General features: G+C 24.6%; 58 protein-coding genes, 2 tRNA genes, 2 rRNA genes and 2 pseudogenes (2 of these 64 cut by a window edge). 9 read left to right on the top strand and 55 right to left on the bottom strand.

The annotated features are described in order from the left end of the window. The 3 genes in view from AC5SL4_RS00915 to AC5SL4_RS00905 are tightly spaced (at most 34 nt apart) and all read right to left on the bottom strand, a layout consistent with a single transcriptional unit that may run on beyond the window. A protein-coding gene (locus AC5SL4_RS00915) for a GDP-L-fucose synthase family protein (protein WP_494587418.1) crosses the window boundary here: on the bottom strand, positions 1–75 show its 5' portion. 861 nt of this gene lie to the left of the window's left edge; only the first 75 of its 936 coding nucleotides appear in the window; its start codon is at positions 73–75; its stop codon lies off the left edge, out of view. Continuing rightward, a complete protein-coding gene (gene gmd, locus AC5SL4_RS00910) occupies positions 62–1096 on the bottom strand; it encodes a GDP-mannose 4,6-dehydratase (RefSeq protein WP_494587416.1) in 1035 nt (344 codons plus the stop codon). Before gmd ends, AC5SL4_RS00915 begins: the two co-directional genes overlap by 14 nt. Positions 1097–1130: 34 nt before the next feature. Continuing rightward, positions 1131–1838, bottom strand: a complete 708-nt coding sequence (locus AC5SL4_RS00905) for a glycosyltransferase family 2 protein (protein ID WP_027306736.1) — start codon at positions 1836–1838, stop codon at positions 1131–1133. Between the two features lie 3 nt (positions 1839–1841). Here AC5SL4_RS00905 and AC5SL4_RS00900 point away from each other — a divergent pair, with 3 nt between their 5' ends. Continuing rightward, a complete protein-coding gene (locus AC5SL4_RS00900; RefSeq protein WP_494587415.1) occupies positions 1842–3515 on the top strand; it encodes an LIC_10190 family membrane protein in 1674 nt (557 codons plus the stop codon). Between the two features lie 27 nt (positions 3516–3542). On the opposite strand, the gene AC5SL4_RS00895 is transcribed toward AC5SL4_RS00900, so the two are convergent. The 7 genes from AC5SL4_RS00895 to AC5SL4_RS00865 form a co-directional block, all read right to left on the bottom strand. Next, a complete protein-coding gene (locus AC5SL4_RS00895; protein ID WP_494587414.1) occupies positions 3543–4325 on the bottom strand; it encodes a glycosyltransferase in 783 nt (260 codons plus the stop codon). 62 nt (positions 4326–4387) lie between these two features. Next, on the bottom strand, positions 4388–6121 hold the full coding sequence (locus AC5SL4_RS00890; RefSeq protein ID WP_494587413.1) for a hypothetical protein: 1734 nt from the start codon (positions 6119–6121) through the stop codon (positions 4388–4390). Positions 6122–6154: 33 nt separating this feature from the next. Then, complete coding sequence (locus AC5SL4_RS00885) at positions 6155–7456, bottom strand: O-antigen ligase family protein (protein WP_494587412.1); 1302 nt, start codon at positions 7454–7456, stop codon at positions 6155–6157. A gap of 26 nt (positions 7457–7482) precedes the next feature. Then, positions 7483–8250 (bottom strand): O-antigen ligase family protein, encoded by a 768-nt coding sequence (locus AC5SL4_RS00880; RefSeq protein ID WP_494587411.1) that lies wholly within the window; start codon positions 8248–8250, stop codon positions 7483–7485. Between the two features lie 460 nt (positions 8251–8710). After that, the gene (locus AC5SL4_RS00875) at positions 8711–10132 is read right to left on the bottom strand and encodes a carbamoyltransferase family protein (protein WP_494587410.1); all 1422 of its coding nucleotides are present in this window, start codon (positions 10130–10132) and stop codon (positions 8711–8713) included. Between the two features lie 8 nt (positions 10133–10140). Then, positions 10141–10443 carry a carbamoyltransferase N-terminal domain-containing protein gene (locus AC5SL4_RS00870; protein ID WP_494587409.1) on the bottom strand — a complete coding sequence of 101 codons (303 nt, stop codon included), beginning with the start codon at positions 10441–10443 and terminating at the stop codon, positions 10141–10143. Then, on the bottom strand, positions 10440–11918 hold the full coding sequence (locus tag AC5SL4_RS00865; RefSeq protein ID WP_494587408.1) for a hypothetical protein: 1479 nt from the start codon (positions 11916–11918) through the stop codon (positions 10440–10442). Before AC5SL4_RS00865 ends, AC5SL4_RS00870 begins: the two co-directional genes overlap by 4 nt. Positions 11919–13575: 1657 nt before the next feature. Here AC5SL4_RS00865 and AC5SL4_RS00860 point away from each other — a divergent pair. The 3 genes from AC5SL4_RS00860 to AC5SL4_RS00850 are packed head-to-tail and all read left to right on the top strand — an operon-like array spanning position 13576 to position 15010. Continuing rightward, positions 13576–14025 (top strand): acyltransferase, encoded by a 450-nt coding sequence (locus AC5SL4_RS00860; RefSeq protein ID WP_494587407.1) that lies wholly within the window; start codon positions 13576–13578, stop codon positions 14023–14025. Continuing rightward, a complete protein-coding gene (locus AC5SL4_RS00855) occupies positions 14022–14177 on the top strand; it encodes a hypothetical protein (protein ID WP_494587406.1) in 156 nt (51 codons plus the stop codon). The genes AC5SL4_RS00860 and AC5SL4_RS00855 overlap by 4 nt, the downstream gene beginning before the upstream one ends. Before the next feature lie 53 nt (positions 14178–14230). Beyond that, complete coding sequence (locus AC5SL4_RS00850; RefSeq protein ID WP_494587405.1) at positions 14231–15010, top strand: MraY family glycosyltransferase; 780 nt, start codon at positions 14231–14233, stop codon at positions 15008–15010. On the opposite strand, the gene AC5SL4_RS00845 is transcribed toward AC5SL4_RS00850, so the two are convergent. The 6 genes from AC5SL4_RS00845 to AC5SL4_RS00820 form a co-directional block, all read right to left on the bottom strand. Further along, a complete protein-coding gene (locus tag AC5SL4_RS00845) occupies positions 15000–15851 on the bottom strand; it encodes a glycosyltransferase (protein WP_494587404.1) in 852 nt (283 codons plus the stop codon). The genes AC5SL4_RS00850 and AC5SL4_RS00845 overlap by 11 nt on opposite strands. Positions 15852–16161: 310 nt before the next feature. Continuing rightward, positions 16162–17115 (bottom strand): GDP-mannose 4,6-dehydratase, encoded by a 954-nt coding sequence (locus tag AC5SL4_RS00840; RefSeq protein WP_494587403.1) that lies wholly within the window; start codon positions 17113–17115, stop codon positions 16162–16164. Positions 17116–17300: 185 nt separating this feature from the next. Then, the gene (locus AC5SL4_RS00835) at positions 17301–17903 is read right to left on the bottom strand and encodes a sugar nucleotide-binding protein (protein WP_494587402.1); all 603 of its coding nucleotides are present in this window, start codon (positions 17901–17903) and stop codon (positions 17301–17303) included. 8 nt (positions 17904–17911) lie between these two features. After that, a complete protein-coding gene (locus AC5SL4_RS00830; RefSeq protein ID WP_494587401.1) occupies positions 17912–18499 on the bottom strand; it encodes an SIS domain-containing protein in 588 nt (195 codons plus the stop codon). A 52-nt stretch (positions 18500–18551) separates the two neighbouring features. Then, complete coding sequence (locus AC5SL4_RS00825; protein WP_494587400.1) at positions 18552–19508, bottom strand: glycosyltransferase family 2 protein; 957 nt, start codon at positions 19506–19508, stop codon at positions 18552–18554. Beyond that, positions 19505–21205, bottom strand: a complete 1701-nt coding sequence (locus tag AC5SL4_RS00820) for an ATP-binding cassette domain-containing protein (protein ID WP_494587399.1) — start codon at positions 21203–21205, stop codon at positions 19505–19507. The genes AC5SL4_RS00825 and AC5SL4_RS00820 overlap by 4 nt, the downstream gene beginning before the upstream one ends. Before the next feature lie 41 nt (positions 21206–21246). On the opposite strand from AC5SL4_RS00820, the gene AC5SL4_RS00815 reads away from it, so the two are divergent. Beyond that, positions 21247–21597 (top strand): phosphoheptose isomerase, encoded by a 351-nt coding sequence (locus AC5SL4_RS00815; protein WP_494587398.1) that lies wholly within the window; start codon positions 21247–21249, stop codon positions 21595–21597. Here the strand turns inward: AC5SL4_RS00815 and AC5SL4_RS00810 are convergent. Both AC5SL4_RS00810 and AC5SL4_RS00805 read right to left on the bottom strand, forming a co-directional pair. After that, entirely contained in the window at positions 21592–22893 is a 1302-nt protein-coding gene (locus tag AC5SL4_RS00810; RefSeq protein WP_494587397.1) for a hypothetical protein, read from the bottom strand. The genes AC5SL4_RS00815 and AC5SL4_RS00810 overlap by 6 nt on opposite strands. Beyond that, entirely contained in the window at positions 22881–23108 is a 228-nt protein-coding gene (locus AC5SL4_RS00805; protein ID WP_494587396.1) for a hypothetical protein, read from the bottom strand. Before AC5SL4_RS00805 ends, AC5SL4_RS00810 begins: the two co-directional genes overlap by 13 nt. Positions 23109–23158: 50 nt before the next feature. Between AC5SL4_RS00805 and AC5SL4_RS00800 the strand changes: the two genes are divergently transcribed. Continuing rightward, positions 23159–23776: a hypothetical protein gene (locus AC5SL4_RS00800; RefSeq protein ID WP_494587395.1), complete on the top strand. Its 618-nt coding sequence runs from the start codon at positions 23159–23161 to the stop codon at positions 23774–23776. Continuing rightward, entirely contained in the window at positions 23752–24141 is a 390-nt protein-coding gene (locus AC5SL4_RS00795; RefSeq protein WP_494587394.1) for a hypothetical protein, read from the top strand. Before AC5SL4_RS00800 ends, AC5SL4_RS00795 begins: the two co-directional genes overlap by 25 nt. Before the next feature lie 3 nt (positions 24142–24144). Here AC5SL4_RS00795 and AC5SL4_RS00790 read toward each other — a convergent pair whose 3' ends face one another. The 19 genes and pseudogenes from AC5SL4_RS00790 to AC5SL4_RS00700 all read right to left on the bottom strand — a co-directional run bounded on the left by AC5SL4_RS00790 (position 24145) and on the right by AC5SL4_RS00700 (position 41904). Continuing rightward, complete coding sequence (locus tag AC5SL4_RS00790; protein WP_494587393.1) at positions 24145–25257, bottom strand: hypothetical protein; 1113 nt, start codon at positions 25255–25257, stop codon at positions 24145–24147. After that, the gene (locus tag AC5SL4_RS00785) at positions 25257–25784 is read right to left on the bottom strand and encodes a hypothetical protein (RefSeq protein ID WP_494587392.1); all 528 of its coding nucleotides are present in this window, start codon (positions 25782–25784) and stop codon (positions 25257–25259) included. The genes AC5SL4_RS00790 and AC5SL4_RS00785 overlap by 1 nt, the downstream gene beginning before the upstream one ends. 8 nt (positions 25785–25792) lie before the next feature. Beyond that, the gene (locus AC5SL4_RS00780) at positions 25793–27295 is read right to left on the bottom strand and encodes a PfkB family carbohydrate kinase (protein ID WP_494587391.1); all 1503 of its coding nucleotides are present in this window, start codon (positions 27293–27295) and stop codon (positions 25793–25795) included. Next, a complete protein-coding gene (locus AC5SL4_RS00775) occupies positions 27295–29022 on the bottom strand; it encodes a thiamine pyrophosphate-binding protein (protein WP_494587390.1) in 1728 nt (575 codons plus the stop codon). The genes AC5SL4_RS00780 and AC5SL4_RS00775 overlap by 1 nt, the downstream gene beginning before the upstream one ends. Then, on the bottom strand, positions 29022–29819 hold the full coding sequence (locus AC5SL4_RS00770) for an SDR family oxidoreductase (RefSeq protein WP_494587389.1): 798 nt from the start codon (positions 29817–29819) through the stop codon (positions 29022–29024). Before AC5SL4_RS00770 ends, AC5SL4_RS00775 begins: the two co-directional genes overlap by 1 nt. Positions 29820–29830: 11 nt before the next feature. Beyond that, complete coding sequence (locus tag AC5SL4_RS00765) at positions 29831–30724, bottom strand: hypothetical protein (protein WP_494587388.1); 894 nt, start codon at positions 30722–30724, stop codon at positions 29831–29833. 3 nt (positions 30725–30727) lie between these two features. Further along, the gene (locus AC5SL4_RS00760; RefSeq protein WP_494587387.1) at positions 30728–31837 is read right to left on the bottom strand and encodes an MBOAT family O-acyltransferase; all 1110 of its coding nucleotides are present in this window, start codon (positions 31835–31837) and stop codon (positions 30728–30730) included. Between the two features lie 521 nt (positions 31838–32358). Next, positions 32359–32775: a methyltransferase domain-containing protein gene (locus AC5SL4_RS00755; protein ID WP_494587609.1), complete on the bottom strand. Its 417-nt coding sequence runs from the start codon at positions 32773–32775 to the stop codon at positions 32359–32361. A 26-nt stretch (positions 32776–32801) separates the two neighbouring features. Beyond that, complete coding sequence (locus AC5SL4_RS00750; protein WP_494587386.1) at positions 32802–33251, bottom strand: hypothetical protein; 450 nt, start codon at positions 33249–33251, stop codon at positions 32802–32804. Between the two features lie 26 nt (positions 33252–33277). Further along, positions 33278–33511: a hypothetical protein gene (locus AC5SL4_RS00745; protein ID WP_494587385.1), complete on the bottom strand. Its 234-nt coding sequence runs from the start codon at positions 33509–33511 to the stop codon at positions 33278–33280. After that, the gene (locus tag AC5SL4_RS00740) at positions 33495–35252 is read right to left on the bottom strand and encodes an AMP-binding protein (protein ID WP_494587384.1); all 1758 of its coding nucleotides are present in this window, start codon (positions 35250–35252) and stop codon (positions 33495–33497) included. The genes AC5SL4_RS00745 and AC5SL4_RS00740 overlap by 17 nt, the downstream gene beginning before the upstream one ends. Next, complete coding sequence (locus AC5SL4_RS00735) at positions 35245–36288, bottom strand: MDR/zinc-dependent alcohol dehydrogenase-like family protein (protein ID WP_494587383.1); 1044 nt, start codon at positions 36286–36288, stop codon at positions 35245–35247. Before AC5SL4_RS00735 ends, AC5SL4_RS00740 begins: the two co-directional genes overlap by 8 nt. Then, entirely contained in the window at positions 36288–36728 is a 441-nt protein-coding gene (locus AC5SL4_RS00730; protein ID WP_494587382.1) for a transketolase C-terminal domain-containing protein, read from the bottom strand. The genes AC5SL4_RS00735 and AC5SL4_RS00730 overlap by 1 nt, the downstream gene beginning before the upstream one ends. Positions 36729–36778: 50 nt before the next feature. Then, positions 36779–37360, bottom strand: coding sequence for an alpha-ketoacid dehydrogenase subunit beta (locus tag AC5SL4_RS00725; RefSeq protein WP_494587381.1), 582 nt, complete (start codon positions 37358–37360; stop codon positions 36779–36781). Next, a complete protein-coding gene (locus tag AC5SL4_RS00720) occupies positions 37350–38294 on the bottom strand; it encodes a thiamine pyrophosphate-dependent dehydrogenase E1 component subunit alpha (protein WP_494587380.1) in 945 nt (314 codons plus the stop codon). The genes AC5SL4_RS00725 and AC5SL4_RS00720 overlap by 11 nt, the downstream gene beginning before the upstream one ends. A gap of 14 nt (positions 38295–38308) precedes the next feature. Continuing rightward, positions 38309–38968 (bottom strand): class I SAM-dependent methyltransferase, encoded by a 660-nt coding sequence (locus tag AC5SL4_RS00715; protein ID WP_494587379.1) that lies wholly within the window; start codon positions 38966–38968, stop codon positions 38309–38311. After that, a complete protein-coding gene (locus AC5SL4_RS00710) occupies positions 38961–39905 on the bottom strand; it encodes an SDR family oxidoreductase (RefSeq protein WP_494587378.1) in 945 nt (314 codons plus the stop codon). The genes AC5SL4_RS00715 and AC5SL4_RS00710 overlap by 8 nt, the downstream gene beginning before the upstream one ends. Continuing rightward, positions 39902–40891 (bottom strand): GDP-mannose 4,6-dehydratase, encoded by a 990-nt coding sequence (locus AC5SL4_RS00705; protein WP_494587377.1) that lies wholly within the window; start codon positions 40889–40891, stop codon positions 39902–39904. The genes AC5SL4_RS00710 and AC5SL4_RS00705 overlap by 4 nt, the downstream gene beginning before the upstream one ends. After that, positions 40888–41904, bottom strand: a pseudogene (locus AC5SL4_RS00700) (NAD-dependent epimerase/dehydratase family protein). The gene AC5SL4_RS00705 and the pseudogene AC5SL4_RS00700 overlap by 4 nt, the downstream one beginning before the upstream one ends. 85 nt (positions 41905–41989) lie before the next feature. On the opposite strand from AC5SL4_RS00700, the gene AC5SL4_RS00695 reads away from it, so the two are divergent. Continuing rightward, positions 41990–42871: a hypothetical protein gene (locus AC5SL4_RS00695; RefSeq protein ID WP_494587376.1), complete on the top strand. Its 882-nt coding sequence runs from the start codon at positions 41990–41992 to the stop codon at positions 42869–42871. 59 nt (positions 42872–42930) lie between these two features. Next, complete coding sequence (locus tag AC5SL4_RS00690; RefSeq protein ID WP_494587375.1) at positions 42931–43446, top strand: hypothetical protein; 516 nt, start codon at positions 42931–42933, stop codon at positions 43444–43446. Positions 43447–43457: 11 nt separating this feature from the next. Here AC5SL4_RS00690 and AC5SL4_RS00685 read toward each other — a convergent pair whose 3' ends face one another. The 18 genes and pseudogenes from AC5SL4_RS00685 to AC5SL4_RS00600 all read right to left on the bottom strand — a co-directional run. Further along, a complete protein-coding gene (locus tag AC5SL4_RS00685; RefSeq protein WP_494587374.1) occupies positions 43458–44699 on the bottom strand; it encodes a class I SAM-dependent methyltransferase in 1242 nt (413 codons plus the stop codon). A gap of 6 nt (positions 44700–44705) precedes the next feature. Beyond that, the gene (locus AC5SL4_RS00680) at positions 44706–45605 is read right to left on the bottom strand and encodes an NAD-dependent epimerase/dehydratase family protein (RefSeq protein ID WP_494587373.1); all 900 of its coding nucleotides are present in this window, start codon (positions 45603–45605) and stop codon (positions 44706–44708) included. Then, positions 45602–47125, bottom strand: a complete 1524-nt coding sequence (locus tag AC5SL4_RS00675; protein WP_494587372.1) for an asparagine synthetase B family protein — start codon at positions 47123–47125, stop codon at positions 45602–45604. The genes AC5SL4_RS00680 and AC5SL4_RS00675 overlap by 4 nt, the downstream gene beginning before the upstream one ends. Positions 47126–47152: 27 nt before the next feature. After that, positions 47153–47908 (bottom strand): glycosyltransferase family 2 protein, encoded by a 756-nt coding sequence (locus tag AC5SL4_RS00670; RefSeq protein ID WP_494587371.1) that lies wholly within the window; start codon positions 47906–47908, stop codon positions 47153–47155. Further along, positions 47886–48410 carry an SDR family oxidoreductase gene (locus AC5SL4_RS00665; RefSeq protein WP_494587370.1) on the bottom strand — a complete coding sequence of 175 codons (525 nt, stop codon included), beginning with the start codon at positions 48408–48410 and terminating at the stop codon, positions 47886–47888. The genes AC5SL4_RS00670 and AC5SL4_RS00665 overlap by 23 nt, the downstream gene beginning before the upstream one ends. Continuing rightward, positions 48407–48715, bottom strand: a complete 309-nt coding sequence (locus AC5SL4_RS00660) for an SDR family NAD(P)-dependent oxidoreductase (RefSeq protein ID WP_494587369.1) — start codon at positions 48713–48715, stop codon at positions 48407–48409. Before AC5SL4_RS00660 ends, AC5SL4_RS00665 begins: the two co-directional genes overlap by 4 nt. Position 48716: 1 nt before the next feature. Beyond that, positions 48717–49472, bottom strand: coding sequence for an SDR family NAD(P)-dependent oxidoreductase (locus AC5SL4_RS00655; RefSeq protein ID WP_494587368.1), 756 nt, complete (start codon positions 49470–49472; stop codon positions 48717–48719). Between the two features lie 108 nt (positions 49473–49580). Continuing rightward, positions 49581–50039: a sugar phosphate isomerase/epimerase family protein gene (locus tag AC5SL4_RS00650; RefSeq protein WP_494587367.1), complete on the bottom strand. Its 459-nt coding sequence runs from the start codon at positions 50037–50039 to the stop codon at positions 49581–49583. Positions 50040–50062: 23 nt separating this feature from the next. Then, positions 50063–50287 (bottom strand): hypothetical protein, encoded by a 225-nt coding sequence (locus AC5SL4_RS00645; RefSeq protein ID WP_494587366.1) that lies wholly within the window; start codon positions 50285–50287, stop codon positions 50063–50065. Positions 50288–50289: 2 nt separating this feature from the next. Continuing rightward, positions 50290–50973: a class I SAM-dependent methyltransferase gene (locus AC5SL4_RS00640; protein WP_494587365.1), complete on the bottom strand. Its 684-nt coding sequence runs from the start codon at positions 50971–50973 to the stop codon at positions 50290–50292. Between the two features lie 4 nt (positions 50974–50977). Continuing rightward, positions 50978–51403, bottom strand: coding sequence for a VOC family protein (locus tag AC5SL4_RS00635; protein ID WP_494587364.1), 426 nt, complete (start codon positions 51401–51403; stop codon positions 50978–50980). After that, positions 51393–52630: pseudogene (locus AC5SL4_RS00630) on the bottom strand (aminotransferase class III-fold pyridoxal phosphate-dependent enzyme). Before AC5SL4_RS00630 ends, AC5SL4_RS00635 begins: the two are co-directional and overlap by 11 nt. 76 nt (positions 52631–52706) lie before the next feature. Next, entirely contained in the window at positions 52707–53444 is a 738-nt protein-coding gene (locus AC5SL4_RS00625; protein ID WP_494587363.1) for an acylneuraminate cytidylyltransferase family protein, read from the bottom strand. Then, positions 53437–54273: an N-acetylneuraminate synthase family protein gene (locus AC5SL4_RS00620; protein WP_494587362.1), complete on the bottom strand. Its 837-nt coding sequence runs from the start codon at positions 54271–54273 to the stop codon at positions 53437–53439. Before AC5SL4_RS00620 ends, AC5SL4_RS00625 begins: the two co-directional genes overlap by 8 nt. 66 nt (positions 54274–54339) lie before the next feature. Next, positions 54340–57093 (bottom strand): 23S ribosomal RNA (locus AC5SL4_RS00615). A 149-nt stretch (positions 57094–57242) separates the two neighbouring features. Next, a tRNA-Ala gene (locus AC5SL4_RS00610) sits at positions 57243–57318 on the bottom strand. An 11-nt stretch (positions 57319–57329) separates the two neighbouring features. Further along, a tRNA-Ile gene (locus AC5SL4_RS00605) sits at positions 57330–57406 on the bottom strand. 98 nt (positions 57407–57504) lie between these two features. Beyond that, positions 57505–57671, bottom strand: a 16S ribosomal RNA gene (locus AC5SL4_RS00600); it runs 1308 nt beyond the window's last position. The 16S and 23S rRNA genes sit together here with 2 tRNA genes alongside, the layout of an rRNA operon.

The following is a 57671-nucleotide window of genomic DNA, read 5'->3' as shown; positions in this document are numbered from 1 at the left end:
TAGTTTTCTGACTACAGCTGATCCCACTAAACCTTTATGTCCAGTTACGAATACTCTACTTTTATTTTTTACCATTAATGTTTTTAATCTCTTGAGTAACCATGTCTTTTGCTAACGATTGAATATTATAATCTGGTTTCCATTTCAGTTCTTTTCTCGCTTTTCTTGAATCTCCAAGTAAGGAATCTACTTCAGTTGGCCTAAAATATTTTTTATCTATAGATATAATAACTTTACCATTTAAATAGGCCTTTTCATTAATTCCTTTACCTTTCCAATTAATTTTAATTTTTAAAATATGACATATTAAATTTACAAAATATTTGACACTATATTGTTTTCCAGATGCAATAACATAATCCTTTGGTTTTTTTTGTTGAAGCATTTTCCACATGGCTACTACATAGTCTTGAGCATGCCCCCAATCTCTCTTTGAATATAAATTTCCAAGGTAAAGTTTTCCCTTTCCTAATAGAGAGATTTTACAAAGTGAAGATACAATTTTTTTTGTTACAAAAGTTTCACCTCTCAAAGGACTCTCGTGATTAAATAAAATTCCATTACAGGCAAAAATATTATACCCTTCTCTATAATTTACTGTTATCCAGTGTGCATACAATTTTGCAGCAGCATAGGGGCTTCTTGGGTAAAAATTTGTTTTTTCATTTTGAGGCGGCTTTGAAGCACCAAACAATTCTGAAGTTCCAGCTTGATAAAATTTTACTCTATCTTTCATTCCAAGAGTTAATATAGAATCCAGAATTCTTAATGTTCCTAATGCATCAACATTTGCAGTATACTCAGGCACTTCAAATGAAACACCTACGTGAGATTGTGCACCCAGATTATAAATTTCATTAGGATTAATTTTTTTTATTATCTTTAGAACAGATAAAGAATCTGTAAGGTCACCATAATGCAAATAAAAATTTGTTTTGTTGTGTAAATCGTTATAAATATCATCAATTCTTTCAGTATTAAAAGATGAGCTTCTTCTTTTTACACCATGAACAATATAATTTTTTTTTAATAATAATTTTGAAAGATAGGCACCATCTTGTCCTGTAACTCCAAAAATTAAAGCAATTTTTTTCATATATTAAATTTTTAATATTATAATAATCTTATGTTTAAACAAAAAACCTGTATTTGAATAGAGTCAATAGTGCTTTTATTCCATCCATAAAATTAATTTTTTTACCCTCTTCATAACTTCTTCCATAGTACTTAATTGGTATCTCTTTAATTTTAATATTTTTTAGTCCAATTTTTGTTGTAATTTCAGGGCAAAAACTAAAATCTTTTTCCTTAAGTTTAATTTTCAAAAAAATACTACTTTGAAACATCTTGTAACATGTATGAGCATCTGTCAGGTCCTGATTGTTCAAAGTATTGGAGATTATTGTAAGTACATGGTTGTAAAATACTCTCAATATAGATGAAAAATTATGTGTTAAATATCTTTTTTTACCTAGGACTCTTGATCCATAAACGACTTTATTTCCATTATAAATTTCTTTCAAAAGTTTATGATAATCACTTGGTTCATACTCTAAATCACCATCTTGTATTAATACTATATCACCTTGCACTAATTTTTGTGCTGTTTGAATTGCAGCACCTTTTCCTTGATTTTTTTTATGATTTACAAGATGTTTAATTCTTTTTTTATTTTTTTCTAAGATTTCTTTTGTTCCATCGGTAGAAGCATCATTGATCACAATAATTTCTTTTTTCAAATTTCTTAATTTGTAAATCTTATTTAAAAGTTTTTGAATAGTATATTTTTCATTGTATACTGGAATAATAATTGATAATTTTTTATTCAATTTGATCATCCTATGGATATACTTATTTTTTCAATATTAACAAACTTTGTATACTATTGCTCTGGTTATCTTGTGTTATCACGTAGTAAATTTGGTGATAATTCAAATTTTTTCACTTTTTTTATTGGTGCTATAGCTATTTCTTCTGTTGGTTTGTTATTAAATTTCTTTGTACCACTGAGTCAATTAACAAACACTTTAGTTTATATTCTAATAATAATTATATTTTTATTTAAAACTAAATATAATTTTGATAAAAAAATTTTCCTGTTTTTAATTATCTCATCTCTTTTAACATTTTTACTAATAATTAAAAGTAATGTTAATAGACCAGATGCAGGTCTGTACCACTTACCGTATATATCTATACTGAATGAAAATAAAATTTTTTTTGGTTTAAGCAATATTCATTCTAGATTTGCACATGTTTCAATAATACAATATTTGTCAGCTATAAATAATAATTACCTGTTTTTAAACAATGGTATAAGCATTCCGTTAGCGAGCATTGTTTCTTTTTTTTATCTTTACTTTTTTTTTGATGTGTGGACAATTATAAAAAATAAAGAACATATCAATATTAGTAAAATTTTTTCATTATTTATTTTAATTTATATTTCATTTAAAATTACAAGGTATAGCAGCTTTGGAAATGATGCCGTAGCACATTTATCTTATTTTTATTTAATATCTTGTATTTTAAAAAATACTTTAAAAGAAGTAAATTTTAGTAAGATATTATTAATATCAGTTTTTATATTTATAAATAAACCAATGCTAGGATTGGTTTTTTTAATACCTTCAACAATTTTTTTAATAAAAAACAATTTTAAATTCATTAAAATATTCAATTCAATCTTTTCTTTACCAATTTTATTACTAAGTATCTGGTTAATTAAAAATATCATCATAAGTGGATGTACTATTTATCCAATTAAACAGTCATGTATAGAAAAACTACCATGGACAAATATTCAACAAATTAAAGCTTCACAAATAGAAGGACAAGCTTGGTCTAAAGCCTGGCCTGACAGAGACAATAAAAAAATATCAATGCAAGAATTTAGTAATGATTTTAATTGGGTAAATGCATGGGGAAAAAAACATATGAAATATATATTAAATATAATTACTCCATACATTGTAGTTTTATTATTAATTATAATATTTATAAAAAATCAAACCAAAGATCGCAGAGCATCTAAAAATAAAGATGTAGACTTTCTAATAAGACTTTGGTTATCAATACTCACTAGTCTAATTGGAACTTTTTCTTTTTTTCTTATATTTCCTATTTATAGATACGGGTATTCTTATTTAATTACATTAATTGCACTATTATTTATAATGATAATTAAAAATAATACCAAGAATATAAAAAATGTATTTATTTTTAAGTTTTTTTTAATTTTATCAGTTATTGCTTTCACAGCCAAACAATCACAAAAATTATCTATTAATAATGAAAATGATAAATGGCCTAATATCTATACACTTGATCCAAGTAAAATAAAAAAAATAAACACAAAACAAAAAATTAAAATAAAAGATAACTTTTTTTATTATTATGCAGAAGATGGTGATGGATTATGTATGTACAGTAGTTCCCTTTGCACATCATACGTAATAAATAAAAATATTAAACATATTAAGAAGTTTACGTATTCAATTTTTGTAATTAATTAGTTTTTTAAAAAAAAATAATTGAAAGATTTATATTAATTTGTTTCTCTCATTAAAATATTTTTTATTAAGTATTTTTTTTTTGGCAAAAAAACCTGGAATTTTAATAAAAAATTTATATATCAAAATAAGTGGAATAAAAAACTTAAATCTTTTATAAAGAATTTTGATATCTTCTTTTAATTTTATAAAAAAATACTTTTTTGAATTACTCAAACCTTGATCTTCCATATAAATAAAAAAATTATCAAAATATTTTCCTTTAAAATTTTGACAAAGTTTAAAAAGATAATCCATATCAGCTGAAATTTTAAATTTTTCGTCATAAAAAATTTTTTTTGATATATGTTTTGTTACACATAGTGAAGTATGAGCTATTTTTAAAAAATTTAACTTATCATTATTTTTTGAAGGTATCTTCCAGACTCTTGAGATATTTTTATTCTCTTGATTGTAAAATAAAATATTAGAAAAATAAAAATCATAATTCTTATTCTTATCTATAAATTTTGATAATAAATTTAATGAGTGTTTTGAATAGAAAAAATCACCTGAATGCAGGACTATAAGGTATTCACCTTTTGCTTTTTTAAAAGATTTATTAAGAGCATCATAAACACCTTTATCATTTTCTCTAAAATATAGTATTTTTTTATTTGATATTTTTTTTAGGAATTCACTTGTTCCATCTGTTGACTTTCCATCAAAGATAATGTGCTCATAATCTTTAAATGATTGATTTTTTAAACTTTTAATTGTTAATCCTATTTTAGATATTTCATTTTTTACAACTGTAATAATACTAAATTTCATTTAATTATATGTTGTTACAATATATGAAATAATTTAATATTAAATAAATGTTATTGTTTATTTTAATAGGTGTTAATTTTATAAAAATTATTGTTAGTATTAATTTTTGAAATATCTATAGCTGGTAAGTCAAATAATATAATTAATGAATTTGTTTTTTTTAATAAATGAATTTTTTTATACTCAAGGAAAATTGTTTTTTTTGGAAACATTTCATATTCAATAATATTATAATAAAATGTATGAAAGCCTGCTACTGAATTATTAGTATAATCAGAATAATCTTCTTTGTGTATGACAATCACATCATCAAAGTTATTTTTAAAATCACTTAATATGCTTATTTTTTCTCTATTTTTTTTAAAATTGTAATTTGATAAATCACTGTAATATATTTTATCTGTTACAAAAAAACCCAAAGTTTTTTTTGGTGTTACAATAAATAAACTAAATAGCAGAAATATCATAAGATGATTTTTATGAATTAATTTATTATAAAACGTAACTATCGAAATTAAAAAAAGAAACTTAGCTAAGATCATAATTCCAATATACCTAGGAACTGCTAATAGGTGTAAATTCTCTAACTCAATTTTTAAAATCAAAATTATTATCATATAAGTGACAATAATTAGTATAGTACTTATTATTATAAATTTTTTATATTTAAATTTAAAAAACATAAATAATAATAATAAAACAACATAAAAGATTATTGGTATTTGAAATTCAAATAATTTGTATGTTGTTGAAAATATTATTTGAAAAATACCATTTAGTGTTACTCCAAAGTGTGAAAAATAAATTGGGGCAAGAAAAAAATCTATTAATTTTTTTGTCAATACATCTGAATAAAATAAAATTTCAAAATAAAAACTAATAATTAAAGGATAATTATGTTTTAAGTATGGAAGTAAGAATATAAAGATTAATAATCCAGAAATTATGAAAGTTAATATAAATAAGCCTATTCCAGTTCTATTTTTATTATAAAAATTTAAAAAAAATAAACCTAAACATAAATAAAATATAAAAATTGCATATATTGGTGCACTTCTATTTAATAAAAGAATTGTAAAAAAGATAAATAAAAAATTGATTTCTTTTAAAGAATTTCCATCTTTAAACATGTAATAAGTTTTTTTTAACAAACATGCATAAAAAACTGATAATATAGGATCAGAATATATGGATAGAAATCCAAAACTTAAATTATTCAACAATAAATAATAAACCGTAAATAAAAAAAATTTTTCAAAAAAAATTAATTTTCTATCATAAAATAAGTAATAAAATCCTGAAATTAATATTAAATTATTAGAAAAAATAATATTTCCTTCGTTATATTCAAAAAAGATAAATAAATTTCGAAATAAATTTAATCCATCTGGGTGATGTTTAAAATTAAACCCATCTATGTTTTGTGTTAAATTCTTTAAAGCAACACCCCAATATGAGAATTCATCTTGATCCAGGTAGTATCTATCTTTACTTAGAATAAAAATTAATAAAAAAATAAATAGAAATTCTAAATTTAATTTTTTATTAATTTTGGAATTATTCTTTATTATAATTGGTAAAAATAGAAAAGCTGATAATAATATAATTAAGAAGGTATAATTTAAAATTGTTAAGTTAAAATAAATATTTAATTTAAATAGAAAGTAATTAAATATTATTATTGAACAAATTGTAATTAAGAATGTTTCATTCAATCTAGTTCTAAAAATTAAATTTATAAAATTTGAATAACTAAATAAAATAAATGCTATACTTAAAATTAATAAATAATTCATTAGGTAAAGTTAATTATATAAAATTATATCTGACTACTTTTGTTTGATTTGTCGTACACTATAAATAAAAAATCCTAATAAATAAAAAAAAATTGAGGCATTAAAGGTTGTAAAAAATGAACCAGATGGCTTGAATGGAAACAATATTGCCAATAATAAACTGCCCACACCAAACAGTAAAAAATTATTATCTTTGTTTTTCCTTGCTTTTAAAATTTTAAGAAAAATTATTAGTATAAAAATTATATAAAATAGAAAACCTATAATTCCATTTTCACTCAAAAATTCCATCATATAATTATGAGGATGTGATGAACACGCTCTATAGTTTTTATAGTAATGGTTTCTTTTAATCGTATCTTTATCTATTATAGTTTCTCCACATTTAAATCTAAAACTTTTATATCCATGTCCCACTAAAGGTTTTTTTAAAAATAATTCAAATGCTGCTTGATAATGATAACCCCATGGGTTATTTTTAATTTTTTCAACCAAACTTGCTTTTTTTTCTACATTTAAAAAATTTAAGAAATTTACATATCTTGTCTTTATAGAAAAAGAATTAAGTGAAAGAGCAAACAAGATTATAAAAAAAATAAAGTTGGAAATTAAAATACTACGTATTTTTATTTTTTTTTGAAATAAATAATATAAAAATATGCAAATTAGAAATATTAATAGTGCATTTCTTTCCCCCGTTAAAAGAATGATTATAAATAAAAATAAGACAAATGTGTTTTGGATAATCTTATTTAAAGTCTTCTCTTTAAATATATTATTATCTTTAATTAAAAATAGAGTTAACAATCCTATTTGACTGATAAAACCACCTGCTATCAGCTCTGATCCAAATACTCCTGAAAATCTTACACAATTTTTTAGATTCTTGTCACACATCTCTGGCAATAATCCAAAAATATTTTTACCAAAATTGTATTGATAAAAAATATCTAAACCTATTAAGATTATTAGGATAGAATTTAAATAAATAAATAAAGATAAACTTTTTTTTGTGATATTTCTTAAAGTAATAAATACACCAAAAGTTAATAATAAATACCTATAATTTCCTAAAGATTTAATTAAAAGTTCAATACTGTAGAATTGAAACAATGAATTAATAAAAATAAATGCTAAAAAAATTATTATGAATTTAGCAAAATAGTCTTTAAAAAAAAAATAATCTTTTTTTTTAATAATTAATAATATTGAAATTATACCTATAATAACTAACGTTATATTAATCGCAGCACTTTTTAAAACAATTATTAAAGGAAAAATTAAAATAAAAAAATGTAGAATTTTTTGTATATTATTTAAATTTATAAACTTCATTATTTAATTATTTTTAAAAAGATTAATTAATCTATCTCTTTCTCATAAATTAAGTAAGCCATAACTATTATAAAAATTATAAAACCACCATTAAAATAACCAGCTCCCCGAAATAGTAATTGTGTGAAAATATTTGGTAATAAAAAAATTTTATATTTTAGGTCAATTTTTTTTGAAAAAATAAATTTTAATACTAAATAAACTAAAAAAATTGAAAAAATTCCAAACTCCACAATGATTTTCATTAAATTGTTAGATGCATCTTGAATGTTTAATTTCTTGGTGAGTTCGTAACTAGTAGTCACATTATCAATAAATTTGTTATGCGCAATTTCATAATTATTTAAACCGACACCTAGAGGATATTTAAATATAGAAATAAATGTTATTTTTACAGATGTAAGCCAAACATCAGATGATAGATTTTTATGAACAATAATTTTTTTATCATTCTCAACTTTTTTAAGTTCATTAGTATTTATGTTTTTTTTATTATATAACATGTTTTTGATTGGCTCAAGCACAGATTGAATTTTAGCTAAATACAATTTATTATTTAAAGTTATGTTGGAGCAAATAATCAAAGTCAACATCAAGTAAATCAAGTATTTTCTATTAATATACTTCCAGAAAAATACCAATATAAATAAAGAATTAAATATTAGTCCCACAACAAGTGTAAGAGAATAATTAAGAAAACAAATTAATAGAAAAATTAGAAATAATATAAATTTGATTTTTTTATTATTTATTGAGCTCAAATATAGAGTGTATAAAATTACTGAACTAGACATCATTCCTAAATGTGAATTTTCTAAAAAAAAAAATTTAAATAAACTAAAACAGCCTAATAAACAATGAGTATAAAGAATGTTATGCTCATAAAAATAGTAAAGAGAAGTAAGTACAGACGATAAAATAAATAAAATAAAAAATAAATTTATTTGATCTGAAATTGTACTTAAAAAAATTTTATAATATTGTCCCAAGATTTTAATAAGTAAAATTAAGTAAAATAATATAAATAAACTTTCTAAAATTTGATTTTTCTCAATAAATAATAATTTATGTATGAATAAAATTGAACATAGTAAAATTATAATAAAGTCTCCTTTATTAAATTTATTATTATAAATGATCGGTATAATTAATAATGCAATTAAATGTCTGGCTTCAATTAAATTAAATTTTATGGACCATAAATAGATTGAGCAAACAAATAAATATATAAAAAAAAAATTATATAAAAAAAAATTATTTTTTTGTAAAAACATAATTTTGCATGACTAGAATATCAATATTGCTTTTTGTAAATGTTTCGTAAGCAGTTAATGGATCATTATTAATTGGTTCGTTAATATTTAAAGAAGTATTTAAAAGCACAGGTACATTTGTCAATTTTTTAAATTCAATTAATAATTCATATATCTTGGGATTTTGATTATTATTCACAGTTTGTACTCTAGATGTGCCGTCTACATGAACAACTCCTGGAATTTCATTCTTGGCTTTTTCTTTTGCCTTAAATACAAATGCCATATAAGGCGATGGAAATTTTTGATAAAAATAATCTTTGTAACTTTCTTCTAATACAATTGGTGCGAAGGGTCTAAAATTTTCTCTTTTTTTTATTTTTTCATTAATTATTTCTTTTATTTTTTTATTCATAGGATTAGCAAGTAACGATCTATTCCCCAAAGCTCTTGGTCCAAATTCAGATTTGTCTTGAAACCATGCAACTAATTTATTTTCAGATATTTTCTTTGCAATAAAGGATGAAATATCTGAAAAGTTTTTATAATATTTAAAAATTATAGTATTTGAATTTTCAAGATTTTTTTCCTTAATAACCTCCCTCTCAATATACTCATTGCTATAATTATTTCCAAGATATGGAGTTTCTAAAGGAACATTTTTGAAATATTTTCTTTCCTTTATCAAATATAAAGAGGCTCCTAAACCACCACCCATATCACCAACAAATGGTGAGATAAAAATATTTTCAAACAATTCAAGATCATGAATTTTACCATTTAAAATTGAGTTAAAAAAACATCCTCCAGATAAAACCAAATTTTTTTTTTTATATTTTTTATGTAAATATGAAATTTTAAATATAATTATTTCTTCAAGTATTTTTTGAACTGAGGATGCCAAATCTTTGTGATATTTTTCAATTTTAGAGTTTAGAATACGCTGACTTCCAAAAAGTTCTATAAATTTATGATTAAAAAAATTTGAAAAAATTGGTAATCCCTCATCTGAATTAAAATTCAATATATTTTTATGATGATTAAAATATTTTAAATTTAATTTAAAATTACCACAATTATCATAACTTATTACTTTCTTTACTCTATTTATATATTTTGGATCACCATAAGATGATAATCCCATTACCTTATATTCGTCTCCATAATTTTGAAATCCTAAATATTGAGTAAATGTTTGATATAATATTCCAAGAGAATTGGGATAAATTACTTTTTCAATAATATTAACTGAATTATTTTCCAAAAGATAACTCTCAGAAGTTGAAAAATCTCCAGAACCATCAACAGTTAATCCGATTGCGTCATCTAATCCAGATATAAAATAGCTAGACGATATATGTGAAATATGATGAGGTACATACATTATTTTAGCATTAATTTTTTTATTAAGTGCTTCTTCCAAAATATTTTTTATATTATTTTTTTTTTTAAAGAAATTATTTTATTTAAAATTGAAAAATTAAAGTTTTTAAGACTAAAAAGAGCTTTTTGAAAGAAATTATATTTTGAATTATAATTTACAGCTATTATATCTACTTCTGAAATATTTATATCTGATGAGTCTAAACAATGTTGAATTGCGTTTATAGGTAACCCTGAAAAGTGTTTTATTTTTGTAAATCTTTCCTCTTCAATAGCAGAAATTATTTTTTCATTTACAATTAGTACAGCTGATGTATCTGCATGAAATATATTCAAACCTAAAATAATCATGATTTTTTAATTGGATTTATTTTGTCTAAGATAAAGTTGTATATTCTAAATTGTGAGAAAGCAAAAATTATGGATAAAAAATAAATTAAGGTATTAAATGGTAAATATCCAAAATGTATCATTCTAAAAACAAATAAATATGAAATTAAAGCTGAAAGTATAAAATTATTATATGAATATCTATATGAAAATTTTTCAAGATAAGCTCCTATTATACCCAACACAAAACAAGATAAAAATACAAAAAATTTTGATCCTGAAATTGATTGATAAGAAATAAACCCAGGCAAAATGATGTGATTGGTATTTATTGTACGGGTTTTTGATTTATCTTGATTCAAAAAATATTTTTCATAGTAGCTTTTTTCATCTAATACTTTTTTTTCTTTCAAAAAAAAAGTGTAATAATTTAAGTTAAGGTGCTCTTTTTTACTCATAACTGCCATCATTGAATCTATACCAACCCATCTAGCAAATGATAGAGATGAAAATTTACTTAATGTGCCTGAAATTTTATTACTTAAAAGTTTTTTTTGAGAAGCTAGACAATTTCTAGAAAAAAATATTTTTTCGCTTTTGTCAATATTTTGATAATTTACAACACAATTTCTTAATTTAGTCGTAATATTGATATTTAAAAAAATTAATATTATTGCAAAAATTAACAAGCTTAAAACAATTGAAATTTTTATTCTTACATTATTTCTAAATAAATGAAAAAATGATATAAAAAGTATTCCCACATTAAACACAAAAGCTCTACTTAATATTGATATATTTGAAAAGAAACTTTCTAGTAGGAATAAAACAGAAGTAATCTTATAATTTTTTTTTTTTACCAAATCATAATATATAAAACAACATGCAAAAGAAGAAAATCCCATTAATAACAACCATTTAAAAATAACTATTAAAAAATTTGAAGAAAAATTAGATGAAATTCCTTTCTGATAAATTTCAAAATATAAATTAAAAAAATTTATTGAGACAAATGTAATTATATAAATAAATAGAATTTTAAACTTATATTTCTCATAAAAAAACCATATATTATTTTTTAATAAATTTTTTTCAAAAGGGTAAAAAAAAATATATTTCTTTCTCACTATGCTTGCAAAAATAAAACCAAGAATACCACATGTAGAAAAGATAATAGCTTCGTTATAAACATCTTTTGAAAAAATATTATACGAAGAATTTTCTGGAAACAAATTGACCTCGTAACCAAAACTTAAAAGCACATATGGGATTCCTAACTTAAAAGGAAATCCAAGCCACACAAATATTGATAAAAATTTTTCAAAAAATATAGTTTTAAAATAAAAAGAATAAAAGATCAAAAAAAAGGATGATAGATAAAATAATAATGCATAAAACTTATTAATATCTAGGTTTGTGACTACAAAAAAATAGAGACTAATGTTTAAAAATAAATTTAAAAAATTGAGATAAATTTGATCTTTAATTTTAATCATCATACTTTATTTTACTATAATATATATAATAAACTAAAGAAAAGATTGAAGATGTAAAAAATAATATAGAAAAAAAATAACTACCAAATAAAAAATATACAATTATCAAAGATAAAATATTTAGTATGGCATATATTATGTCCAGTTGGAAAAGTATTTTTCTTTTTAATTTTTTTACATTAATAATTTTAATTCTTTTAGTTATAGCAAAGATCATAATTAAACTGCCTATAAGAGAAAATAGTGAAGTCATATAAAAAAAATTCGATAAGATTATATTATTTAATGAGTCAACTCTATTTACAAAAATATAATACAATACGTATAAAATAACAAAATAATATATTATTGATATTCCCTTAAATAAATTTTTTTTTATACTTTGAGTTTCTAATGCCATACCAATTGTATTACTATAGAGTGATGATGGAAAAGACATAATAGCAAACACTGAAAAAAGAATTCCAGAAAATTCTTTTTCGAGTAATAAAAAAAAAGATATTCTCCAAATTAAATTTACTAAATTTATACTGATTGTTGATAAAAGTTTATAATCAATTTTTTTTTGAATCTTAAGATTTTTAAAAATGTATAAAAAATTAATTTTATGTATATAAATAAATTTTAAAGTTAAAAAAACTATTGTGATTATGGCTATATATAATAAATTTTTACTAGGGAAAAATATATAATAAGTAAAAAATATATATAAAATGATCAAAAAAATTAAATTTTCAATTATTTTTTTTGTATTATAATTTATCTCATAAGTAGTAATCCTTAATTCATTAATCCACATAAACTTCGTTAAGATTATTATTAAAGTAAGAAAAAGAATATCTTCACTTTTGGCAAAATAATTTATAAAAAAAAAATATATAATTAAAACCAAAGTTGCATATATAATTCTTTGTTTTAAAAAAACTTTGTAAAAGTTATGTCTTTTATCACTTAACAATAGTGTTCTGTAGTTTGAAGATAATGACTCTTTAAAAAAAATAAGTGGAGCTAATACAAAAGTAATTTCTGAAATTAAAATAAAATCTCCTTTAAGGAGAAATAAAAATATAAAAAATTGATAAAAATAATTATTTAATAAAATATTAATCAACTCTAATAAAAATGTTTTTGATTTCATTTATTTTTTAATTAATTAAATTGTAATCATATATTGCAATTATTAATTTTAATATAAATAATTATTATTCATTTCGTTTTAGTTAAAATAAAATCTTTGGTAATTATTTTTTAGACCTCCAAATGTGATTAGAAAAATTCGTAAAGAACCCACTTATTTAATTGATGGGCATTTCATTTTATTTCATACTCAGTTTTACTATTTTCACTCGATTATGTCTCAAATCACAAATTTTTTTTGTTTAATTTTCATGTCTTTTTTTAATTTGTATTTTAGACAATTTAAAAGATTTATAATCATTTTTAAACTTGATTTTGTTTAAATAATTTATCTTGTATTAATTAATTTTAGCAATAATTATTTATTAGAAAAAATTTACTTTGAAACATTTGATAAAAACTTAATTTTAGGAATTTATAGCACCCCCGTATTAATCCTAAGTGTTTTACTACTTATTAATAATAATTTATATTAACTTTATATTCTAAAATTTATTGTATATTGATAAAATTAAACATGATGAAAATTATAAAATCTAAAATAATAAAAATTACAAAAGGCAAAAATCTTAGAATTATTAGCCCTGTAAATATTTACGAGGCTGAATTTGGAAAAGATTGTTTTGTTGGGCCGTTCACCGAGATTCAAAAAAATGTCAAAATTGGCAGTAACACCAAAATACAGTCACATTCGTTTATATGTGAATTAGTATCAATTGGTGAAAATTGTTTTATTGGACATGGTGTTATATTTATTAACGATAAATTCAAGAATGGTGAGCCAGCTCTTGGGAATAAAACAAAATGGAGAGAAACACAAATAGGTTCAAATGTTTACATAGGTAGCAATTCAACGATACTTCCTGTAAAAATTTGTTCAAATGTTGTTGTAGGTGCTGGTTCTGTTGTTACAAAAAATATAACAAAACCAGGAAAATATGCAGGCAATCCAGCAAGAAAACTTAAATGAATATTTATATATATTTTTTTGCTTCTTCATTAATGTTAATATTATTTTATACAGTCTCCAAAAAAGTATCAAAATTTACATCCTTATATAAAAAAAATAATGATGATACTCCTTTGGTTGGAGGACTTGGCATCTATTTTTTTTTTCTTTAGGACTAATTAATCTTTATAGTTTAAATAATGAATTAATTATTGAAAATTTATATTTGTTGATAACTATTTCTGGAATTTTTCTTATAGGGATAATTGATGATATCTTGGATCTAAATTATATAATTAGGCTTGTATGTATATATTTAATACTAATAATTTTTCTGAAATTTGATAATGAATTTGTGGTTTATCAATTATATTTTGAAACTTTTGAAAAAGACTACATGCTTGGGCAACTTTCACTTTATATAACAGCATTATTTATAATTCTTTTTATAAACAGTATGAATATGGCCGATGGAATTAATGGAAACTCAAGTATAATTTTTTTATCTTATATTTTTATTTTATATGAAGCTGATAATATTTTAAATAATTTTTTATTCCTAATTATAATACCATTAATTATTTTTTTAATTTTTAACATTAAAAATAAAATATACATGGGAGACTCTGGTATATATTTATTATCAACATTTATAGCTCTTTATACTATCCATAAATACAAATATGCTCCAAATTCTCTATCATCTGAAAAAATATTTATGGCATTTATGATTCCTGGAATAGATATGTTAAGATTATTTTGTGTTAGAATTTATAACAAAAAAAATCCTTTCAAAGGTGATCGTAACCACTTACATCATATACTTACAAATAAACTTAGTATTAATAAATCGTTACTAATTTACTTAATATTAATATTATGGCCAAATTTAATATATAGTTTTTTTGAAGTTCAATCTTACTATCTCATTATTATCAACATTTTAGTTTATTCACTTTTAATTATATTGTTTAAGCATAACAAAAAATTATTTATTAAATTTTAAATTTGTGAATTGTATTAAAAATTTTTTGGTATTGTTTTTTTGAATTATGAAATTTAAAATTTTTTAAAGCAAATTTTCGTGATTTATCTGAATATTTTTTTATCTCCAAATCGTTAATATTTTTTATAAAATTAATAATTTTATCAATATCTGATATTTTAAAACTTTGACCTAGATTTTTTAACAATTCAGTTGCACCACCATTTTTAAAACTAATTACTAAATTTCCAGAAGATAAGGCTTCTAAAATTGTTAAAGGAAGGTTGTCAATTATGGATGTACATAAATAAATGTCTGATAGAGAATAAATTTCAGATGTGTCATTATTTGATAAAAATTTAAAGTGTTTATAATTTTCAAAATAATCCAAGTTTTTATTTACATTACCTATCGATAAAAAATAAAAATTATCATTCTTAGATAATTTTGTTAAAATTTTTTTAAAATAATGGTATCCTTTTCTTTTATCATCTACATCCTGAGCTGAAAAAAGAATTATTTTTTTATCTAAAGGTAAATTATATTTTTTTCTTAAATTAAATTTATTTCTAGGTTTAAAAACCTTAGTATCAATCGGGTAATACTTTGAAAGAAATATTTTGTTTTTTAAATGTGGATATAAATCAACAGCTTTATTTAACATCCATTTGTTGTGAGCAATAAAAAAAATATTTTTTTTATTGATTAAATTCTTTTTCTTTTCCCAGCAAACCCTATCTAAAAAACTTAATATATTTCTTTTTTTTTCAAAGTAGTGCTCAGTACTATTTAAGAACCACAAGTCGTGAAGACTAATTACAATTTTTTCATCAAACTTATCTATTTCTGAAAGTGATATCATCGATCTGTTTATCCAATGTAAATTAATTATATCTGGTTTATAAAATTTTATTTTTTTATATATAAAGGTATTAAAAATATTTAGTGATTGATGATATTTTTTTTTATTAAAAAAAAAAATTAAAGATTTTTCAATAAGTCTTAAAATAAAAATTTGAATTTTATTAAAAATATTATAAATAACAATTGATTTTTTATGTTTGCTGTAAGCTGTTAAAAAAAAAATATTTTTTTTTTTAACGATTTAAAAATTGAATAGGCTGCCATAGAGGCACCACCTTTAAAATCACTAAAAGAGACAAAAACTACTTTCACTTTATAAATAAATTAATATTTGACTTATACCAGTCACAAATAATTGAAATATCATTTATTAAATTTCTTTTAACTTTCCAGTTTAATCTTTTTAACTTAGTACAATTAATCTTATAAATCTTATCATTAAACGGACGGTCTTGAACAAACTTTATATTGGATTTAAAATCTTTGTTTAAATTCTTAGCTATAATTTTAACTATATCTTTAACTTTGTAATGCCTATCTGAAGATATATTGTAAATTTCATTTAATTTACCATTTTCAATTATCTTAATCACACCATCACAAAAATCATCTACTGAAAGGTAGTGTCTATAATTATTACCATCTCCATGAATTGGCATTTTTTTTTTAGTTAACAAACAAAAAATTGTTTTTGGAATTAATTTTTCAGGATACTGTCTAATGCCGTAAATATTATTAGCCCTTAAAGTGCTTATATTCATATTATAAGATTTTTTGTATGCATTAACTATCATATCAGCAGCAGCTTTAGATGCAGAATATGGATTTGTAGGATTTAAAAATTGTTTTTCTTTAAAAGGTATGCCAAGATTTTCACCATAAACTTCATCAGTACTTACATGAATAATTCTGTTAACTTTTTGTTTTCTACACGCTTCTAAAAAAATATGTGTACCCAGAGTGTTAGTTTTAGTAAAAATTAAAGAATTCCCAAAAGAATTATCTACATGACTTTCTGCAGCTACATTTATAGCTAAATCTACGTTCTTTAAATTTTTTTGCAATAATTTGAAATCTAATAGATCACCTTTTACAAACTTCACCTTTTTTGTTCTAATTATTTTATTTAGATACTTTTTATTAGCTGCATAAGTTATCTTGTCATAAAGAATAAATTTGGTATTACTGTATATTTCAAAAAGATGCTCAGATAAATGGGAGCCTATAAAACCAGCAGCGCCTGTAATTAATATTTTACGCATATTTTAATTTTTTTCCTAAATTTTGAGAATAGTTAAGTAATTTTTTTTTTTCTCTTTTAATTTTGTCACATTAAATAACTTCTTATTATCTAGCAGATAACTCTTGTCAGCTTTATTTTTGTATTTAAATACAATTTCTCCTTTTCCGTAACCTTTTATTATTTCACTTGCAATGATTTCTGGATTTAATGGTATGCCAGAAGATAAATTAAATATGCCTGTTTTTTTTTTCTTATCAAAAAATCTAAATTTTTAACAAAAAAATCATCAGTAAAAAAATCTTTAAAGATTTTTTTCCTCAAATCAATTACAACAGTCTTTTTCTTTTTTAAATTATTTAGTAAAAAACTTGTGAAAAGATGTTTTTTTGATAAATCAAAATTTAATAATGTGCCAAGTCTAAGTACCAAAAGATTTTTCGTAATTTTTTTCTTTAGTTTTTTTTCAATTTTAAGTTTATTTTTTCCATAAAAGTTCATCGGTTTGCATTTATGCTTCTCACTGAATGGCATTTTCATGTTATGTTGGTATACAAATCTTGTTGAAATCATAACATAATTTGTATTTATATTTATCTTATCAGTTATTTTACTATCAATATCTAATGACGTGTCATATTTTTCAAATTTTAATTTGGGGTTTATAGCAAAATTTATTACACAAGAATAATTTTTGAAATTCACCTTGTTTAATTCTTTATGTGAAATATATTTAGTTTTTTTTATTTTTGTTTTTGTTTTGTAAACTTTAGCTAAGGTACTGTTTTTTCCAATAACTAAAATTTTCACTTTAAGTTTTAATATTTTAATTTTCTATTTGGTGAATATGCTGATTTTCCAATACACAAATCTACTACTAGTAATAAAATATATAAATGAAATACTTCAATTATATTATAAGACTTAGAATTTATCCAAATATTTATTCCCTTATGATTTATTTTTTTTAAAGGATTATTTTTATCTTTTGCAGTCAGAGTTATAAATCTTATTTTTCTTTGCTTTAGATACCTTGCAGCTTTCAAATGATTTTTTGAACTTCCTGAAGAGGAGACAAGCACAACAATATCTTTTTTATCAACATATATTTTTAATGCAGATTCTATCCATTCCTCGTAACTATAATCATTTGATAAACAGGTTATTAAATCTGCATCATTAAAATTTATAGCTCTGATACCTGCATTTTTACTTAAATCAACTGATACATGACTAGCTATGGCTGCGCTTCCTCCATTACCAGCTATAATTACTTTACCTTTCGATTTTGAAGTTTTTTGAAATTCATTTTTAATTTTAATTATTTCATCAGAATTATTTTTAATGTTATTTAAGATAAAGTCTGTTTCTTCAAAATACTTTTGCAAGAATGTGTTATTGTTCATATTATATGATTTATTAAAGTTGAAAATACCATAAACATCTCTATAAACAAGTTTAATAATGATTAAAAGCCTTAATGGCTCTTCTAATAAAGTTAAATGGGTTTGAGATAAGTTTACTGATGATAAAAACTATGCGATGGGGATATAAGTAATTTTTTCCTTTATAATGTCTATCAAAAACAAAATTATCTTTTTTTAAATCAGGTTTTATAAATTTTGGATGTTTAATATTTCTTTCAATTTTTTTTATTTTATAAATATCATTAATATTTCTAAAAATACTATTTGTTGAATTAGATCCATAACCAATGTTTTTTACTAAGTTTTTTTTTGGTATAATAGTCAATCCTTTATTTTTCCAAACAGACAATGTCCAAGGGTATGCCCAACTATTAAATTTTCCTTTATAACATTTATCAAAAATTTTATTCCAATATTTATTTTCAATTATGTTATTATTTATACTTATCCAGTCTAAAGAATTTTTGAATTTTGGCCAAAATTTTATGTTGGGTTCATTTTTTTTCCATGCTCTTCTCCATGTTGCCCATCCCCAACAATGAGGATATTTAGAAAAATAATATGAATTATTTACTTTTTGAAAATTTTGTAAATAATTGCTGCCACTTATACAGAATACCTTCTTATTTTTTTCATATTTTTTTAGTAGAATTTTTGATAACCAAAAAAAATCAGGTGAAGGTATGCAGTCATCTTCTAATATTATTCCATACTTTTCTTTTTTAAAAAACCAGTTTATAGATTGAGTTATAGAATTTTTACATCCATAATTTTTTTGGTTGTATCTTTTATAAATTTTACAATTCCAATCTACTTTTTTAAATATATTTCTAACTTTTTCACAACGCTCTAAATCATTGAGATTATTTTCTTTTGGACCATCAGCAGCTATATAAATAATCTTTGGTTTAATTTTTTTTATTCTATTAAATAAAATTTTGGTTACTTCTGGTCTATTATAAACAAGTATCAACAATGGTGTTTTCATTGAATTTTGACTAAAGATTTATTTTTAACTTCAAATATTTTGTTACAATCATTAAATAATTCTTTTTTATGAGAAATAATAATCATTGTTTTTAGATTTTTAAGTCCTTTAACAATATTCATAAAATCTATCTCGTTCCTTTTGTCTAATGAACTGGTTGCCTCATCGAGTATTAATAACTCTGAATTTTTATATAAAGTTCTTGCAATTGATACTCTTTGCATCTGCCCACCAGAGAGAGAGATTCCTCTATCACCTGCTTTGCTATAAATCCCCTCGCTTAAATTATTAACGAAGTCTAAAGAGGAGATATTAAGTACTTTTTTTAGCTTATCTTCATCAATATCCTCATCGTTTTCACCAAAAGCTATATTATTTTTAATAGTATCATCTAGTAAATAAGTATTTTGAGTAACATAACCAATTAAATCACTAAAATTAAACTCATTATTTTCAATTTTTTTTCCATTTATTAACAATTCTCCACCGTTGATCTTTAATAAGCCAGATATTATATCAACAAGTGTTGATTTTCCCGATCCACTTTCTCCATAGATGCCTATAAAGTCATTTTTTTCTATTTTAAAATTTAAATCTTTAAAAATATACTCATTTAAGTATTTAAAATTTCCATTTTTAATTTCTAGAGATTGGAAATTTTTATTTTTTTGTTTTTTTTGATTCGTATCCGTATCAGATACTTTTATCAAATCGTTATAGATATTATCTATGGTTGGGTAGTAGTATCTTATAGATTGTAAAGAAATATATAATTTGTTTATACTTGGTAGTAATCTAACAAAAATTGCAAATAAAAAAGCTATTGTAATTAGAATTTCTGATACATCATTACTAAAACTTAGTACAAAAACAATAAACGTGAAAAAAACTATGGATAGAAACTCAATAATATTTCTTTGAGACTCAGATATTGTATTAAATATTACAGTGATATCTATAATTTTTTTTAGCCTACTTAAAAAAATATTTAAAAAAAAATCTTGTTTATTAAAGATTTTAACTTCTCTAATTCCATGTAAACTTTGAATTACATCTTTTTGAATTTTATTTTGATAAGATAATCTTTTTTTTCCTAATTGTTTTATTTTTTTTCCAAAAATTAAAACAAATATTCCAATAGTAATGGCTATAAAGCCAAATATAAGAAAAAAAGTACTTCTGTCAAAAAAGAAAATAAAAGTTAGGAATACTAATATCGTAAAAGACTCAAGGGTAAATACTATCAAAGGATTTAAAACTGAGGTTATAAGTAGCTCAACTTCTCTATTAATAGTATTAACCATTCTAGAAGTATTTATCTTTATAAATTTAGAATATGGCATGTTAATATAATTTCGCATAATTTCCTTAGAAGTAGAAAAGTGAAATCTTTTTAAAAGAACATTTTTATAAAAGTTTAAAATAACGACAATTAAAGTTTTAAAACTAAAAATAACAAAAATAATAATTAAACTAAATTTTAATGGGTCATCAAAATTATATATATTTATTTTTTCAATTATAAGATTAAAAAAATAATTATTTGATACTTTAATTTCAGTTGCCACAACTAAAAAGGGCATTAAAGCACCAACACTTAACAATTCGATAATACTTAAACAAAACATTACAAGTGATAAAATTATAAAATCTCCCTTTTGTTTTTCTAATAAATTTCGTATTTTATTTATATTCATATTGATTTGATTATTATGATAAAAAATAACATAATAGATTTATGAAAAAAAAAATTTTTTGCTTTGACCTTGATAATACCATTTGTAACACAATAGATAGCAATTATGACAAATCTACTCCAATAATTCCAGTAATAAAGTTAATAAATCATCTGTATAGAGAAAAACATAAAATTATAATTTTTACAGCAAGATATATGGGCAGAAATAGAGAAAACTCTAAAATAGTTTATAAAAAATATTATGAAAAAACCTACAATCAAATAAAAAAATGGAATTTAAAATTTGATAAATTAATAATGGGGAAACCAACTTACGATATAATTGTTGATGATAAGAGTTTTAATTTTAAAAAAAATTGGGTAAAAAATTTTGAAAAAAAATTTTTATGATAAAACGTTTAATAATTTTATTAATACATCAGATTTTCTAAAGTTCCATGTCTTTAATTTTATTTTATTGTAAAACATTTTGTTTGGGCTTTTATCATATATATATGTCATATAAACCCACTCTAGGATTTGTTTTTTATTAGGTTTATAATTAATTTTTTTTTGTAATGCTCTATTTATTAGTTTGAAATATTCTTTTTTTGTATTGGCTGTTCTGACAAAATTATAATTAATAGTAGAATTTTCGCCAGCAGATATTGGAATTATATCGTGATATGCTAACTCATGTAAAACTGTGCCCATAACAGTTAAACCGAAAAGTGGTCTCTTATTAAAAATAATTTTATTTGAAAAATTTTTATTTAACCAAATAAATTCTGGATAATTTATTTTGAGTTTATTTATTAAAGATAAACTTGCTTCCTTACTATCTGGATGTGGTTTAATTGCTATTTGATGTGAAATGTTTTTTTTTTGAAAAAACTCTAATGTTTTTGTAATCCATTCTTCAAAATCTATAAAAATACATCTACCTCTTGATGTAGGGCTATCAACAAAACAATGTAAAAAAACTGTTCCTAAAATATCTGGTAAATAACCATTTTTATTTTTATATGGACTTAAAGGCATAAAATTTTCTTGTGGTATAATTTTTCCTTTAAATTTATTTTTTAATAGTAATTTTGCTTCATTATATTTTTTAATTTTATTTTTTTCTTTTTTAAATAGTGATTTATATTTCATAAAATTGTAAAGATGAAAATATCTTGAAACAGGAGCAAAATGAGGACCTGCTGTCCACATAAAATTAAATATTTGTGATTTCTGTCTTTTATATTTTCTTACCAAAAGACCATGATAAATGTATGCAAGTTGATTTGTGTAAATTTCATTAAAAATTAACTTTTTTTTATTAATTTTTTCAAGACTATGTAGCGTCTTAGCTAATACCTCTATTAAAAATATATCTTTTAAATTTACAGTTGTTCTGTTGTTGAATCTTAAATAAGTATCATAAACTAAGTCTCCAACTAAAATCCCATTAATTTTTAGATTTTGAAGATCTTTCTTTGTTTTAACTTTTGAAATAAGAATTTTTTCTGCTTTGTTTAAATAGTTTATTTCATTAACAATATTGTAGTTATTTAATGTTATAAAATTTTTACTAAAATTATTGTAAATTTTTTTCCACTTTTTATTCCTTAAAAATAGTATGAAATAATTAAGATAAAATTTAAATATAAAAATAAAAATATTTTTTTTATGGTTAGATCTATGCCAACTTAATAGAGGCAAAAAAAAAAAATATTTTTATTATTGAAATGATTATCTTTAATTAAACTAGCTATAAAACATATTGTTTTATAATCTTCAGTACCGTTAATTAGTATATTTTTTTTATTATTAGGTTTAATATTAATATTTTTAAAGCTATAATTATTTATAAAATTTTTTTCTCTACTATCTAAAAAAAAAGTATTTTTTATTTTTTTATATAATTTATTTATCATTTTAGTATTTTAAGATATTATTAATATGCGTATTTAAATTTACAAAATTAATGTTCAAAATAAAATTTATTATATACCTGATAATCTTTTTTCCAATATTTTTATTAGATATAATTTTTTACAAAATTTACAAAAGAAAAAATTCTGAAATTTCACATCAATACATGATTAGATTATTTTGTATTTTTGGCAGGATATCAAATATTACAATTAAAAAAATTTTGAAAGATAGAGTATTATATAAAATTGAAGAGTCTGACCAGCGTGAATTAAAATTTTTAGATGAGAATGGTTTTGTTTTAAAAGAAAATTATATCTTGAATGATGACATAGATTTAATAAAAAATTTTTTAATACATAAATGTCAAGGAAAATACGAATCAGATAACTTTAGAGATTCTAAGTTGCAACATGTTAATTTAAATAAGCCCATAGCAACAACTTTTAGATATGATACTAATGAAATTTTAAAGTCAGAAAAAATTCAAAATATTATTATTGATCCAAAAATTTTATCACTGTGTCAAAGTTATTTTAAAACAATTCCTATTATAGACGTAGTATCTTCCTGGTGGTCTTTTCCAAGTAACGATCCTGATAATTATTCAGCTCAATATTGGCATTATGATTTAGATAGACCACAATGGCTAAAAGTGTTTTTTTTTTAACAGATTGTACAGAAAAAAATGGTGCTCATAAATTTATTAAAAATTCGCATATAATCTTAAACAAAAATTTTTTTAAAAAAGGTTATACACGAATAAAAGATGAGCTAATTAGAGATAATTTCCAAAAAAATAAAATAATTACGATGAGTGCAAAAAAGGGATCCATTTTAATTGAGGACACATTAGGTCTTCACAAAGGACAAAAACTTGATGAAGGTAATAGACTTGTTTTGCAAATTCAATATTCATCAAATTTATTTGGATCAAAGGAAATAAAAAAAATAAAATTTCCTAAAAATCAATCAGAAAAATTTTTAAATTTTAAAAATAAATATCCAAAGATTTTTTCGAATTTTTATGATTGAGAATTAAATAATATTGATAGGGTATTTGAAATTATTTACTTTTTTAAAAGATCTTTTATTTTTTCCTTTAATTATTTTTAAAAATTTTTCTAAATTATTTATATTTTCTTTATAGGTTGAGTAGCTTAATATATAACCTTTATCTTTCAATATTTGATAATCATGATTTATATATAAATCATTGTTAAAAAAATCTTTTAATTTTAATCTCTTTCTTTTTTTATAAAATGGTCTTGGACAATAAAATGCTTTTGGATTAAAAATAGGTTTTCTATTTAGTGGGTAATCAAGATGCAAGGAGAATTTATTAAATAGAAGATCTTGAACGGTTGATGAGGTTTGTCCAAAATTTATAATAAATTCGCAGTCTTTTAGTAGTAAAATGTCATTAACATCATTTTTATAAGTTGACTGTGGATAATTAGTAATATTAAAGTTGCTCAAATCTTTTTTGATAAACCCATTTAGTAAAATAACTTTTAGTTTTTTATTATTTAAATACTCAATAAATTTTTCAATATATTCAGGTATGACCAGTCTATCAAGATTTGATAAGACTTTTTTGTCATAATGTTTAAAGTACGGATCTCTTATATTTATACAAACATATTTTTCATTTTTAATGATTTTTTTTAATCCTGATTTTTTAAAAAGATTATTTACAATTGTTAAGTCTAGAATGGAGGAAATTTTTTTTTGCAATTTAAATTCATTATAAGATAAATAATAAATAGAATTTTTGTTATTAATTTCTTCGTTATTTAATGAAGTATCAATTAACCTTTTATCTAATTTTTTTAGAAATTCTAAATGACTAATATTAACTTTTTTTGGATATTTTACCTTTAAATATTTTCCTAAAAAAGAATTTGCAATATAATATGGTGAAATTATAATATTATTTTTTATTTTACCCCTATAAATAATTTCTAGCATATTCATTAAATGACCATAGGCATATAAACTAGATCCAAGATAATGGTTTTTATTTAGTTTATAAAAATTTTTAAAAGTTGAACCTCTTTTCTGAATTTTTTTTAGAAGTTGATGGTCAGAAATTGAGTGTTCTACTGCCATTTCTAAGTTTTTGGTAGACAATTCATCATTGTAAGACATTAGATAAGATATAATAATTTTTTTTTTTCTTTCACTGATTTATTTATTATTGTTAAATTCTTAAGCAAAAATGAGTCTTTCAAATATTTTACTAAGTTCTTTTCTTCATAGTTAAAATATTTAGTTTTTTGTGAAAAAAAATTAGATTTGTTTAAAATAATTAAATAAATTAAATAACTTAGATTTTTAAATTTTTTGCTAGTTGCATGAAGTGATGAAAATATTTTAATATATATGCTTAAATATGTATATTTTGATAACTTTAAACCTGTAAAATATACTAAATCGAAAGCCTGAATATTTCTATTAAAATTATCAACATATTTTTCAATTTCTAGGTATGAAAAAATTAAATTAATTCTTTTAGCTTCTGTGTCTTTGTTTACATGTTTTTTATTTTTATCAGATAATCTAAAATTATTTAAATTATTGAGCTTTTTTTTGTATTTTAAAAAATTAAAAATATTTGCTATATGAATTATAAAAAGAAAAAAATAATAATTTTTAATAATATTTTTTATTTTCACTTTTTAAATTAGATATTTAGTAACGTTTTAAGATAGCCTAAAAACTTTTTTTTAGTTACATAAGATCTATGTCCTAAATATTGAATTTTTAACGCTCCAGCTACATTACCAACCAGCCCTAAAATACCATTAGTATTTAAATAGCCTGAAAAAATAGAGCTAATAGCAAAATATGCATCACCTGCGCCTAGAGTATCTATAGGATTTTTTATTAATGCAGGAACTATAGCTGTATTTTTATTTTTATATACTTTTGTTCCATTTTTACCAAAAGTAATTGAACAAACATCAAATTTTATTAGTTTGCTTAGTTTTTTACCAAGCTCATAACTATCACAATATTTATCGCTTACTGCTAGTCTAGCCTCTGGTTCATCTAAAGATATATAAAAAGCTTTTTTATACTTAGTAATAAAATTAAATCCATTATTGTAACTATTTGTTTGAGCGTTTACATGAAGTTTTTTTGAATGTTTTTCTAATATTTTAATAATGTTATTTGTTAAAAGTCCGTGACCAAAATCATTTATAATTATTTTATCAAATTTTCTTAAATTCTTATTCAAATAAATAATAATCTTTTTTTCCAGACTAGAATTTAAATTATACGTTCCAACATTAGTCTTTTGAAAAATTTTTTTATTTTCACTATCCAAGTACCTTGTTTTTATAATTGTATCCTCTTTATCAATATAAAAAATTTTTTTATTTATTTTATCATTAATTCCTTTAAAAAAACTTCTGTTATTATTTTTGCCAACTAATGTCAATAATGTTACATTTGAACAAAAATCACTTATATGATTTGCTGTAGCTATTATTCCTCCATTATAAATTTCAATTTTTTTTTCTAACATAGAAATAATTTGTTCTTTAGGTGATTTTGATAAGGCCTCACAAAAGACATATTTATCGATAATTGTATCTCCTATTACAAGTATTTTTAATTTTTTTATTTTTTCAGATACCCGAAATATTTCATCAAATGTTATTGTCTTATTATTATCTTTTAAAAACTCTTTAACTTCTTCAGTAAGATTAGAAAAAAAATTATTTATTATGAATGAAGAGCTTAGTATTTCTTCATTAGTAAAAAGAGGCTTCCCTCCTATTTTTTTTAAAGTTTTTAATTCTTTTTCAATTTTACCTGTATGATCTTTTGAATAATTAGCATACTCACTACCTTTAAAATAAATATGGGGTTTTAATTTTTTAATTATTTCATTTGAACTTTCAAAATCAGACTCTACAACAAAATCTACAAAAGAAAGATTTGATATAAATTCCATTCTTTTATCTATTTTATAATATGGTCTGTCAGGTGATTTATTGATATATTTATCCGATGTTAGAGATACAACAAGTATATCACATTTCTGTTTTGCTTTTTTTAGATGTAATAAATGACCATAATGAAATAAATCAAATGCGCCATGTGCTAAACCAAGAATACTATTTTTATTTAAATTTTTAATTCTTGATAAATCTTTGAATGAAATTTTCTTTTCCATTAATTATTTGTATTTGTAATTTGTTTTTGTAAAAATGGAAACATTTCAGAAAGAGGCTGTGGTTCAAAAATTCCTTTCGATTTTTGAGAATAACCCTGCTTAAATAATGATTGTTGATTTTCTTCAACGAATAATTCACAAACAATTGGTCTCCTTTTTTTTAACAATTTTGAAATTTTAGAATCCATGTTTTTAGCATCTTTTATTTTTGTGTAATTCAGTTTAAAGGATTTACATACATTTTCAAAATTTGGCATAGTAAGACCCCACTCTGGATGTGTTCCATAATACTTTCTTCTTAAAAATTCTGTTTGAGTGTTTCTTATTGCTAAATAACCATTGTTATTTACGAGGACTATTATTAAATTTATTTTTTTTTGAGCTATAGTCTGTAAATCCTGTATGTTCATAAGGAAACTACCATCGCCAATAATGCAAATATAATTTTTAAATAAACCACTTGATGATGTTCCAATCGACTCTGCCAATCCTGTTCCCATTGAAGAAATTGATGATGAGCAAATTAATCTATCCTCTTTATATAAGTGAGAACTTTGAAAACCTGAATATAAAGCTGTTCCACCTCCATCAACAATAACACACTTATTTTTTATTCTCTTAGTAATTTTATTAATGAAAATATCTGAGTTAGGTTTTTTAGTTAATTTTGGTGTATACCAGTTTTGATTTTTTAAATTCCTAGTTTCCCATTTTTTTGATTTTATTTTTATTTTTTTAAAGAAATCTAAAAAGAAATCTAAATCTGCGTTAATTTTTAAGTCAAATTTTATGTTAAGGTTTTTCATTTGATCTTTATCAATATTTACAATAATTTTTTTTGAGTTAACCGAGTAACTTTTGAATAAAGTAGTAGTATGAGGAATTGATAAATGAGTTCCCAAACAAATAATAAGATCAGCCTCAAAAACTGCTTTATTTGCTCCTCTTTGACCACTCATACCAATTATTCCTAAATTTTTTTTATCATTTGTTCCGTATAAATCTGCAGCATTCCAAGTAGTGACATAATTGAGTCTCTTTTTATTTATTAAGTGAAATAATTTTTTTTCAATTATTTTTGAACTGTGTGCTCCATAGCCTAAAATTAATAAAGGTTTTTGAGAGGCCCTATATAAGTTAATAAATTTTTGAGAAAAAACTTTTTTAGTTTTAAAATTTTTAGAAATTTTTTCCTCATAAAAATTAATTAGTGACCATTGTATTTCTAAAGGTATATCTACCCATACTGGACCTTTTCTACCCGAATTAGCTATCTTGATAGCTTTATTAAATTCTTTAATAAAGTCTTCTTTTTTTTTTATAAAAACCGCATACTTTGTTAATGGTTTTACTATATCGCAAATATTTACTTCCTGAGTCCCCACTTGTCTCACTTTTTTTCCATAACTAGTATGATTAGATCTAGCTTGACCACTTATAAAAATAGTGGGCACTGAATCTTGCCATGCAGCTAATAATCCTGTCATAATATTAGTGCAAGCTGGCCCTGTAGTAACTACAGCACAACCAACATTATTCTCAACTTTTGCATTTGCAACAGCTGCCAAACCAGCGCTTTGTTCATGGTTAGTATAGGTTACTTTAAATTTAGATTTTTCAAGTGAATCAAATATGTGTACTACTGCACCGCCTTGTAAGCCAAAAATATTTTTTATACCATTTTTTTTTAATATTCTCGCAAGACAATCAGTTAATTTTAAATTCATTAATTTCTATACCTTCTAAGTTTATACATATTTTTATCCAATATAAGTCTTTTTTTTAAATTATCATTTTCCCATTTATCATGTACTACAGAAAAATTTCTTCCACTAATTATTTTTTTTCCACTTTTGATTCCCCATTTAATACAGTTATATATTTTTTGAAAAGAAGTTCCAGGATTGCTTGAATTTAAAAAATTTTTTACTTTATTATAATTTTTACCAGCCCTTTTTCCAGCTTGTATAGTTTCAAAATGAGTTTTAGTTTTTGTAAAGCCAGGTCCTAAAATAAAAATATTTAAATTTTTATCCTCATCATCTATTAATTCACACATTTTAATTAGTCCAATTTTTGCAACACAATATGCTGAATAATTTGTAAATGGATTATTTGTACCTCCTCCTGCTAAATAAATCACATTAGATTTAATTTTGTTTCTATAAGGATAAATTTTATGTAAAACTTCTAATTGAGATAAAAAATTTGTATTGATTGACTTTTTCCAATAACTAAAATTTAATTTAAAAAAATTTCCAATTGGAATAGTGGTGCCTATTGAGCTAAACAATGTGTCCCAAATGAGTTTATTTTTTTTTAAATATCTTGCAATTTTATTTATATCTTTTTTTGAATTAACATCACATTTAATTAATTTCAAATTCTTTAAATTAACAAAATCATTCAATATAGGCTTTTTTTTTCTATAAGTTCCAATAACATTAAAATTATCTTTTAGAAAATATTTTGCAATATTTCTTCCAATGTCAGCATTAATACCAAGTATTATTATATTTCTCATAATTAAATTTTTTATTTTGAGGTTATATAAATAAAATACTTGAGTGTATAATGAAACTTATAATTTGGAGAAACATGACCAAAACCATCCCCAATATGACTTTTTTTAATACATATATTTTTTTCAAAAAAGGGAATATCGTGTTTTTTTAGGTGGGCATTTACATTCTTCCTAAATTCAATAACAGTTTCGTTTGAACAAAACTCATCTAAAATTGGTCCATGCAAATAGATACAATTAATACCTAGATTACTACATTCAGAAAAAATTTTCTTTAAATCAATTATCTTACTAAAAATAATTTGATCTTTTGAAAATTTTGTTGTTTTTTTTAAATACTCTTCATTTATTCTTTCACCTTGAGAAATATAATCATACTTTTTTGAGATCTTATATTTATCGCGTTTAAAATTATCAAACACATAAAATCTAAAAATATTTATAAAATTATACAAATTTAAATTTTCATTAATTTTATAAAAATTTTTATAGATTGATCTTTCGCTTTTTAGAGATGAATAATAATTTTCGCTACTTTTTATCCTCCATGAGTCTAGATTTGCAATTATATAAATATTTTTAATTTTTTTTTTTGGAACCATATCAAAAAAAGCTCTCACTCCTGAAAATTGATAATCACCAATTAACGCTAAATTTACTGTTTTTTTTCCAGTAATTTTTTCCCATTCTTCGGAGCTAATAGAATAGCCCATAGAACTATCACCTAAAAATAATACTTCTGTATCATTATCAAAATTTTTTATTTTTGAAATTTGATAATCTATTAAACTTTGGTATTTATATCCAAATCCATCTTTTTCAGAAAGAAAAAATATTCCTATTAAAAAAAATATTCCTAGAGTTAAAATTGAAACAAAGTAGTAAAAAAAAAATTTGTTTTTCATTTTTTAAAATTGAAAATACAAGAAAGGTAAATCTTTTTTAATAGACAAAATGCCAATCATTGCAATTAATAAAATTATTGTTAAATATTTAAAATTATACAAATTTTTAATTTTAATTTCATTTGAATTTTTACAACAAAAAACTAAGTAAGAGCTTGATAGTATTAAGATAATATTAAAAAAATATAAATTCTTGAATATAAATAGATATAAATTTTGGATAGACTCAAGATTTGAACTTAAACTATTAATGATTAATTTAGTTGATTGAAAAATATCTTTGAAATTTAGCATTTTTTTTAATAACATAAATGCTTCATTCATAGAATTGGACCTAAAGAAAATGAAAGAGATATTTATAAAATTGAAAGTAAGAAAAATTGATATGAATTTGCTAACGTTAAAATTAAAATATTTTTTTTTTAAATAATTAAAACAAACTCCAAATCCGTTTATTATCCCAAATACTATAAAAGTATAATTTGGCCCATGCCAAATACCAGAGATAAAAAAAATTATTAAAACTAAAATAAGTGATTTAAAAAAAGTGAGCTGGATAAACAACTTGGATAATGGATAATAAATATAATTAGTTAAAAATTTTGTCAAAGTTATGTGCCATCTTTGCCAGAAATCAATAACATTCGTTGCTTTAAATGGACTATTGAAATTGATTGGCAATTTAATTGAAAGGAGTAATGCTGACCCTAACGCTAAATCTACATACCCACTAAAATCAAAATAAAATTGAAAACTCCAAGAATAACTTGTTATCCAAGCCTCAAATATATTTAAATTTATAATATTATTAAAATTATGATCAACTAAAATTGATAAATTATCAGAAAGGAAAGATTTTTTAAAAATTCCAATTGATATTAATACGAGCCCTAAACAAAATTTATTATAATTTATTTTTAAAAAATTGTATTTTAGTTGTTTGGTAAATTCACTAAACCTTACAATGGGACCTGCTATTAATTGAGGAAAAAATATTATAAACATTGAATAATCAACTATATTTATATTTTTTTTTTTATTAGAATTATATATATCAATTAAATATGCAATCTGTTGAAAAGTTATAAAACTTAAAGCCAAAGGAAATTGCATTTCTATTAGTGGAATATTCAAATCAATAGAGGAGTTTAAAATAATTATTAAAAAATTTGAATATTTGTAATAGCCTAATATGAAAATATTTATAAGTATACCTAGTGATAAATAAAAATTTTTTGACTTTCTTTTTTTGATAAAAATACTTGATAAAAAATAATTAATAAATATTGAAAATATAATAATTGGTAAATGAAAAATATTAAAATATGAATAGAAAATAATAGATGATAAAATTATTACACATTTTGCAACAAAAATTTTTTTTCTTAAATAAAATGATAATAAAATAATAATGGGTAAAAAAATTAATAAATATAATAAACTATTAAACAACATTGATGATATTTATATTTTAATTAACATTATATACATTCTGTTTAATATAATATCATATAAAACTAAAGTAACATTTAGATAAAATTAGAAATAATATAAAAAATCAACTACTAAAATATTTTAAGTTTATTAATGTACTTTCATTATTAAATTATAACTGTATCAAAAAGATTAAGAACTTAAGATGCTATTGCGATTATTGTGTCAGTACTTTTAGTTCTTATTAAAAAATTTCTATATGCATTAATTATTTTTTTATCACCAATACTTTTATTATAATCATGTCCTCCAGGTGTACCATTTATAAACCATCCTAAGTGATTATTAAAATTATATCTTTGAAAATATAAAAATTTTATTTTTTTAAAACCAGCAGCTTTTAAAATTTTTTTTAATGAAAATTCATTGTGTAATATTAAATGTTCACTCCAGAAAGTAAATTTTTTGAAACTTTTTAATTCATCAAATTTTAATAGAAAATCATTTGATGAAGGAACTTCAATTATAATTTTTCCATTTTTTTTTAATTTTTTTTTTAATTTCTTAATAGACTCTATTTGATTAGGGAGATGCTCAAGTACATGGAACATTGTTATAACATCAAATTTAATCTCTATTTTTTCTAATGTTTCAAAAATGTTAATATTTTTAATTTTTTTTTTATAAAATTAATACATTCTTTTCTTAATTCGACAGCGTATTTTTTTTTTGCTTTATTGTTCAATTGTAAAAATCTTCCCCAACCACAACCAAAATCTAAAATATCTTTATTTAAAGTCAGTTTCTTAAATTGGTCAAATCTTCTCTCATCATCATTAATTTCATGAGATCTTATAATACCATTTGATAATTCTACCCTTGAAATTTTTTCTAAATCATTTTTTGTTTTTAGATTTTTATAATATTTATAAGTAGTTATATATTTCTCTAGCAAATAAATTCCACTTTTTAGGTCTTTAAATACTTTTAATTTGTCGATGTCTCTAGTTGAATCTGAAACTTTCATTAATTTTTTTTTGTTAATAACTTTTAATTTTGCTAGTTCAGATATAATGGGATTTTTCTCAGACATTTTTTAAAAATATATACAACAAATATTTAAATCTTTAAGAATTTAAGTATTTTTTTTACTGAATTTAATTCTAATGCTTTTGATGAGCTAATTTTTATTCTTTTTATTTTTTGAAGATCTAAGACAATGTTTATATGATTCATGCTATCCCATTGTGGAAAGTCATCAGCCTTTGAATTTTCATTAATTTTATTAATTTCTATATTTGTATTTTTTGATATGATTTTAAAAATATCTTTATTTTTAAGTTTGTTTATCATTAATTTTTTTTTTAATTTCGCTAATTATTTTTTTATTTTTAATTGTGCTTGTATCACCTATTATTTTTTTTTTCTCATATAAATTTCTTAGAAGTCTTCTCAAAATTTTACCACTTCTGGTTTTTGGCAATTCTGATAGATAATATATTTTTTTTGGGATGGCATAACTGCCAAAATTCGATAAAATTTGTTTATTAATTTTATCATTTAAATTAGGTTTTTTTGTTTGAACAAATAATATAATTGCATTTCCCTCTAATTTGTGAGGCACAACTATAGCTGCAACCTCTATAATATTATGATTTTTTAAAATTATTTTTTCTATTTCTGCACATCCAATTCTATGACCTCTTATATTGATAACATCATCAATTCTTCCATGCACATAAACTCTATTTTTATTTATAGTTGCTAAATCAAACATTCTGAAATTATTTTTTTTATCAAAATATTTTTTATGTTCTTTTTTTGAATTTATTACTTTTTTCATAAGTCCAGGAAACGGGGTTGTTATCAATACTTCCTTTTTTTCTGATTTTTTTAACGAACTAAATTTAATTTTTGGTAAAATTGAGCCTACTGACCCATGAGGTGAAACTTTAATTGTTTCGTTAAATTTTGGAGAAAAAACTATACCACCTGTTTCTGTTTGAAAGTAAGTGTTAATTATTGCCTTTTTTTTTAAATTAAAATAATTTGAAAACCAATTTCCTACCTCTGGTGCCAAATGTTCGCCCATTGATCCAATTGTTTTTAAAGAAGGCTCATTTATATTCTTTTTTCTGAATAGGCTTTTCATTACTCTCACAATAGTTACTGGTAAATATAAAATTGATATTTTTTTTTGTTTTATAACCTTAATTAAAAAATTTTCATCTAGTAGTAAAAAAGGATCTTCTACAAGAATAGTTTCTGCACCAAGTAATAGTGGAGCAAAAAAAGCATAAGTATGACCATTTATCCAACCAGCATCAGAAGCAGTTAAAATAGTAGAGTCTTTATTCGCACCAAATTGATTTTTTGCAGTAAACAGAGAATAGGTTAAGTATCCACCTACATTATGACAAATACCCTTGGGTTGGCCTGTTGATCCAGAGGTGAATAGTGTAAAAAAATTTTTATTAGAGTCTATAACATAATTATATTTTTTTTTATTGGTTATTTTAATTTTTGTTCTTTTGCTTAAATCTTCGAAAAATATTAATTTAGTATTTTCTTTTATTTCTTTAAGGCAATTGATATTTTTATTATTAAAAATAATTTTTTTTGATCTCGTTAAAAATAAATCTGGTTTAAAAATATAAATTCTATTTAATATAGCTTCTGACTCTAGGTTTTCGAATAATACTGAAAACTCAATACCTAATTTTGAACAAACAAGCATGCTTACAAAAGATTCTTCTGAAGCAGAAGCGTGTATCATTAATCTTTTAATTTTTTTTTTAGTAGAAAAATTTAAAATTATATTTTCAAAATTTTTAACTAAAATATCTATTTTTTTATAAGAATACTCTGTAATTTCTTTATTTTTATTTATACAAGTAATTCCAATCTTGTTAGGATTTATCAATAAATTTTTTTCAATTAAATTTTCATAAATATTGATTTTTCCATTCAAAAACCAGTCATGTGAATAATTTTTTTTGTATTTAAAAACTTGGTCAAAAGGTTTTTTCCAAATTAAGTCTGAAGCTTTTTTTTTCCAAAAATTTTTAGTTTTATAATTTAGTTTTTTAATCATGCCTCATTTTAATAATTGGTCTAAATACTTTTCCATTCATAAAATCACGAATTGCATCGTTAATATTTTCTAGTTTATACTCTTTTGCTAAAAGATTGCTTAATAATCTATTATTTTCCTGAATAATTTTAGAAAATTTACTTACATCTCTATTAGGTTTTGATCCACCACCCCAACTTCCAGATATTCTCTTTCCCAAAATAAAGTCATGAGGCTTTATTTTCATTTTTAATTTTTCATCAGGATGTGAAGCAAAATGCAGCAAACCATTATTTTTTATTAAACTTAAAGATTTTTCTAATGTTTCAATACTTCCCGAAGAATCATAACAGATGTCAGCTTTGCTTCCAAAAAATTTGATTAATTTCCTTACTGATTGTGAATTTATCGAACTTAAGATTAATTTAACACCCATTTTTTTTGCAAGCAGAATTTTATATTTATTTTTTTCAATAACAACTATCGATTTAATTCCTTTCTTTTTGAGAGCTAAAAAACACCCAAGACCAACTGCCCCCAAGCCTATAATTATTATTTTTGAATTTTTTTTTGGTTTTGTTTCATTTAATACCATTCCTGGTCCTGTCAAAAAACAACATCCTAATAAAACTGAATTTTTAAAACTTATATTTTTTGGTTTTTTTACTAATCTATCTTGAGAAACAATTGCGTAATTACTAAATGTTGTTACATTTCCACTATTAATTTTTTTATTTTTAAATTTATATTCTGGTTTTATTGACTCTTTTAAATCTGTTTGTATCCAAGTTAATATTACATCATCGTTTTTCTTAAATTTTTTATTATCATAAGATTTTATAACTTTGCCAGAAGCTTCGTGACCTAACATATGTGGTAAATACTTTTTATTATTTCTTCCTGAAAAAATTTCCATTATTTGGCTTCCACAAATAGCTGAATACAAAATTTTTACTAATATTTGGTTTCTTTTAAGTTTTGGAATTTTGATATCTAAGATCTTTAATTCCGAATTTAATTTAAATAAGACTGCTGATTTTAATTTTGATGGGTCCATCAAAACGGTCCAAAATATTTTAGATGTGGTTGATCGTGGTGTAAATTATCTTTTATAAAAAATTTATTTAAAGATTTATTATTCTTTTTATTCAATATTTTCAATACTTTGATAGATATTTTTTTGTAATCTATAAAAAAATTTTTTGTCAAAGCATAGCTAGTTGGCTCTGGAATATCTGGCATAGTTATAATCTCTGGTCTTTTATTTAATTTGATGTTTTTATTAATAGTAACTGTTGAAACAATTTCACTTGCCACAGAACAGATTTTACTGCCCGTATCCAAAACTAGTAATTTTTTAGTTTTTTTAACAGATTTAAAAATTGTTTTATAATCTAACGGTTTAATGGTTCTTATATCTATTATCTCACAATCTATATTGTGAACTGATCTTAAATATTTTGAAGCTTTTATTGCTTCAATTACTAAATAGGACATTGCAACAATTGTTATCTGTTTTCCAGTTTTAACAATCTTTGATTTTCCGATTATTTTTTTTTTATTTTTGATGAAATTTTACCTATCTGACTATGAAGCCACCTATTCTCCAAAAATATAACTGGATTTGGATCATTAATTGAGTCAATCAGTAAGTCTCTTGCATCTTGTGGAAATGTTGGCATAACAACTTTAAGTCCTGGAATGTGTGCAAACCATGCTTGTAAATTTTGAGAGTGCGTTGGTCCTTGACCCCAGCCTTTACCAAGAATCAGTCTAATTGTAATAGGTATTGAAACTTTTCCACCAAACATAAAGTACCATTTTGCAGCAGAGTTGACTAATTGATCCATAGCTAATAAAAAAAAATCTAATCTTTGGTGAGTTACCACTGATTTTATTCCTGTCATGGCAACTCCAATAGAGACACCAGTAAGTGCATTTTCTGAGCATGGAACATCAAATACTCTTTTTTTTCCAAATTTTTTTTCTAAATTTTTTGTAGTACCAAAAATATTTTTTGGATCTGTGATCCCAAGTCCATAACAAATAAGGTTTTTATCTTTTTTCATTGAAAATTCTAAAGCTTCATTAATTGCTTCAGAAAAACTTTTATTATATTTATTTGGCATAAACTTCATTTTGTAAGTTTTTATCAGAGGGAAATTTTGATTTTTCAGCAAAAATAAAGGCTTTGTCTATTTCATTATCTATATTTTTTTCAATTTTTTCAATTTTTTTAGATGATAGTTTGTTAACAAGTTTTGACCTAATAGATAATAATTTATCTTTTTTTTTCCATTTCTCAAACTCTTTAGCACTTCTATAACCAATATTATTATCAAAATTTGGTCCACAATGTTCTAACCATCTGTAATTTTTAAATTCTAAAAAAAAAGGTTCGTTATTTTTTTTAACATAATCAGTTGCATATTTAAATTTTTTATAAATTGCTAATGGGTCATTCCCATCACAAACCTCGGATCTCACTCCAATACTTTCTGCCAATTTATATATTTTTCTATTGATTGGCTGTCTGTCTTTAAGAGAACTATAAACTGAATATAAATTATTTTCACAAATATAAATGACCGGTAATTTTTTAACTATAGAAAAATTCAAAGACTCGTAAAAAATACCCTCTTCAATTGCTCCATCACCTAAAAAAACGAAGGAAAAATTCTTCTTATTTTTTAATTTAATCGAAAGACCAAGTCCTACACCTATGGGTATGCTATTTCCTACGATGGCTGAGGTTCCCATAAAGTTTACTTTTAAATCAATCAAATGCATTGATCCTCCTTTTCCTTTGGAAGTACCAGTTTCCTTACCATATATTTCAGCAATCATTTTTTTTAATGATCCTCCTTTAGCTAAGTAGTGAGCATGCCCTCTATGAGTACTAATCGCATAATCAGAAGTTTTGCATATTAATGAGAAAACAGCAGGTACTAACTCTTGACCTATGGATAAATGAGTTGGGCACCTCATTTTTCCCTCTTTATATTTTTTTGAAATAGTAAACTCAACATTTCTAATTTTATAGAAATTTGAATATATTTTCAATAATTCAGAATTTTTTAGGGAGTAAACCAATAATAATCACCTTTATAAGAGTTTTTTTTAAAAAAAGCTTTCCACTGTTTTACTGACATTATTGTCTTTGCTGTTAGATTCCATTTATACATTTTTTCTTTTTCTAGCCTATTTCTATATGCATCAACTGTAATAAAACTTTTCTTTTTACAAACTCTATTAATTTCTTTTATAGATTTAGCACAATCTCTTTTATTCAAATTATGTATTGTATTTATAGCTATAACGATATCAAAAGATTTATCAGTAAAAGGTAATTTTCTTGCATCTGCTACTTTAAGATATTTCTTTACCTCTTTTTTTGAATTTCTAATTGCATAATTCGAAACATCTATACCATTAAGTTTTATACCTGGTATTTCTTTCTTTAAATCATAAAGCATAAAACCTTTACCACACCCAATATCAAGAACTGAGGAGTTTTTACTTAATTTCCAATATTTTTTAAAATCTTTTACAACTTTTTGCCAAAATTTTTTATGATATTTAAAACCTCCATATCCATATTTTCTATCACCATCAAAAAAATCCTTACCAAATTTTCTTGCAATTTTTCTGACTCTACTATTTTTTTCTTCAAGTCTTTTATCCAAATTTCTTTTAGAACTTGGATAATTTTTTAACAAATTTATTGATCTACCCATTTAGCTTATTTTTTTTCATCCATTTGACATTGTAACAACTCATATTATTTTTTATCTTTTTTTCATTAAACTTCTCTATTAAATCGTCCACAGCATTACTAACAGAATATAATCTTTTAAATCCTAGGTTAATAAGTTTTTTTGATGATTGTCTGTAAGATCTCACATCATTTGATTTATATATTTTTATAGTACATTTAATTTTCTTTTTAATTAGTTTTGCCAATTTAATGATTGATATATTTTCAAAGCCAGCATTATAGCAGCCCGATTTTATTCTTTTTTTATTTAGAAAAAAATCATAAACTCTGACCATATCCTTAATATGAATATTTGGCCTAATTTGTTTTCCTCCTAATACCTTTATTTTTTTATTTTTAATTGCTTGAGAAGTTAGTAAATTTACACTCACATCAAGTCTCATTCTTTCAGAAAATCCACAAACTGTTGCGGGTCTAATACAATAAACATTGATTTTATCTTTGTAACTTAAAAGAACATTTTCTGCTATCATCTTAGTTTTATTATAAGCAGAGATAGGTAGTAAACTTAATTCTTCTGTCACTTGCTTTTCTTTTTTAATACCATAAACACTGCCAGAGCTGGCATAAATAAAATTCTTAACTTTATTTTTAAAAGCTTTTTCAATTAAAAATCTTGATGCAAGCACATTAACTTCCCATGAAAGTTTTTCGTCTAGTTCTACACTTGGATCATTAGCAATACCTGCAAGATGTATTATTGTATTAACACCTTTCATTGGAATGGCTTCAATATTACGAATATCCATTTTTAGATTTAATAACTTTTTATGATGTTTTAATGTATTTCCAAACCATCTTGTGTCAATATTTACGATGCTATGACCTTTGTATAATAAGTATTTAATTAATTCACTACCTACGTATCCACATCCGCCTGTAATTAATATTTTCATCTCTTATGTTTATATTCCATTTTATTTTTTTTAAATTTTTTAAAATTTTGTTCTATCCACTCTATAGTTTCTTCAATACCTTTTTTTAAGCTTGTTCTTGGTTTCCATTTCAATTCTTTTGTTAATTTTATACTACTCAATTTATATGCATAATCTTTTCCCATTCTTTCTTTGGCTTTAATGTTTAGTAAATTTTTTCTACCCAGTTTTTTTTGAATAATGTTAGCAAGTGACTTTATTGAAATAAATTTATTTGTTGAAATATGATATGTACTGCCTAATTTTCCATTTTGCAATATTTTAAAGAGAGCATCTGAAACATCATCCATAAAAATAAAAGATCGATAGGAATTACCACCTCCATGTAAATTTAGTTTTTTATTTTTAAGAAAATAAATAATTGATTTTGGTATTATTCGATAAAGTTGTTGATAAGGTCCATAAATATTAGCAGTTCTTGTTATTATAATTGGAAAATTATAATTTTTAAATAAGAGCATCAAATGCAAATCCATAGAAGACCTTGATAGAGCATAAGGCGTACTAGGATTGAATAAAAAAGATTCTTTTATAATTCTATTATTAGACCCATAAACTTCTGGCGTTGAAAAATTAATATATTTTTTAATATTTTTTAAATTTTTGATTTCATTTAATATCTCAATTTGTGATGTAAAATTTGTCTTATACCAATCCTCTGGTGAAAACCAACTTTCTTCAACCATTCCCTGTGCTGCGAAATTTATTATATATTCTATTTTTTTAGTTTTAATGATTTTAATAATATCTTTTTGATTAGATTTGTTATTAATATCTTTTTTGAAAAAAAATAAATTTTTTTTATATAAATTTTTTTTATATTTAAGAAATGTACTGTTTTCTTGCGATCTACTAATTGCATAAATTTTACATTTTTTTGTTAAACAAAAATCTATAAAATTTGATCCTGCAAAGGAATTACTTCCTAAAACTAATATTTTTTTCATAATTTTAAATTTTTGTAATCTATAAACCATTTTACAAAATTGTGGACACCATCACTTATATCTGTATTTGGTGTAAATCCAGTATATTTTTTTAGTAGTGATGTATCTGCATAAGTTTTATGAAGCTCTCCTTTTTGAATAGGTATTGATTTGAATTTAAGTTTTTTTTTAAATTCATTTTCAAGACATTTAACCAAATTTTTTACATAAACTGGTTTATTATTCCCAACATTTAGAATTAGGTGATTTGATGTGAGTTCATTTTGAGAGTCATTTTTTTTAGTATTTAAATTAATGAAATTAGGTTTTTTTTTATAGACTTTTTTAATAATTTTTACAGCGTCATCTATATAAGTAAAATCCCTCAACATCTTTCCTTCATCATGTAAGTTGACTACTTTATTTTTTAATAGAGCTTCTGCAAATATATAATAAGCCATGTCTGGTCGTCCCCAAGGCCCATATACAGTAAAGAACCTTAATCCTGTTGAAGGTAAACTGTAACTAGAACTATATACATGTGCCATTAATTCATTGGCTCTTTTCGTAGCCGAATAAAAACTAACAGGATAATTAACATGATTTTTTTCTGAATAGGGTGTTTTTAAATTTTTACCATATACGCTAGAACTGCTTGCATAAGTTAAATGTTTCACCTTAAAAACTCTTGATGCTTCAAGAATATTTAAAAAAGAGTCAATATTGCTTGTTCTATATGCATATGGATTAACAAATGAATACCTGACACCTGCTTGTGCTGCTAGATGTATCACATAATCAGGTTTAAATTTTTTAAAAATATTAAAAATTTTATTTTTATTAGAAATATCTACTTTTATAAACTTATAATTTTTTTTTTTTTAATAAATCATTTCTTTTTTTTTTAAATTTATATCATAGTAATTTGTTAAATTATCAAGTCCTAAAACTTTAATATTCTTATTTTTAGTTAAAGACAAACACGTATGCATGCCAATAAAACCACATGAGCCAGTTATTATTATTTTTTCCATTATATATTTATTTTAAATATATTTTGTTTGTGGTAATTACAATGATTAAATGATTAAATAATTAAATAATTATATCTAATTTAAATTGAAAAAAAATATTAAAAATTTTATAGATAAAATAAATACATTTAATTTTTCTGTTTTTGAAATTAATTTTATCTTTATAGTACTTTATATTTTTTCCTTGTTAATTCTTTTTACACCTTTTGGAGATTTATTTTTATCAACTAACTTTCCAAGAAAAATGAATTTTAATACTGGTGATAGTGGAAGTTATATTAATTTTAGTTTTGAAAATTTAAAAACAGTTTTAAGCCAACACAGATCATTTGGAATTCCATTAATTTTAAAAATATATATGATATTTGATGAAAAACTTTATTACTGGCCATTTTTTTCTTTCATTATCTTTATAGTAGCAAACAATTTTATGCTAAATACTTTAATTAATTGTAGCTTTGGAAAAATTTTTTCCTGCGTATTTTCAGGATTAACTTTTATGTCTTACAATGTATGGGAGTATGCTTTTGGTTGGACAGAGATAATTGGCATTTCTTTTTTAATGTTTTCAATTTCATTTTTAATAATATCAATCATCAAAAATAAATTATATGCATTTTTGTTACTTTCCTTCTTTATTTTTTTTACAATCCAAATAAGACCATCATTTTTATTAATATTAATTTTTCCATTTATATTTTCTTTATATTTTTTATATATAAATAAATATAAAAAATTTTTAAAATTGAATATTTTTTCTTTTATGCCAATTTTTTTTTATATATTAATTAAATTTATTGTGACTAATAGTTTGGGGCTGACACCTTTTACAGGTGTACAGCTTTCAGGTCATGCAGGTTTTTATCTAGATGAAACAACACTTGTAAAAATGAAAGATAAAGACAACATTGAATTTGCAAAAAAATTTATTAAAAAAAAAAAAATTTTTCAGATCCGTGCAACTTAGATAGCCTTAAAATAAAAGAAAAAAATTTTATTCATCGTTACTGCTGGAATATTTATCTTATGGAGGCATGGTTGGATATGGTAAGACAAGAAAATAATATCACACCTTTTGAGCCTGATAGTAATAAAAATTTTGAAGCATGGAAATATACAAACTTAGATCATTTTTTTGGTAAAGTTAAAAATAATATTAATATTGATAAAAAATTACTAAAATTTTCAATCGAGATTATTGAAATCAATTTTAAGGATCATTTGGTCTGGTCATTAAACTCAATTATACAAACTTTAAAAACTCTTTTTTTTCACCCAGCTATAAAAAACATAATTATTATTTCTTTAGTGTTTATTGTGTATTTTTATTTTTTTGGAAAAAAAAATGAGGTTGAAGAAATAATTTTTCAAAAACATATCAAGTTGATTTTTTTATTTTCTATTATTTCATTCACTATAATATCTTTATTATTGTTTGGTTTAATGCATATTCCCAACCAAAGAACAGCTGGGGTACAATTTATATTTCTAGTGCCTGCAATATTTGGTTATTTGACAGACTCACTTAATAAAAAAAAATAGACTACTTAAAATTAAGATGGGAGTATATGTATTCCATCTTTAGGAACAATAAATTTTCCACCATTCTTAATGAAATTTTTTTCTTTTGACATTATTACTTCACTATAATTCGGAGCAAGGATTATAAAATAATCTGGTAGTTTTTTTTGAGCTTTTTTTCTAGATATAATTGGAACATGATCAACTGGTGAGAAAAGTCCTTGTTTTGCAGGAGAGTCGTCAACGAAATATGAAAGTTCTTTTCCAATTCCTGAACATTTTAATATAGTCATTCCCTTTGCAGCAGCTCCATACCCAGCAATTTTTTTATTTTGTTTTATAAGTTTAGTTATTAAATTCTTTAACTCTTTGGCAGTGCTCAAAACGCTATCTCTATATTTTTTAGATACCTCAAATGAATTTAGATTTGATTTGTTTTCTTCGTTTAAAAGATCTTTACACCTTTTTGTTATTTGTCTTTTGTTTTTTGATAGGAATAGTCTCAAACTACCACCCTGAGCAGGAGTTACAGTAGCATCAAAAACGTTAAGTTTATATTTTTTTGCAAATTTCATCCAAACTTTTAAAGAAAAATATGAATAATGGTCGTGATAAATTAGTGAGTAATTTGTTTGCTTTACCATTCCTCCCCAATAATTGCATTCTATTATAAAAACACCTTTTTTATCTAAAAGGTCATAAACACCAGAGGTCAAATCTCTTAGCCCATCTAAATGTGCAATACAATTATTTCCATAAATTACATTAGCTGGTCCATACTCTCTTCGAATTTTATTTGCAATATTTTTAGTAAAGAATAACGGAAGCGTGTTTATTTTATTGCTTAATGCTCTAATAACAACATTTGTTGCAGGGTCCACTCCTAAATGTTTATAATTTTTGAAATTTTTTAACATAACTCCATCATTACTTCCTATTTCCACAACAAAGTCTTTTTTTTTTAAAAATCGCTTTTTTATTTCATTTGCATAAGGTAAAAAATATTTGTCTAAAGCTGGCATATCTGAGGAAAAGTAAAGATAATCAACATTTTTGTAAATTTCGTTTGCGTCGATTATCTCTGTTAATTGCACTAATTTACATTCTTTGCACTGTCTTACTTTAATTGGGAATACTGGATCTTTTTTTTTTAGATCTTTCTTAGCTATCAAGCTATTTACCAATGGGTGCATGCCTATATTAATCACTTCATAGAATTTTGTGGATGAACACATTCTACAAGTTAAATTTTTTATAACTTTAAATTTTTTCATGGTTAATTACTTTGAGTTTGCTACAAATTCTTTTAGCCATGGAAGAACTTCAGTATTAGGTCTCCAATTTAAAAGCTCAAAACATCTTGTCATATCTGCTTGATGCGCCTCAACTTCAAAATTTCTTTTTGGAATAAATACTACTTCTCCTCCGATTGTATTAGCAATCTGTTCCATTGTATGCATTTTTCCAGTTCCTATATTTATAATTTCACCTTGTCCAGTTTTATCTGATACCATAGTTGCTAAAAATGCTTTTGCTACATCTTTTACATATATAAAATCTCTTCTGCCAGTTCTGAATGATGATTGAGCAGTTGTCTCTGTAAGTGTAATTGGCTTTCCACTTTTCTTTGCTCTCATAAACGCTGATAAAGCTGTATCGGGTCTTTGATTTTCTCCATAAACTTGGTACAATCGTAGTGAAGTAGTTGGCAAATCATATCTAGCTTTCCACATTTTGAGTAGATATTCACATGAAAGCTTTTGAAAACTATAAGGTTCAATAGGATCGGCTGACATTCCCTCTTTCCATGGAATACTGTTATTACCATAAAGAGATGCTGTTGATGGAAAAACTACTTTTTTCACACCTGCTTTAGTAGCTTCATTTAATAAATGTGCAGTCATATCAATATTTTCATAGGTGCTTTCTACGGGTCTTTTTATAGAACTAGGTATATTTGTTACAAATGCCATATGAGCTATAAAATCAGTTCCTTCTAAATCAGAGGAGGTAAGATCAAAAATATTTTTTTTCACATATTCTACACCTGAAACTTTGTTCATATCTTCAGCGTCCAATATGTCAATTCCCCATGCTGACCAACCCTTTAATTTACATTCACCTAAGATATGTGGTGCTATAAAACCAGAACTGCCAGTTACTAAAACTTTGAAATTCATGAGTGTTTATATAACAAATTCCAAATTTTATTCAACAAAATAAAATAATAAGACCTATCCCAATCTGTTCTTTTAAACCAGGTATTAAATCTTATCGTCAAACCTTTTTTTTCAAAATGAAGAGGTTTTAAAACTTTTCTTTTCTCAGCAAGATTTCTTAACATTATTTTTTGCCTTAACCCATTAATTTTTAATTCAGGAGGCAAACTATATCCGAATTCTATAATGTTTTTATCTAGATAAGGACACCTATTTTCTATACCAAAAGCAGCTGACATTCTATCTCCCATTTGTAAAAGACTTGGCATAATTAATTTGAAATCTGAAAAACCCATTGCATTAATTGGATCATCAAACATTTCAAAGTATTCTTTTATTTTTATTTTTACGTAGTCATGATCTTCTGATCTTGCTGTTATTCTAGAAAAGCTATCTAAATAAGAGTTATAAAATTTTTTGAATAAAGGTTTATATGATTTATACTTATTTTCTAGCTCCCATTGTAATGAAATTGGGAGATATCTTACATACCCAGAAAAAATTTCATCTGCACCTTCCCCAGATAAAATTACTTTTATATCATTTTTTTTAGCTTTCTCTGCAAGTTTCCATAAAGGATATGATGAAAGCGAACCAACAGGAAAATCAAGATGATGAACAATTTTATTAATTTTTTTATAAAAATCGTTTTTCCAATTTTTTGAGTCGTCAAAATAAAATTTAGACTTAAACTTGTGAAATGACGCTATCAAATTAGAATCTAAACCTTCAGATAGATAGATGCCCGTTGGAACATCACTTCTAAGTCTTAATTTTATTGAGTTTTTAAGTAAATATTCTAATTCTTCATCAGCAGTTTTTACATTTATTTTTTTCTTCTTAAATTTCCAGTATTCCTGAATATGAAATTTTTTTTTTATTAAATCATATTCCAAATAATGTGCTGCAGGTAATTGAAAAACATTTTTAAACATGGTGTTATTTAAAAAATGTTGAAAATTTTTGTAAAAAATATTATTTTTATTTTTTTTTAAAGAAACTACTTTTGTCAAAGCTTTTGCTTCAGAGGCAAAGATAAATTTTTTTTCATCATTATAATAATAAAGAGGTTTTTCTCCTGGAATATCACGTGCTAAGTAAATTTTTTGTTTTTTTTTGTCATAAATAGCAAAAGCAAACATACCATTTAATTTATCAAACACTTTTGTGCCCCACTCTTTCCAGCTGTATAATAAAACCTCTGTGTCAGACAAAGTCTTAAAATTATATTTTTTCTTAAGCGTATTCCTTAATTCAAGAAAGTTATAAATTTCGCCATTATAACATAAAACAAATTCATCAGTCTCCATAGGACATAAATTCTCAGATTTTAAGTCAATAATCTTAAGTCTTCCCATTCCCATACTTAAGTTAGAGTCTTGAAACATTCCAATATCATCTGGAGCTCTGTGAACCATTGAATCGAGCATTCTTTTGACTTCGCTTTTATTCCCACTGATATATCCTGCGATACTGCACATAATTAAATTTATATTTGTTTTATAAGGTTAATTAGATTTAAATACAGAAGTTTTTATTCCAATTTTTGCTAGTCTAAACTGAATACTTCTAAGTATAAGATTATAAATGCACGGAAATATATACCACAAGGGTGCTGTTTGTTTTATGTCTTTATAATTACACTCAGAAGGTACAGATGAAATTTTTAGATTTAATAATTTTGAAATTGCAATTATTTCAAAACTAAACTGGTATCCATCTGACAAATCATAATGTTGAATATTTTCAAAAAATTTTTTGCTATATGCACGAAAGCCAGGGAAAAAGTCGTTTAGATGAAAACCTAATCCTAATTTAGCTAAAAAAGACAAAAATAAATTTCCGATAAAAATATGAAATGGCATTCCAGATTTGAAAGTTTTACACTTATCATAGAATCTATCTCCCAAAACTAAGTCACTATTTTGATTAAATTTCTCTTTTATTTCTTTAAAATTATTATTTAGATACTGTCCGTCTCCATGTAATTCTACTACATGAGTTGCTCCATCTAAAAAAGCTTTTTTTAAACCATTTAACAAATTTCCTCCATATCCTAGATGTGAATTTTGAATATAATTTAAATTATTTCTTTTTAGTATTTCAATTGTTTTATCTGTTGATCCATCATCGGTGAAAAGAATGTTATCTAATTCATCTAAAGGTAAATTTTTTATGGTTTTCTCTAAAAAAGCTTCACAGTTATAAGTTAGTACTAGCCCAACAAATTTCATATATTTTTTACCATATTGACCTTCCACCATCCACAACTATATTTTGACCATTCATGTAAGATGAAGCATCTGAACACATAAATTGTATGGTAGATTTATATTCATCAGCCGAAGCTAACCGACCTAGTGGTATTTGTTTGCTTACTTTACTTAAAAAAGACTTGGATTGATTATTTAAAACTCCACCTGGAGATATTGTATTACATCTAACACTTTTATCAGACCAATAAGTTGAAACATATTTAGTTAAACCTAGTATGGCGTGTTTTGAAATAGAATAAGTAATTGGTTTTACAGGTTGATTAAAATATGATCTATTTTTTGATTTGTATAAGTTTTGATTTGGTGCGATAAGTCCTAAATCAGAAGCAATGTTGATAATAACCCCTTTGTTTTTTTTTGCCATCAAAGTTCCAAAAATTTTTATCATTAAAAAATATGAGGTAAGGTTAATTTTTAAATTTTGATCCCAAATCTTTTTTTCAAAGCTTTCTAACCTGTGAAAACCTTTATTCTTTAAGCTTTTTTTCACTTTAGGATTATCTCCAGCATTATTAATAAGTATTTCTGGAAAAATTTTTTTTTTATTAAAACTTTTGATATTTTAATTATTTCTTTTTCTTTAGTAATATCTAGATTAAAGACTAATATTTTTTTATCTTTAAACTTATTTTCGAAGTTTTCTTTAAGTTTTTTTAGGCCTTTAACATTTTTATCTAAAGCTATGATATTTGAATTAGTTTCTAACAAAGCTTCTACATGCATTTTACCCAACAGCCCAGCAGCCCCTGTAATAATTGAATACTTGCCTGAATTATCAAATTTTTTTAATTTCAAATTAAAATCCTTTCGTCTGCCCACCATCAATAGTTATTAAAGAACCTGTTACAAAACTTGACTTTTCACTGTCAAGATACTCTATCATTGATATTATATCAGATACTTTACCAAATTTTGCTAGGGGAACATTTTTATTTATATATTCCATTGTCTTTTTTTTATCTTTTTTTATTTTTTGGCTCCAAGTTGATCCCCTAAACATTAAATTTCCAGGTACTACTGCATTTATTTTTATACCAAATTTCCCAACTTCGAATGAGTAATTTTTTACGAAAGTATTTAAAGCACTTTTTGCAACTGAATAGCTGATAGGGGCGCCTTCTATGTTTTCTAATCCACATATAGATGAGATGCATATAATTCTACCTTTTGTCTTTTTCAAATAAGGAAGCGCATTATCAATTGCATTAATTGTACTCCAAAAATTTAAATCAAACATTTTTTTCCAAATATTAATATTCTTTTTTTCTTTTATTTTCTTTACATCTCCATTACCAACATTACAAACTAATGTATCTAAACTTCCATTTTCTTTTATAAAATTTTGAATTACATTTTTTGAACTTCTGTAGTTAGATAAGTCACCATGATTAATGCTTATATCTAAATATTTTTTTTTAATCTGTTTTAATTTTTTAATATTTCTCCCATTAATTCCAACTAGATAATTATTATTATAAAAATGTTTGGCAATTTCCCATCCCAAACCACTTGAAGACCCTGTGATTAAGATTTTTTTTTTATTTTTTTTCATAAATATTTTTTATGAAATTAAGATTATACACCAATTCATTAATCTGATTTTTTGCTTTTTTTGCTCTTGCAGACTGTAAAATATAATTTCCTTTGTATTTATATCTTTTTAATATTTTAAATAAGTTTTTAAAATTTGCATCACCATTACCAAATCTTGTAGATACTCCTTTTTTTTTTTGTCTTTGAGATGAACATTCTTTACGTATTTACCATAAATTTTAAATTCATTATCTAATTTATAACCTAAGCCAACACTGTTTCCTATATCATAATTAATACCAAATATTTTATCATCAAGTTTTTTAATAAAACTTAAAACTTTTTTTGGTGGCATATCGGTTTCAAATATAATTTGTATTTTTTTTTTGAATAAAGTTTTTTTAATTAAATTAAGATAATTAATCAAATATCTTTGTTCACTTTCATCTTTAAATGAACCATTATCAATTATTGGAATAACTATGTATTTTATTTTAAGCAATTCACAAGCATTAATTAATTTTGTTAGATCATTTCGCAATTTAACATTTTTTTGATTTTGATTTTTCCAAAAAGGTTTCTCCATGAAATAATCTGCTGTAATACTATTTATTTTGATGTTATTTTTTTTTTAAGTAATTGTATTTCTCTTATTCCTTTTTTTGAAAAAATAGGATTTGAGTGAAATTTAAAACTATCAATAGTCCATTCCATTATTTTTATTCTTAACGAATTTGCAACTCTAAATTCTTTTTTCCAGTTGTTCCAAGGAAAAGATTGAATTTTATTTCTATAAATTGGAGACAGTCTTCCTTGCATAAAACCTATTTTCATAATTATTTCTTTTTTGCTGAAGATAAAAGCATTATCTCTTTTGAAAACTTAACCCATTTAAAAAATTTTAATTTCTCCGGAACTAAAAATGTATTTGTTAAAAATGACAATATTTTAAGTATCCATATGTAACTTTTTTTTTTCCATAAAATAGGGAGTTGCGTAAATTTTTCAACTTTTATTTCATTGAAGCCAGCTATGGATTGAATATCTTTTAAAGAATTATAAGTGAAAGGTGTTCTGTGCGTATAATCCTCATAAAAAATGGTATACGTATTTTCCCAATCAGGTGTTAATGTCAAAATTATTCCTCCCGGCTTTAACACTCTATGCATTTCCTTGAAGAGTTTTTCTGGATAGAAAAAATGTTCAACTACTGATTTGGAATAAATTACATCAAAAAAGTTATCCTCATAGGGTAAAAATTCATTTTCTAAATTTGCAATTTTTATTTCAGAATTCAAACAAATCTTCTTAGCATTATCAGTTTGATCAACACCATAACCATCTATTCCTAATTCAACAAACCCTTTTAAAAATTCTCCTCTTCCACAACCAACCTCTAAAAGTTTATCACCTTTTTTTAAATTATATTTTTTATATAAAAATTTACTAAGTTTGCTTGGATAATCTGTAAAAGGTCTAGTGGAGTTATTATAGACAACGTCTATATAATTTTTATTCATAAAATTATTTTAATTCCTCAACTAACTCTAGAAATGCACCTTCAGGTGTTTTCAGGTACGTCAATTTAACTTTTTTGTCTTTTGATATTTGAGGTGGACAATTAAAAATTATTTTTTTTTTTAGCTTATTATATAATTGATCTAGATTTTTAATCGTTAGAGCAATATGTGTAAAACCATTGCTGTGAGTAAAAATGGCTCTTCTTGTTTGATATTTCTGATTTTTAAATTTAATGAGTTCTAAAATATTTTTATTTTTATCTGTTAATTTTACTGTTGTGATTCTGCAATTTTTTATTTTTAAAATATTGTCGATAGCTTCTCCGTTCTCTTCATTTCTTTTTAATATTTTAAATCCAAGTAATCCCCTCCAAAATTTGAGTGATGAATTTAAATCTTTTACTACCAATCCAACATGTCTAATGTTCATTGCTAAAAACTTTCTTAATGGAATTTTCTATTACATTTACACCTTCTATTATAGCATCATTTGAAATCGTTAAAGGTGGCCCTATTTTTATTGACTCTCTTCCAGTATGTACAACTAATAAACCATTATACATACACTCATAAACTACTTGAGTTACTAACTTATTAACATTTGGTAAATTTTTATTAAATATAATTGCAGCAATTAATCCTTTACCTAAGACATAAGATATTGAATCTTTATTTTGTTTTTTAATTTTTTTTAAAAGATCAAATAAAAGTTTTCCTTTTTTCGTAGTTTCAGATAAAAGCTTTTTTTTTTTATTTCTTTGATTACAGCTAGGCCAGCTGCGCATGAAAGTGGGTTGGCTGAATGAGTGCTACTCATATTCCCAATAGAAGGTAAATCCATTAAATAGGACTTTCCAATTAAGCCAGAAATAGGATATCCTCCACCCATTCCTTTTCCACAACAAATTAAATCAGGTTTAATATTATAATTTTCAAAACCAAAACGTTTTCCAGTTCTTGCAAATCCTGCCTGCATTTCATCAAAACAGATTAAAATTTTATTTTTTTTTGCAATTTTTTTAATTAATCTAATAAATTCTTTTGGGTAAAAAATTGCTCCCCATCCTTGAAAAGACTCGAGCATAATACCACTAATATCTTTTTTTATATCTAAATTTTTATTCTTTAATTTTTTTAGTCCCATATCTAAAATTTGTTTACAGTTTTGTTTATTCATCAGCCATGGGTAAGGAAATGGGAAATGATGAATGTCTTTATCAATATGATTTATCCAATTTTTTTGATCTTTATTATCACCCATCATCTGTGAGCCTAATGTTCTTCCGTGCCAATTACCTTCAAAGCAAACTATTCCATTTTTTCTTTTTTTAATTTTTTGTCCATACATTCTCATTATTTTAAGTGCAGCTTCTGTAGACTCAGTTCCCGAGGACATCAAAAAGGCTTTCATATTTTTTAAACCTGTAAATTTAATTAGCTCATTAAGGTAGTTGTATCTTATTTTATTTGCATAAGCATATGTGTTTACTAATGGTATGTTTAATTGAGATTTTATTTGTCTAATTAAGTTTTTATTTGAATGGCCTATATTAGCTACAAAAATAGTTGACGTAAAATCTATAAACTTATTTCCCTTAATATCATACACAGAATAATTTTTTGCTTTAGACCAAACAATTGGAAGCTGTCCATGCATAGATCTTGATTCCACTTTGTTTAGTTTATCAATAATTATTTGTGTCCCTGGCGCAGGTATTATGGTTTTTATTAACCTATTTTTTGTTTTTATTACTATCATTTTTTTTAACATCAAGATTTAACATAAATTTTAAAAATTTTAAATCTTCAGGAGTGTCTAATTCTGCCTGAAAACCAGTAATAAATGGAAAGGAATTTTTTCCTAAAAGAGATCTATTTTTTAAAAAATTTTTCACTCTATAGATGTCTACATATCCATTTGCTTGATATGTTTCAGGATATAATTGTCTAGATAAATTTATTTGATCAAGACTTTTATAATTGCCTATACTGGGAACTAAATTTCCATTTTTTGATATCTTCAGTGATTTATACGCAGTTTCAGACATTTTATGAACAGATCTCAAAGAGGAATATTTTTTATTTTTCAAAAAAAATCTAATAGCTTCATCTACAACTTTTGCATCTCTAATAGGAGTGGTTGGTCTTAGATGTACTATAATATCTGGAAAAATATTTATATTATGCAAGAATTTTAAAAAGTCCTTTATAACATCATAGTCTATTGAAAAATCTTTTGAAAGTTTGGGTGATCTTTTAATTAAAAATATTGAGCTATACTTCTTTGCAAGTTTTATATATTTCGAAGAATTAGATGAAAAAAAGGTTTGTTCTATTAATTTTGATTTTAAAGAAGTTTCTATTGCCCAGTGAATAATTGCTTTGTTATTTAACTTGGTTAAATTTTTGTCTTTAATGCCTTTTGATCCAGATCTTGCTGGTATAAATGATATAATTTTAATATTATTCAATATCAATACGCAACTTTTTTCTTGTAACTAATTCTGTATCAGAAAGTTTTTTTTTACCATCACCAATAATTTCAGGAATTTTTCTTATTGTTTCAACAAAATTTTTTAAGGAATGAGTCTCTATTGAAGCTGCCTGATCACTGCCATACATTGCTCTATCTAAAGTTATATGTCTTTCAATACTAGATGCGCCGAGCGCTACTGCTGCGCTACATACTTTCAAAAGTGAGCTTTCATGTCCAGAATACCCAACATCACATTTAAATTTTTCTTTTAAAGTTAAAATACATTTTAAATTTGCTTGAACTTCATCCATCGGATATGTGCTATTACAGTGCATTAATTCAAATGGACAATTACTTTTTTTAAATAAGTCTACAACTGAAGCAATTTCTTCCAGAGTGGACATTCCAGTAGAAATAAATGTTTTTTTTTTTTCACTAGCTATTTCTTTTAACAAAGGTACATGACCAAGCATCGGAGATGCAACTTTATTGAATTTGATTCCTAATTTTCTAAGAAATATTTGAGAATCTATATCCCAAGCTGATGCAAAAAAATCCACTCCATTTTCTTCAGAATATTTTTTTAGGTCTTTATACTGTACAAAATTAAATTCTAAACCTTCTTTTTGCTCCCTTTGAGTTTTTCCCCAGGGACTTTTTCTATCTGATGCTAGATATTCTTTTGTATAAACTTTTTCTATTGTTCTTTTCTGAAACTTAACCGCATCAAAGCCTGCCTCAGCAGACTCCTTAATGAGTTTTTTTGCAATTTCAATGTTCCCATTATGATTTATTCCAATTTCAGCTATTAGGTAAATATACATAAATATTATAATTAAGGTTTAGTTTTTATATCATCTTATAATTTCTTTAAAATTTTTTTCAGTGCATAAATCAAGCCAATTGAGCTATTAGTACTGGTCAGCTACACGCATTACTGCGCTTCCACATCCAGCCTATCAACGTGGTGGTCTACCACGGCTCTATAGGAAGAACTAGTTTTGAGGTGAGTTTCCCGCTTAGATGCTTTCAGCAGTTATCTCTTCCATACTTAGCTACCCTGCACTGCGGCTGGCGCCACAACAGGTCCACCAGTGGTATGTTCAACCCGGTCCTCTCGTACTAGGGTCAACTCCTCTCAATTCTTCTACACGCATAGCAGATAGGGACCGAACTGTCTCACGACGTTCTGAACCCAGCTCACGTACCACTTTAATTGGCGAACAGCCAAACCCTTGGGACCTGCTCCAGCCCCAGGATGTGATGAGCCGACATCGAGGTGCCAAACACTGCCGTCGATATGAGCTCTTGGGCAGTATCAGCCTGTTATCCCCGGCGTACCTTTTATCCGTTGAGCGATGCCCCTTCCACTCAGAAGCACCGGATCACTATGACCGACTTTCGTCTCTGCTCGACTTGTCAGTCTCACAGTCAGGCAGGCTTATGCCATTGCACTCTACGAACGATTTCTGACCGTTCTGAGCCTACCTTCGCACGCCTCCGTTACTATTTGGGAGGCGACCGCCCCAGTCAAACTACCCACCATACAATGTCTCGCTGCCGGATGACGGCTAGCGGTTAGATGTCAAGAAAAACAAAAGAGGTATTTCACTGGTGACTCCACAAAAGCTGACGCCTTTGCTTCAAAGTCTCCCTCCTATGCTAAATATGTTTTTCCTAACACCAATGTAAAGTTGCAGTAAAGGTGCACGGGGTCTTTCCGTCTAACTACGCGAACTCCGCATCTTCACGGAGAATTCAATTTCACTGAGTTGATGTTGGAGACAGCGGAGAAATCGTTACGCCATTCATGCAGGTCGGAACTTACCCGACAAGGAATTTCGCTACCTTAGGACCGTTATAGTTACGGCCGCCGTTTACTGGGGCTTCAGAAGTTAGCTTGCACCAACCGCATTAACCTTCCAGCACCGGGCAGGCGTCAGACCCTATACATCCACTTACGTGTTAGCAGAGCCCTGTGTTTTTGATAAACAGTCGCTTCTCCCTGGCTTGTGCCACCCTTCTATAGTTGCCTACAAAAGGGTCTTCCTTATCCCGAAGTTACGGAAGCATTTTGCCGAGTTCCTTCAACATCATTCTCTCAAGCGCCTAAATATACTCTATTAATCTACCTGTGTCGGTTTCGGGTACGGTCTTCATGATGGAGCTATTTCTTGGGACCTCTTCGCGGCAAGTTCAATCCATTAAGAACTCACAACTTACGAAATCCGTCACTACCATCAGGTCAAGGAATATTAACCTTGTTTCCATCGACTACGGCTTTCGCCCTCGCCTTAGGTGCCGACTAACTCTACGCGGATTAACCTTGCATAGAAACCCTTAGATTTTCGGCGACGAAGTTTTTCACTTCGTTTATCGTTACTTATGTCAGCATTCGCACTTCTGATACCTCCAGGATCCCTCACGGGTATCCCTTCACAGGCTTACAGAACGTTCCGCTACCCCTTACAAAGTTCGAAAACTTTGCAAAGCCACAGATTCGGTACATGATTTTAGCCCCGTTACATCTTCGGCGCAGAAACTCTATTAGACCGGTGAGCTGTTACGCTATCTTTAAAGGATGGCTGCTTCTAAGCCAACCTCCCGGCTGTTAAGGAATTTCCACATCCTTTCACACTTAATCATGATTTTGGGACCTTATCTGGTGGTCTGGGCTCTTTCCCTCTCGACCATGGACCTTAGCACCCACAGTCTGTCTGCCGAAGAACAATGTCTAGCATTCGGAGTTTTATTAGGTTTGGTAAGAATCTCTTCCCCCTAGCCCATTTAGTGCTCTACCTCTAAACATCTATTTATTCGACGCACTACCTAAATAGTTTTCGCGGAAAACCAGCTATCTACGAATTTGGTTGGCCTTTCACCCCTTACCACAAGTCATCCAAAGACTTTTCAACGTCAACTGGTTCGGTCCTCCGGTTGGTGTTACCCAACTTTCAACCTGCTCATGGTAAGCTCATTCGTTTTCGGGTCTAATTCATTAAACTAATCGCCCTATTAAGACTTGCTTTCGCTGCGCCTACACCTAGATGGCTTAAGCTTGCTTAATAAATTAAGTCACTGACCCATTATACAAAAGGTACGCCCTCACCCTAAAAAGGGCTCGGACTGATTGTAGGCATGCAGTTTCAGGTTCTATTTCACTCCCCTAATAGGGGTTCTTTTCACCTTTCCCTCACGGTACTAGTTCACTATCGGTCACTGAAGAGTATTTAGGCTTAGAGGGTGGTCCCCCTATATTCGAGCAGGATTTCTCGTGTCCCGCTTTACTCAAGAATTTTGTTAGACATTACTCATACGGGACTATCACCCTCTATGGTTAGCATTTCCAAACTATTCAAATTTTTCTAACAAAACTACTGGCCTACTCCGCGTTCGCTCGCCACTACTAACGGAATCTCAATTGATTTCTTTTCCTCTGGTTACTTAGATGTTTCAGTTCTCCAGGTTGTCTCTTTAAACCTATGTATTCAGTTTAAAGTACCACATAAAGTGGTGGGTTTCCCCATTCGGAAATTTTCGGATCAAAGCTTACATACAGCTCCCCGAAACTTATCGCAGTATATCACGTCCTTCATCGGCTTTCAGTGCCAAGGCATCCACTACACGCCCTTAAACGCTTGATTTATGCACAGAAAAAAATTCTTTTAACAGAAAATTTATCTATGTTGTGATCAAATTTTTATTTTGAACATTAAATAATAACTTTTAATGTTCGGATATAGATATTGATATAAATTATTTTTATTTACAGTTTTAATAACTAAATGTTTCCTGGTGGAGGATACAGGGATCGAACCTGCTACCTCCTGAATGCAAATCAGGCGCTCTCCCAGATGAGCTAATCCCCCATTTAGGTTTTTGGTGGGCCGAGAAAGACTCGAACTTTCGACCCCACCCTTATCAAGGGTGTGCTCTAACCAACTGAGCTACCGGCCCTACAAGAAGGAAACATTACTTTAAGAAGAGAAATGAGGACGGTCAACATTACCGATGTATATTATTTAGAGTGAAATTTTACTTTCACTCATCCTTAGAAAGGAGGTAATCCAGCCGCAGGTTCCCCTACGGCTACCTTGTTACGACTTCACCCCAGTCGCTGACTATACCGTGGTCAAGGGTTTAAAACCTTGCCTTAAGGTAGAACCAACTCCCATGGTGTGACGGGCGGTGTGTACAAGACCCGGGAACGCATTCACCGTGG

The sequence above is a fragment of the Candidatus Pelagibacter sp. PS_02 genome, from assembly GCF_059418065.1.
The sequence above is the reverse complement of the archived record's forward strand: the minus strand, read 5'-3'. Positions and strand labels throughout refer to the sequence as shown.

Coding starts and splice junctions, on each gene's coding strand:
- AC5SL4_RS00905 (WP_027306736.1), bottom strand. CDS start 1,838: ATGATCAAATTGAATAAAAAATTATCAATTATTATTCCAGTATACAAT.
- AC5SL4_RS00840 (WP_494587403.1), bottom strand. CDS start 17,115: ATGCGTAAAATATTAATTACAGGCGCTGCTGGTTTTATAGGCTCCCAT.
- AC5SL4_RS00765 (WP_494587388.1), bottom strand. CDS start 30,724: ATGAAAAACAAATTTTTTTTTTACTACTTTGTTTCAATTTTAACTCTA.
- AC5SL4_RS00650 (WP_494587367.1), bottom strand. CDS start 50,039: ATGGAGAAACCTTTTTGGAAAAATCAAAATCAAAAAAATGTTAAATTG.
- AC5SL4_RS00770 (WP_494587389.1), bottom strand. CDS start 29,819: ATGAGAAATATAATAATACTTGGTATTAATGCTGACATTGGAAGAAAT.
- AC5SL4_RS00830 (WP_494587401.1), bottom strand. CDS start 18,499: ATGAACAATAACACATTCTTGCAAAAGTATTTTGAAGAAACAGACTTT.
- AC5SL4_RS00690 (WP_494587375.1), top strand. CDS start 42,931: ATGGAGGCATGGTTGGATATGGTAAGACAAGAAAATAATATCACACCT.
- AC5SL4_RS00895 (WP_494587414.1), bottom strand. CDS start 4,325: ATGAAATTTAGTATTATTACAGTTGTAAAAAATGAAATATCTAAAATA.
- AC5SL4_RS00890 (WP_494587413.1), bottom strand. CDS start 6,121: ATGAATTATTTATTAATTTTAAGTATAGCATTTATTTTATTTAGTTAT.
- AC5SL4_RS00870 (WP_494587409.1), bottom strand. CDS start 10,443: ATGATTATTTTAGGTTTGAATATATTTCATGCAGATACATCAGCTGTA.
- AC5SL4_RS00715 (WP_494587379.1), bottom strand. CDS start 38,968: ATGGGTAGATCAATAAATTTGTTAAAAAATTATCCAAGTTCTAAAAGA.
- AC5SL4_RS00675 (WP_494587372.1), bottom strand. CDS start 47,125: ATGTGCAGTATCGCAGGATATATCAGTGGGAATAAAAGCGAAGTCAAA.
- AC5SL4_RS00805 (WP_494587396.1), bottom strand. CDS start 23,108: ATGATAAATAAATTATATAAAAAAATAAAAAATACTTTTTTTTTAGAT.
- AC5SL4_RS00745 (WP_494587385.1), bottom strand. CDS start 33,511: ATGATAAACAAACTTAAAAATAAAGATATTTTTAAAATCATATCAAAA.
- AC5SL4_RS00790 (WP_494587393.1), bottom strand. CDS start 25,257: ATGTCTTACAATGATGAATTGTCTACCAAAAACTTAGAAATGGCAGTA.
- AC5SL4_RS00670 (WP_494587371.1), bottom strand. CDS start 47,908: ATGGTGGAAGGTCAATATGGTAAAAAATATATGAAATTTGTTGGGCTA.
- AC5SL4_RS00855 (WP_494587406.1), top strand. CDS start 14,022: ATGAATATTTATATATATTTTTTTGCTTCTTCATTAATGTTAATATTA.
- AC5SL4_RS00780 (WP_494587391.1), bottom strand. CDS start 27,295: ATGGAAAAGAAAATTTCATTCAAAGATTTATCAAGAATTAAAAATTTA.
- AC5SL4_RS00825 (WP_494587400.1), bottom strand. CDS start 19,508: ATGAAAACACCATTGTTGATACTTGTTTATAATAGACCAGAAGTAACC.
- AC5SL4_RS00795 (WP_494587394.1), top strand. CDS start 23,752: ATGGCTAAAAGTGTTTTTTTTTTAACAGATTGTACAGAAAAAAATGGT.
- AC5SL4_RS00820 (WP_494587399.1), bottom strand. CDS start 21,205: ATGAATATAAATAAAATACGAAATTTATTAGAAAAACAAAAGGGAGAT.
- AC5SL4_RS00735 (WP_494587383.1), bottom strand. CDS start 36,288: ATGGACCCATCAAAATTAAAATCAGCAGTCTTATTTAAATTAAATTCG.
- AC5SL4_RS00865 (WP_494587408.1), bottom strand. CDS start 11,918: ATGATTAAAATTAAAGATCAAATTTATCTCAATTTTTTAAATTTATTT.
- AC5SL4_RS00635 (WP_494587364.1), bottom strand. CDS start 51,403: ATGAACATTAGACATGTTGGATTGGTAGTAAAAGATTTAAATTCATCA.
- AC5SL4_RS00740 (WP_494587384.1), bottom strand. CDS start 35,252: ATGATTAAAAAACTAAATTATAAAACTAAAAATTTTTGGAAAAAAAAA.
- AC5SL4_RS00845 (WP_494587404.1), bottom strand. CDS start 15,851: ATGATATCACTTTCAGAAATAGATAAGTTTGATGAAAAAATTGTAATT.
- AC5SL4_RS00685 (WP_494587374.1), bottom strand. CDS start 44,699: ATGAAAAAATTTAAAGTTATAAAAAATTTAACTTGTAGAATGTGTTCA.
- gmd (WP_494587416.1), bottom strand. CDS start 1,096: ATGAAAAAAATTGCTTTAATTTTTGGAGTTACAGGACAAGATGGTGCC.
- AC5SL4_RS00800 (WP_494587395.1), top strand. CDS start 23,159: ATGTTCAAAATAAAATTTATTATATACCTGATAATCTTTTTTCCAATA.
- AC5SL4_RS00880 (WP_494587411.1), bottom strand. CDS start 8,250: ATGTCTAGTTCAGTAATTTTATACACTCTATATTTGAGCTCAATAAAT.
- AC5SL4_RS00680 (WP_494587373.1), bottom strand. CDS start 45,605: ATGAATTTCAAAGTTTTAGTAACTGGCAGTTCTGGTTTTATAGCACCA.
- AC5SL4_RS00775 (WP_494587390.1), bottom strand. CDS start 29,022: ATGAATTTAAAATTAACTGATTGTCTTGCGAGAATATTAAAAAAAAAT.
- AC5SL4_RS00705 (WP_494587377.1), bottom strand. CDS start 40,891: ATGAAAAAAATATTAGTTTTAGGAAGTAATTCCTTTGCAGGATCAAAT.
- AC5SL4_RS00710 (WP_494587378.1), bottom strand. CDS start 39,905: ATGAAAATATTAATTACAGGCGGATGTGGATACGTAGGTAGTGAATTA.
- AC5SL4_RS00900 (WP_494587415.1), top strand. CDS start 1,842: ATGGATATACTTATTTTTTCAATATTAACAAACTTTGTATACTATTGC.
- AC5SL4_RS00815 (WP_494587398.1), top strand. CDS start 21,247: ATGAAAAAAAAAATTTTTTGCTTTGACCTTGATAATACCATTTGTAAC.
- AC5SL4_RS00885 (WP_494587412.1), bottom strand. CDS start 7,456: ATGAAGTTTATAAATTTAAATAATATACAAAAAATTCTACATTTTTTT.
- AC5SL4_RS00645 (WP_494587366.1), bottom strand. CDS start 50,287: ATGAAAATAGGTTTTATGCAAGGAAGACTGTCTCCAATTTATAGAAAT.
- AC5SL4_RS00730 (WP_494587382.1), bottom strand. CDS start 36,728: ATGTCCTATTTAGTAATTGAAGCAATAAAAGCTTCAAAATATTTAAGA.
- AC5SL4_RS00655 (WP_494587368.1), bottom strand. CDS start 49,472: ATGAAAAAAAATAAAAAAAAAATCTTAATCACAGGGTCTTCAAGTGGT.
- AC5SL4_RS00620 (WP_494587362.1), bottom strand. CDS start 54,273: ATGTATATTTACCTAATAGCTGAAATTGGAATAAATCATAATGGGAAC.
- AC5SL4_RS00760 (WP_494587387.1), bottom strand. CDS start 31,837: ATGCAATTTCCTTTGGCTTTAAGTTTTATAACTTTTCAACAGATTGCA.
- AC5SL4_RS00750 (WP_494587386.1), bottom strand. CDS start 33,251: ATGTCTGAGAAAAATCCCATTATATCTGAACTAGCAAAATTAAAAGTT.
- AC5SL4_RS00640 (WP_494587365.1), bottom strand. CDS start 50,973: ATGAATAAAAATTATATAGACGTTGTCTATAATAACTCCACTAGACCT.
- AC5SL4_RS00725 (WP_494587381.1), bottom strand. CDS start 37,360: ATGCCAAATAAATATAATAAAAGTTTTTCTGAAGCAATTAATGAAGCT.
- AC5SL4_RS00860 (WP_494587407.1), top strand. CDS start 13,576: ATGAAAATTATAAAATCTAAAATAATAAAAATTACAAAAGGCAAAAAT.